At 70.4% G+C, this 55,327-nt stretch carries 52 protein-coding genes and 1 pseudogene (2 of these 53 running past the window's edge); 33 read left to right on the forward strand and 20 right to left on the reverse strand.

The genetic code is table 11. The features are described from left to right. The 10 genes from GT007_RS22730 to GT007_RS02350 all read left to right on the forward strand — a co-directional run. A protein-coding gene (locus tag GT007_RS22730) for a ribonuclease E/G (protein ID WP_268894536.1) crosses the window boundary here: on the forward strand, nucleotides 1–834 show its 3' portion. 249 nt of this gene lie to the left of the window's left edge; only the last 834 of its 1,083 coding nucleotides appear in the window; its start codon lies off the left edge, out of view; it ends in the stop codon at nucleotides 832–834. Next, nucleotides 821–994 (forward strand): DNA gyrase inhibitor YacG, encoded by a 174-nt coding sequence (locus tag GT007_RS02310; protein ID WP_160119931.1) that lies wholly within the window; start codon nucleotides 821–823, stop codon nucleotides 992–994. The genes GT007_RS22730 and GT007_RS02310 overlap by 14 nt, the downstream gene beginning before the upstream one ends. A gap of 557 nt (nucleotides 995–1,551) precedes the next feature. Further along, nucleotides 1,552–2,328: a glucose-1-phosphate cytidylyltransferase gene (gene rfbF, locus GT007_RS02315; RefSeq protein ID WP_328798929.1), complete on the forward strand. Its 777-nt coding sequence runs from the start codon at nucleotides 1,552–1,554 to the stop codon at nucleotides 2,326–2,328. A gap of 22 nt (nucleotides 2,329–2,350) precedes the next feature. Then, on the forward strand, nucleotides 2,351–3,472 hold the full coding sequence (rfbG, locus tag GT007_RS02320) for a CDP-glucose 4,6-dehydratase (protein ID WP_236571446.1): 1,122 nt from the start codon (nucleotides 2,351–2,353) through the stop codon (nucleotides 3,470–3,472). Beyond that, nucleotides 3,469–4,362, forward strand: a complete 894-nt coding sequence (locus GT007_RS02325; RefSeq protein WP_160119933.1) for an SDR family oxidoreductase — start codon at nucleotides 3,469–3,471, stop codon at nucleotides 4,360–4,362. Before rfbG ends, GT007_RS02325 begins: the two co-directional genes overlap by 4 nt. Beyond that, the gene (locus tag GT007_RS02330) at nucleotides 4,359–5,645 is read left to right on the forward strand and encodes a protoporphyrinogen/coproporphyrinogen oxidase (RefSeq protein ID WP_160119934.1); all 1,287 of its coding nucleotides are present in this window, start codon (nucleotides 4,359–4,361) and stop codon (nucleotides 5,643–5,645) included. The genes GT007_RS02325 and GT007_RS02330 overlap by 4 nt, the downstream gene beginning before the upstream one ends. Nucleotides 5,646–5,692: 47 nt before the next feature. Next, nucleotides 5,693–7,243 carry a glycosyltransferase family 2 protein gene (locus GT007_RS02335; protein WP_160119935.1) on the forward strand — a complete coding sequence of 517 codons (1,551 nt, stop codon included), beginning with the start codon at nucleotides 5,693–5,695 and terminating at the stop codon, nucleotides 7,241–7,243. 10 nt (nucleotides 7,244–7,253) lie between these two features. Further along, nucleotides 7,254–8,195: a DUF4422 domain-containing protein gene (locus GT007_RS02340; RefSeq protein ID WP_160119936.1), complete on the forward strand. Its 942-nt coding sequence runs from the start codon at nucleotides 7,254–7,256 to the stop codon at nucleotides 8,193–8,195. A 218-nt stretch (nucleotides 8,196–8,413) separates the two neighbouring features. Then, entirely contained in the window at nucleotides 8,414–9,064 is a 651-nt protein-coding gene (locus tag GT007_RS02345; RefSeq protein ID WP_160119937.1) for a hypothetical protein, read from the forward strand. Nucleotides 9,065–9,154: 90 nt separating this feature from the next. Then, a complete protein-coding gene (locus GT007_RS02350; RefSeq protein WP_160119938.1) occupies nucleotides 9,155–9,769 on the forward strand; it encodes an O-methyltransferase in 615 nt (204 codons plus the stop codon). Nucleotides 9,770–9,816: 47 nt separating this feature from the next. On the opposite strand, the gene GT007_RS02355 is transcribed toward GT007_RS02350, so the two are convergent. The 4 genes from GT007_RS02355 to GT007_RS02370 form a co-directional block, all read right to left on the reverse strand. After that, on the reverse strand, nucleotides 9,817–10,665 hold the full coding sequence (locus GT007_RS02355; protein WP_160119939.1) for an alpha/beta hydrolase: 849 nt from the start codon (nucleotides 10,663–10,665) through the stop codon (nucleotides 9,817–9,819). After that, nucleotides 10,655–11,638, reverse strand: a complete 984-nt coding sequence (locus GT007_RS02360) for a Bug family tripartite tricarboxylate transporter substrate binding protein (RefSeq protein ID WP_236571447.1) — start codon at nucleotides 11,636–11,638, stop codon at nucleotides 10,655–10,657. The genes GT007_RS02355 and GT007_RS02360 overlap by 11 nt, the downstream gene beginning before the upstream one ends. 77 nt (nucleotides 11,639–11,715) lie before the next feature. Continuing rightward, the gene (locus tag GT007_RS02365) at nucleotides 11,716–14,100 is read right to left on the reverse strand and encodes a glycosyltransferase (RefSeq protein WP_160119940.1); all 2,385 of its coding nucleotides are present in this window, start codon (nucleotides 14,098–14,100) and stop codon (nucleotides 11,716–11,718) included. Then, nucleotides 14,097–15,020: a hypothetical protein gene (locus GT007_RS02370; protein WP_160119941.1), complete on the reverse strand. Its 924-nt coding sequence runs from the start codon at nucleotides 15,018–15,020 to the stop codon at nucleotides 14,097–14,099. The genes GT007_RS02365 and GT007_RS02370 overlap by 4 nt, the downstream gene beginning before the upstream one ends. 228 nt (nucleotides 15,021–15,248) lie before the next feature. Here GT007_RS02370 and GT007_RS02375 point away from each other — a divergent pair, with 228 nt between their 5' ends. Further along, a complete protein-coding gene (locus GT007_RS02375) occupies nucleotides 15,249–15,629 on the forward strand; it encodes a hypothetical protein (protein WP_160119942.1) in 381 nt (126 codons plus the stop codon). A 337-nt stretch (nucleotides 15,630–15,966) separates the two neighbouring features. Here the strand turns inward: GT007_RS02375 and GT007_RS02380 are convergent. The 6 genes and pseudogenes from GT007_RS02380 to hemC all read right to left on the reverse strand — a co-directional run. Continuing rightward, a pseudogene (locus tag GT007_RS02380) lies at nucleotides 15,967–16,269 on the reverse strand (MerR family transcriptional regulator); the annotation flags it as partial. 14 nt (nucleotides 16,270–16,283) lie between these two features. Continuing rightward, nucleotides 16,284–16,601: an integration host factor subunit alpha gene (locus GT007_RS02385; protein ID WP_160119944.1), complete on the reverse strand. Its 318-nt coding sequence runs from the start codon at nucleotides 16,599–16,601 to the stop codon at nucleotides 16,284–16,286. A 70-nt stretch (nucleotides 16,602–16,671) separates the two neighbouring features. Next, complete coding sequence (locus GT007_RS02390) at nucleotides 16,672–17,922, reverse strand: heme biosynthesis HemY N-terminal domain-containing protein (protein WP_160119945.1); 1,251 nt, start codon at nucleotides 17,920–17,922, stop codon at nucleotides 16,672–16,674. Between the two features lie 3 nt (nucleotides 17,923–17,925). Next, complete coding sequence (locus GT007_RS02395) at nucleotides 17,926–18,939, reverse strand: COG4223 family protein (RefSeq protein ID WP_160119946.1); 1,014 nt, start codon at nucleotides 18,937–18,939, stop codon at nucleotides 17,926–17,928. Beyond that, nucleotides 18,936–19,649, reverse strand: a complete 714-nt coding sequence (locus GT007_RS02400; RefSeq protein ID WP_160119947.1) for a uroporphyrinogen-III synthase — start codon at nucleotides 19,647–19,649, stop codon at nucleotides 18,936–18,938. The genes GT007_RS02395 and GT007_RS02400 overlap by 4 nt, the downstream gene beginning before the upstream one ends. Then, a complete protein-coding gene (hemC, locus tag GT007_RS02405) occupies nucleotides 19,636–20,634 on the reverse strand; it encodes a hydroxymethylbilane synthase (protein ID WP_160119948.1) in 999 nt (332 codons plus the stop codon). Before hemC ends, GT007_RS02400 begins: the two co-directional genes overlap by 14 nt. A gap of 85 nt (nucleotides 20,635–20,719) precedes the next feature. Here hemC and tsaD point away from each other — a divergent pair, with 85 nt between their 5' ends. Continuing rightward, nucleotides 20,720–21,742: a tRNA (adenosine(37)-N6)-threonylcarbamoyltransferase complex transferase subunit TsaD gene (tsaD, locus tag GT007_RS02410; protein ID WP_160119949.1), complete on the forward strand. Its 1,023-nt coding sequence runs from the start codon at nucleotides 20,720–20,722 to the stop codon at nucleotides 21,740–21,742. Here tsaD and GT007_RS02415 read toward each other — a convergent pair. From GT007_RS02415 to GT007_RS02430, 4 genes are read right to left on the reverse strand one after another with little or no spacing between them, the layout of a single operon-like run. Beyond that, nucleotides 21,729–22,685, reverse strand: coding sequence for an SLAC1 family transporter (locus tag GT007_RS02415; RefSeq protein WP_160119950.1), 957 nt, complete (start codon nucleotides 22,683–22,685; stop codon nucleotides 21,729–21,731). The genes tsaD and GT007_RS02415 overlap by 14 nt on opposite strands. Before the next feature lie 14 nt (nucleotides 22,686–22,699). After that, nucleotides 22,700–24,763, reverse strand: a complete 2,064-nt coding sequence (locus tag GT007_RS02420) for an acetate--CoA ligase family protein (protein WP_160119951.1) — start codon at nucleotides 24,761–24,763, stop codon at nucleotides 22,700–22,702. Beyond that, nucleotides 24,763–25,554, reverse strand: a complete 792-nt coding sequence (locus GT007_RS02425; RefSeq protein ID WP_236571448.1) for an enoyl-CoA hydratase/isomerase family protein — start codon at nucleotides 25,552–25,554, stop codon at nucleotides 24,763–24,765. Before GT007_RS02425 ends, GT007_RS02420 begins: the two co-directional genes overlap by 1 nt. A gap of 17 nt (nucleotides 25,555–25,571) precedes the next feature. Then, complete coding sequence (locus GT007_RS02430; RefSeq protein WP_160119953.1) at nucleotides 25,572–26,537, reverse strand: Bug family tripartite tricarboxylate transporter substrate binding protein; 966 nt, start codon at nucleotides 26,535–26,537, stop codon at nucleotides 25,572–25,574. 111 nt (nucleotides 26,538–26,648) lie between these two features. Between GT007_RS02430 and GT007_RS02435 the strand changes: the two genes are divergently transcribed. The 4 genes from GT007_RS02435 to nhaA are packed head-to-tail and all read left to right on the forward strand — an operon-like array spanning nucleotide 26,649 to nucleotide 29,592. Continuing rightward, nucleotides 26,649–27,488, forward strand: coding sequence for a LysR family transcriptional regulator (locus GT007_RS02435; RefSeq protein ID WP_160119954.1), 840 nt, complete (start codon nucleotides 26,649–26,651; stop codon nucleotides 27,486–27,488). A 49-nt stretch (nucleotides 27,489–27,537) separates the two neighbouring features. Continuing rightward, nucleotides 27,538–27,957, forward strand: a complete 420-nt coding sequence (locus GT007_RS02440; RefSeq protein ID WP_160119955.1) for a YeeE/YedE family protein — start codon at nucleotides 27,538–27,540, stop codon at nucleotides 27,955–27,957. Further along, nucleotides 27,950–28,390, forward strand: coding sequence for a DUF6691 family protein (locus tag GT007_RS02445; protein ID WP_160119956.1), 441 nt, complete (start codon nucleotides 27,950–27,952; stop codon nucleotides 28,388–28,390). The genes GT007_RS02440 and GT007_RS02445 overlap by 8 nt, the downstream gene beginning before the upstream one ends. Nucleotides 28,391–28,437: 47 nt before the next feature. Beyond that, nucleotides 28,438–29,592, forward strand: a complete 1,155-nt coding sequence (nhaA, locus tag GT007_RS02450; RefSeq protein WP_160119957.1) for a Na+/H+ antiporter NhaA — start codon at nucleotides 28,438–28,440, stop codon at nucleotides 29,590–29,592. A gap of 117 nt (nucleotides 29,593–29,709) precedes the next feature. Here the strand turns inward: nhaA and GT007_RS02455 are convergent, their stop codons facing one another. Further along, complete coding sequence (locus tag GT007_RS02455) at nucleotides 29,710–30,045, reverse strand: DUF6525 family protein (protein ID WP_160119958.1); 336 nt, start codon at nucleotides 30,043–30,045, stop codon at nucleotides 29,710–29,712. 73 nt (nucleotides 30,046–30,118) lie between these two features. On the opposite strand from GT007_RS02455, the gene GT007_RS02460 reads away from it, so the two are divergent. After that, a complete protein-coding gene (locus tag GT007_RS02460; RefSeq protein WP_160119959.1) occupies nucleotides 30,119–30,784 on the forward strand; it encodes a DUF1826 domain-containing protein in 666 nt (221 codons plus the stop codon). Continuing rightward, on the forward strand, nucleotides 30,781–31,980 hold the full coding sequence (gene zigA / locus GT007_RS02465) for a zinc metallochaperone GTPase ZigA (protein ID WP_160119960.1): 1,200 nt from the start codon (nucleotides 30,781–30,783) through the stop codon (nucleotides 31,978–31,980). Before GT007_RS02460 ends, zigA begins: the two co-directional genes overlap by 4 nt. A gap of 30 nt (nucleotides 31,981–32,010) precedes the next feature. On the opposite strand, the gene GT007_RS02470 is transcribed toward zigA, so the two are convergent. After that, the gene (locus GT007_RS02470) at nucleotides 32,011–32,790 is read right to left on the reverse strand and encodes a molybdate ABC transporter substrate-binding protein (protein WP_236571449.1); all 780 of its coding nucleotides are present in this window, start codon (nucleotides 32,788–32,790) and stop codon (nucleotides 32,011–32,013) included. Beyond that, nucleotides 32,787–33,623 (reverse strand): ABC transporter substrate-binding protein, encoded by an 837-nt coding sequence (locus GT007_RS02475; protein ID WP_160119961.1) that lies wholly within the window; start codon nucleotides 33,621–33,623, stop codon nucleotides 32,787–32,789. The genes GT007_RS02470 and GT007_RS02475 overlap by 4 nt, the downstream gene beginning before the upstream one ends. Nucleotides 33,624–33,788: 165 nt before the next feature. Between GT007_RS02475 and GT007_RS02480 the strand changes: the two genes are divergently transcribed. From GT007_RS02480 to GT007_RS02495, 4 genes are all read left to right on the forward strand, one after another. Continuing rightward, a complete protein-coding gene (locus tag GT007_RS02480) occupies nucleotides 33,789–34,574 on the forward strand; it encodes an SDR family NAD(P)-dependent oxidoreductase (protein WP_236571450.1) in 786 nt (261 codons plus the stop codon). Between the two features lie 31 nt (nucleotides 34,575–34,605). Beyond that, nucleotides 34,606–35,634, forward strand: a complete 1,029-nt coding sequence (locus tag GT007_RS02485; protein WP_160119963.1) for an LLM class flavin-dependent oxidoreductase — start codon at nucleotides 34,606–34,608, stop codon at nucleotides 35,632–35,634. A 100-nt stretch (nucleotides 35,635–35,734) separates the two neighbouring features. Then, nucleotides 35,735–37,330: an ABC transporter substrate-binding protein gene (locus GT007_RS02490; RefSeq protein ID WP_160119964.1), complete on the forward strand. Its 1,596-nt coding sequence runs from the start codon at nucleotides 35,735–35,737 to the stop codon at nucleotides 37,328–37,330. Nucleotides 37,331–37,528: 198 nt separating this feature from the next. Next, nucleotides 37,529–38,509, forward strand: coding sequence for a Bug family tripartite tricarboxylate transporter substrate binding protein (locus GT007_RS02495; RefSeq protein WP_160119965.1), 981 nt, complete (start codon nucleotides 37,529–37,531; stop codon nucleotides 38,507–38,509). Between the two features lie 256 nt (nucleotides 38,510–38,765). On the opposite strand, the gene GT007_RS02500 is transcribed toward GT007_RS02495, so the two are convergent. Then, a complete protein-coding gene (locus GT007_RS02500; RefSeq protein ID WP_160119966.1) occupies nucleotides 38,766–40,337 on the reverse strand; it encodes an ABC transporter substrate-binding protein in 1,572 nt (523 codons plus the stop codon). Nucleotides 40,338–40,474: 137 nt separating this feature from the next. Next, entirely contained in the window at nucleotides 40,475–41,323 is an 849-nt protein-coding gene (locus GT007_RS02505; protein WP_160119967.1) for a universal stress protein, read from the reverse strand. 144 nt (nucleotides 41,324–41,467) lie between these two features. On the opposite strand from GT007_RS02505, the gene GT007_RS02510 reads away from it, so the two are divergent. The 8 genes from GT007_RS02510 (at nucleotide 41,468) to GT007_RS02545 (ending at nucleotide 50,974) form a co-directional block, all read left to right on the forward strand. Then, nucleotides 41,468–41,770, forward strand: a complete 303-nt coding sequence (locus GT007_RS02510) for a PepSY domain-containing protein (protein ID WP_160119968.1) — start codon at nucleotides 41,468–41,470, stop codon at nucleotides 41,768–41,770. Beyond that, nucleotides 41,770–42,435, forward strand: coding sequence for a response regulator transcription factor (locus tag GT007_RS02515; protein WP_160119969.1), 666 nt, complete (start codon nucleotides 41,770–41,772; stop codon nucleotides 42,433–42,435). Before GT007_RS02510 ends, GT007_RS02515 begins: the two co-directional genes overlap by 1 nt. Further along, nucleotides 42,432–43,865: a sensor histidine kinase gene (locus GT007_RS02520; protein ID WP_160119970.1), complete on the forward strand. Its 1,434-nt coding sequence runs from the start codon at nucleotides 42,432–42,434 to the stop codon at nucleotides 43,863–43,865. Before GT007_RS02515 ends, GT007_RS02520 begins: the two co-directional genes overlap by 4 nt. A gap of 3 nt (nucleotides 43,866–43,868) precedes the next feature. Next, nucleotides 43,869–44,444, forward strand: coding sequence for a cytochrome b (locus tag GT007_RS02525; protein WP_160119971.1), 576 nt, complete (start codon nucleotides 43,869–43,871; stop codon nucleotides 44,442–44,444). Then, nucleotides 44,441–45,652, forward strand: coding sequence for a TolC family protein (locus GT007_RS02530; RefSeq protein WP_160119972.1), 1,212 nt, complete (start codon nucleotides 44,441–44,443; stop codon nucleotides 45,650–45,652). The genes GT007_RS02525 and GT007_RS02530 overlap by 4 nt, the downstream gene beginning before the upstream one ends. Then, the gene (locus GT007_RS02535; RefSeq protein ID WP_160119973.1) at nucleotides 45,649–46,887 is read left to right on the forward strand and encodes an efflux RND transporter periplasmic adaptor subunit; all 1,239 of its coding nucleotides are present in this window, start codon (nucleotides 45,649–45,651) and stop codon (nucleotides 46,885–46,887) included. The genes GT007_RS02530 and GT007_RS02535 overlap by 4 nt, the downstream gene beginning before the upstream one ends. Nucleotides 46,888–46,891: 4 nt before the next feature. After that, the gene (locus GT007_RS02540; protein WP_160119974.1) at nucleotides 46,892–49,957 is read left to right on the forward strand and encodes an efflux RND transporter permease subunit; all 3,066 of its coding nucleotides are present in this window, start codon (nucleotides 46,892–46,894) and stop codon (nucleotides 49,955–49,957) included. A gap of 69 nt (nucleotides 49,958–50,026) precedes the next feature. After that, the gene (locus GT007_RS02545) at nucleotides 50,027–50,974 is read left to right on the forward strand and encodes a patatin-like phospholipase family protein (protein ID WP_160119975.1); all 948 of its coding nucleotides are present in this window, start codon (nucleotides 50,027–50,029) and stop codon (nucleotides 50,972–50,974) included. 210 nt (nucleotides 50,975–51,184) lie between these two features. Here GT007_RS02545 and GT007_RS02550 read toward each other — a convergent pair whose 3' ends face one another. Beyond that, nucleotides 51,185–52,081, reverse strand: coding sequence for a LysR family transcriptional regulator (locus tag GT007_RS02550; protein ID WP_160119976.1), 897 nt, complete (start codon nucleotides 52,079–52,081; stop codon nucleotides 51,185–51,187). A 165-nt stretch (nucleotides 52,082–52,246) separates the two neighbouring features. Here GT007_RS02550 and GT007_RS02555 point away from each other — a divergent pair, with 165 nt between their 5' ends. The 3 genes in view from GT007_RS02555 to GT007_RS02565 are tightly spaced (at most 16 nt apart) and all read left to right on the forward strand, a layout consistent with a single transcriptional unit that may run on beyond the window. After that, the gene (locus tag GT007_RS02555; RefSeq protein ID WP_160119977.1) at nucleotides 52,247–53,476 is read left to right on the forward strand and encodes an ABC transporter substrate-binding protein; all 1,230 of its coding nucleotides are present in this window, start codon (nucleotides 52,247–52,249) and stop codon (nucleotides 53,474–53,476) included. A 16-nt stretch (nucleotides 53,477–53,492) separates the two neighbouring features. Continuing rightward, nucleotides 53,493–55,118, forward strand: coding sequence for a flavin-containing monooxygenase (locus tag GT007_RS02560; protein ID WP_160119978.1), 1,626 nt, complete (start codon nucleotides 53,493–53,495; stop codon nucleotides 55,116–55,118). Next, on the forward strand, nucleotides 55,115–55,327 hold the start of the coding sequence (locus GT007_RS02565) for an alpha/beta hydrolase (protein ID WP_160119979.1). Its footprint extends 708 nt past the window's final position; only the first 213 of its 921 coding nucleotides appear in the window; it begins with the start codon at nucleotides 55,115–55,117; its stop codon lies off the right edge, out of view. The genes GT007_RS02560 and GT007_RS02565 overlap by 4 nt, the downstream gene beginning before the upstream one ends.

Raw genomic sequence — 55,327 nt, forward strand, 5'->3', positions numbered from 1 at the left:
GCGCAGGAAGGCCAGTTGCTGGTGCTGCGCGTGACGCGCGCGGCGCAGGGGCTGAAGGGCCCGCGCCTGTCCGCCCGCCGCGCGCCGCCCCTGACCGCCCGCGAGCCCGGCCTGCTGGAACGCGGCCCGGATGCCGCCCAGCGCCTGCGCGCGGCCTTCCCCGAGGCCGCCTTCCTGGCCGATGACCGCATGGAGGCCGCGCGGCTCGGCGCCAGCTACACCCCCCGTGCCTTCGACGATGCGCTGGAGGCGGAGTTCGATGCCCTCGCCCTGCCCCAGGCCCCCCTGCCCGGCGGCGGCACGCTGCACATCGAGACCACCCACGCCCTGACCGCGCTGGATGTGGATGCGGGCGGTGCCGCTGGCAGCGCCGACAAGCTGGCCCAGCGCCGGTTGAACGAGGCCGCGATCGCCGAGGCCGCCCGCCAGATCCGGCTGCGGCAATTGGCGGGGGCGATCCTGCTGGACATCGCGGGGCTGCCGGCGCGTGAGCGTGCCCTGCTGGAAGAACCGCTGCGCGCGGCCCTGCGCCCCGATCCGCTGGCGGAGCTGCTAGGCACCGGCCCGCTGGGCCTGTTCGAGATGCGCCGTGCCCGGGTGCACCCGCCACTGGCCGAAACCTTGCATGGCCCGCTGACCCGGGGCCTGGCCCTGCTGCGCCAAGCGGCGCGGGAGGCAGCGGCCACCCCGCACCGGCGCCTGGCGCTGTCGGCCGCCGCCCCGGTGCTGGCGGCGCTGCGCGACCTGCCGGGCGCGCTGGAGGAATTCCAGGCCGGTGCCGGGCATCCCCTCACCCTGCTACCCGGAGAGGACGGCATCCATGACGCCCCCTGAGAAGACGAAGCCCTGCCCGATCTGCCGCAAGCCCATGGTGGCGGCGTTCAAGCCCTTCTGCTCGGACCGGTGCCGCCAGGTGGATCTGGGGCGCTGGCTGACCGAGGCCTATTCCGTGCCGGCCCAGCCCTCGGGCGAGGAAGATGACGGGGCGGTCTAGGCTCCGGAGGCGCTTCGACATCGCAGCCCCCCAGGGCGTCTCTGTCTCAGAGATTGAGGATCGCGATCCCGCACTGCGCCGCCAGACCTGTTGAGTAAACGCCCGGTCCGCCGGCGACCTGGGCGCAGCATTCGAGCAGACCGTCAGTTTGGCTTTATGAGCGAGAATGTCGTCGTCAAGAGTGGCCAGCATCGTTAGAGTTAACGTGACATCTCGCAGGCGCATTTGCCCTTGTGCGCGGCCGCATCCGCCGTGTAGATACGACTACGCAGGGTTCCTGCAACATTAGCCCGCAGCGAAGGGCTCATGCCTGATCGGGACGCAACGCGACTGTATTGGTGCACATGGTAGCTGGCCAAGGGTACGGTTAGCGCCGTGTTTTATGAGCGAGCAGGTGCGTGCGTCCGCACGCATTTCTCCTTCTTTGCATCAAATCTTAAAATTTAGTAAATCTTAAAGATTATTTTCTTCACAATCGTTGTGCAGTGCGCCATAGTACTCTAACAAAAAATTCTCGAGCATAACTTCATTCTCTGTAACGCAAAAAGGTGTCCAACATGGGAATTCCTGCCGTATTGCTGGCTGGCGGTCTTGGGACGCGCCTCCGAGAAGAGACGGATGTAAAGCCCAAGCCCATGGTGGAGATTGGCGGGCATCCTATTCTATGGCATATCATGAAACAGTACGCGCATCATGGTGTCGATGAGTTTGTTATCTGTCTTGGATACAAAGGCGACTATATCAAGAACTTCTTCTTGAATTACAAATCCAGACAGAGTGGCCTCAGCATTGATCTCGGCGGAGGCCAGTACACGATGCACAATCCTGAGGCCGGCGAGAACTGGAAGGTTCATCTGCTGGAAACCGGCGAAAACAGCATGACTGGCGGACGCATCCGCCGAGCCGCTCAGTTTCTTGGGCCGCGCCGCTTCCTGGCCACCTATGGCGACGGCGTCAGCGATATCGACATCGGTGAGCTCGTCCGCTTCCATGAGGAACAGGGCCGCACGGCGACCATCTCCGCTGTCAGGCCGCCGGCTCGTTTCGGCAGCCTGAAGATTGCCGATGGCGCCGTCGAGGCCTTCGAGGAAAAGCCGCAGGTCGGTGAGGGCTGGATCAACGGCGGCTTCATGGTGTTTGAGCCGGGCGTGGTGGATTTGATCGAAGGCGACGCCACCATCCTGGAGCGCAGCCCCCTCGAGACCCTCGCCGCCACCGGCCAGCTCAGCGCGTTCCAGCATGATGGCTTCTGGCAATGCATGGACACCATCCGCGACCTTACCTTCCTGCGTGAGCTCTGGGATTCCGGCGAGGCACCCTGGAAGCGTTGGTGATCAAGGCCAGGAGGGTCTGATCGTGTCGCACAATCAATTCGCTGGCGCCTATCGGGGGCGCCGGGTGCTGGTAACGGGGCATACGGGCTTCAAGGGAAGCTGGCTTTGCCTCTGGCTCGAAGCGCTGGGCGCTGAAGTCTGCGGGTATTCCTTCGACATTCCGACCAGCCCGGCGCTGTTCGACTCAGTGGGGTTGGCCAGCCGTATCCGACACGAAATCGGCGACGTGCGCGATGCCAGCCGCTTCAACGCGCTGGTTGCGGATTTCCAGCCCGATTTCGTGCTGCACCTGGCCGCGCAGGCGATCGTCTCCTCATCCTATCGGGAACCGCTCGAGACCATTTCGAGCAACGTCATGGGCACTGCGGTCGTCCTTGACGGGTTGCGCCGACAGGCGCGCCCCTGCACCGCGCTCGTCGTCACCAGCGACAAGTGCTACGAGAATATCGAGCAGATCTGGGGCTATCGCGAGATTGACCCGATGGGCGGCAAGGACGTCTACAGCGCCTCCAAGGGCGCGGCGGAGATCGTCACGCGCTCCTTCTACAAATCCTTCTTCAGCGCACCCGGTTCGCCCGTGCGCGTCGTCTCCGCCCGTGCCGGCAATGTGATCGGGGGCGGCGACTGGGCGGCCGACCGGATCGTCGCGGACTGCATGCGCGCATGGCCCGCGGGCGGGGTGGTCCAGCTTCGCCGCCCCTCCTCCACGCGCCCCTGGCAGCACGTCCTGGAGCCACTGAGCGGCTATCTCGCCCTGACGGCCGCGGCGGCTCAGAGCCCGTCCCTGAACGGCGAAGGCTTCAATTTTGGCCCACCCGCCGAGCGTCCGCGCACGGTGCTGGAACTGCTTGGCGATCTGGCGCGGGTGTGGGGCTTCGAGGACCACGCCGCTGCCTATGAGGCGCTGAAGGAGCCGCCCTTCGCCGAGGCAGGGTTGCTGCGCTTGAACTGCGACAAGGCGCTGCAAATGCTCCGCTGGGAACCAACGCTGCTCTACGACGAATGCGTCGACATGACCGGCACGTGGTATCGGGATGTGCTGAAGGGTGGCGCGGACCCGCACACGCTCACCCTCGCTCAAATCGACTGCTATGTGGCGCTCGCCACCGCCCGGGGCCGCCACTGGACGCAGGCCGCCGCATGACGGAGATACTGCTGACCGGTGCGACGGGCATGCTCGGCAGCAGTTTCGCCGAAGCGCTCGGGCCGCGTGCGACGCTGGTGCCAAGGACAGCGCTGGACATACGCGACCCGGCTGCGGTCATGCGGATGGTGGCGACGAGCGGGGCCTCGGTCCTGATCAATTGCGCCGCCGATGTGGATGCCGAGGCCGCGGAGGACAATCCCGACCGCGCCCTGGCTGCGAACTCCATGCTGCCTGGGCTGCTGGCCATAGCATGCCGGCGGGCGGGAATGCGCCTGGTCCATTTCTCCAGCACCGGCTGCTACGGCGCATGGAAGACAACGCCCTACAGCGAGGAGGACCCGGTCCGTCCGACCACGGTCCATCACAGCTCCAAGGTTTCCGGCGAGGCGGCGGTGCGCGAGGCGGCACCCGAGCATGTGATCCTGCGCACTGGCTGGCTGTTCGGCGGCGGCCCGGGGCACAAGAAGAACTTCGTCTGGAAGCGGCTGCTGGAGGCGGCGGCCGAGGATGAACTCGGAAGCGACACGGCCCAGTTCGGCAATCCCACCTATGTGGGCGATGTCGTGGCGCAGACCATGGCGCTGATCGAGGCCGGCCTCTGCGGCACCTACAATTGCGTCAGTCAGGATGGCACCAGCCGCTTTGCCTATGTGGAGCGGATCGTGCGGGCCGGGGGGCTGGATTGTCGGTTGGTGCCGCGTGGGGCCTTCGCCCGCCGCGCGCCCGTCTCTCCCAATGAGATGGCGGTGAATCAGCGGCTCGGTCTCCTCGGCCTCGACATGATGCCAGCCTGGGACAGTTCCATCGACGCCTATGTGGCCGCCCTGCGGGCGAGTACCGCATGGGTAGAAATCGAAACGATCCAGCGGAAATGCAAAGCGCAATGAGCAATATCGTACTGGGCGCCGGCATCTCGGGGCTCGCGGCGGCCTATAAGGCACGGGGCGAGGGTATCCCGGTCACCATCTACGAGGCGGCAGAGCGCGCCGGCGGGTTGCTCGACAATTTCGTCGTCGAAGGCTTCCGCTTCGACCGCGCTGTGCATCTGTCCTTTGCCACGGAGCAGGAGGTGCGCCGTGTCTTCGATAAGGCGCCGTATCATACGCACCAACCGGAATCAGTGAACTGGGATCAGACCCTGTGGCTGCGCCATCCCGTTCAGAATAACATGCACGCACTGCCGGCCGCTGAACGTGTGGAACTCATAGCCGGCCTGGTGGAAGCACCGAACGTCGAGATCAATAACTACCGCGACTGGCTAATTCATCAGTATGGGCTCCCCATCGCTAGCCGCTGGCCTATGGTTTATACTGAAAAATATTGGACCGTTCCGGCCGAAGAGCTCAGCACTGACTGGATCGGCCAGCGGGTACGCCGCGCCGACCTGCGAGAGGTGCTGGCCGGCGCCTTCACGGACGATACGCCGAACGCCTTCTACGCGAAGGAGATGCGCTACCCCGAGGAAGGCGGCTATCGCCACTTCATCGAGCCGATGATGGAAGGGGCCGACCTGCGGACCGGGCATCGCGCGGTGCGGATCGACGCGGATGCACGCCGCATCACCTTCGCCAATGGTGTCGAGGCCGACTACAAGGCGCTGGTCTCCACCCTCCCGCTGCCCCGGTTGATCGAGTTGATGCCGGATGCCCCCGCCGCGGTGCGGGAGGCGGCCGGGAGCCTGTTCGCCACCCAGATCGACCTGATCTCGATCGGCTTCAACCGGCCGCGCGTATCGCCCACCCTTTGGTTCTACATCTACGATCGCGAGATCCTGGCTGCCCGTGCCTATGCGCCCGACTGGAAATCGCCAGCCAATGCGCCTGAAGGGTGCAGCTCGCTCCAGTTCGAGATCTATTCCTCGGTGCGCAAGCCGCAGACCCACAGTGTCGAGGAGCTGAAGCGCAACACTGTCGAGGGGCTCAAGCGGATGGGCCTGGCCGATGAGAGCGACATCCTCTTTGTGCACCACACCAGACTGCCCTACGGAAATGTGGTGTTCGACCTGGGCATGGAACAGCGGCGCGATCTGGTGCGCGACTGGGTGCGAGCACAGGGAATTCACTTGGCCGGGCGTTTCGGCGTCTGGGAATATCTCTGGAGCAACCAGGCGATGCTGAGCGGCCTGAACGCCGGAGAGGCCGCCTTCCTGCATGGAGAAGGAGCGCCATGAACGGCCACTCCCCTCGATCCCCCAACATGCGGAAAAGGTTCTGACACATGGAACCGAAGGTTTCCGTCATCGTTCCAGTCTACAATGTCGAGACGTACCTGGAGAAATGCCTGGACACGATCTCCGCCCAGACCCTGCGGGACATCGAGATCATCGTCGTCAATGACGGCGCCACCGACCGCTCACGCGAGGTGGCGCTGCGCAAGGCACGGGAGGATTCCCGTATCCGATTGATCGACCAGGAGAACCAGGGTCTCGGCTTTGCCCGCAACACCGCCCTGGACGTCGCTACCGGCAAGTATGTCGTCTTCGTCGATAGCGACGACTGGCTGGATCACGGCTGCCTGGAAGCTTTCTATGCGGAAGGCGAGCGGACCAACGCGGATATCATTATCGGCGCCTATTACGGTGCCTATTCCAATGGCCGGCGAATTCTGATCAACGATTTGGATCCGGCCCTCAAGTACATCGACACGCCCTTTCACTGGAGGGATGCGCGCGAGGTGCTGCTTATGCCCACCCCGGTGTGGGACAAGATGTACCGGCGCGATCTGATCGAGCGGAACCACATCCGCTTCGTGAAGGAGACTTCGGAAGACATTCCCTTTAAGTGGCAAGTGCTCCCGGCGGCGCAGCGGATTTCCGTGGTCAACGCCCCTTTCTATTATTACCGGGTGCGCGGGAATTCGCTGACCAGCGGCCTCAAGGTCGCGGTGGACGTATTCCGTGCCCATGACCTGGCGCGGCGAAGCCTGCAGCGGGCGGGCCTCTACGACGAGGTCTATCCCGAATGGACCGTCCGCGAGATCAACGAGATCATCTATGTGAGCGACAAAGCCAGGCCCGCCCTGCTCGCCAACAATCTCGTTTTCAGCGCCTATTATAACTTGGCGAGCAAGGTTTTCCGCGCTCTCGACCTCAGCCGGCTCGGCTCCGCCATCACTTATATCCCGCGGGAGTATCTGTTCCGCGTGCTGCATATCCGGGAGCTGGACAGCCCGGAGGCATTCCGACGCCTGCTGCAGCGCGAAGCCAACGAGTTCCAGGGCGACGAGCGCGGCCTGTCGCTGAGCCTGGGCAAGAAGCGGTTGCATGTCCGGCTGTCGCCGCAGGATTCGAGCACAGCCGAGGCAAAGGACAAGACGGGGGTCACCGCCATCCATGAGGCCGTCACGGCCGTGGATTGCGTGCCGGAGCGGTACGCGCATGCGCCGGAATGGCCCGCCGCTGCGATCACATACAACACGCCGACGCTGCTGCCGCCCATCCATGACGATGGCACCGAACCGGCCGAGGTTCGCATGACTATGCGCGCCCCTTGGGCAGCCAAGGCGTGCACCTGCATTGCCGAAGCATTCCAACCGGAGCGCGAGGTGGCCATCAAGGCCAGAATCCGGGTGATCCGCCCTTCCGACGCCTCTATTCTGGCCGAAACGGTGGTGGAATTCCCCGTGGGCCAGCGGATTGCCCTGATGGCCGCGACCTTCCCCGAGATCAAGAAGGGCGAGGAATTCATCCTGAGCCTGAGCGCGCTTCGAGGAGCGCCCGGCCCGGCGTACTACACGGCCATGTGGTTCCACAGTTTTCATATCGAATAGGAGCGACGCGATGACGAAAGCACCAGACGATCTGAAAATCTATATCGTGAGCAAGAACTCCATCGGCTTCCCAGCGGAGCGGCATTTTCAGCCCATCCAGGGTGGACGGGCACTGACCACGACGATACTTCCCGGCACCGTGGGAGACGACAGCGGAGACAGCATATCGGCATTCAATGAATACTATGCCGAGGTGTCTTCCATGTATTGGGTCTGGAAGAATGCTCCGAAGTCGAAATATGTCGGCTTCTTTCACTATCGCCGCTTTCTCAACTTCGGGGCGCCGCTGTGCCCGGAGGCGCATTGGTCGGAGCGAAATTTCTACGATTTCAGCCCTGAGAGCATCGAGCGTTTCGGCTGGAGCGAGAAGGCGATCATGGATGCGATCGGCGACGCGGATGTGGCATTGCCTTTCCGCGAGGTGATCACGCGCCCGCCCCAGTGGGACCAGCCCTGCTCCCTGTATACCCACTATCGCAATGCGCATCTCTCGCGGGACATCAACCTTGCGATGCAAGGCATGCGCGAACTCTACCCGCATGAATACGCGGGCTACGAGGAAACGCTGTACGGGCAGATGGGCTATTTCTGTCACATGTACGTCATGCGTTGGGAAATCTTCGACGCCTATATGACGTGGCTTTTCTCGATCCTGTTCTACGTGCAGGAACGTATCGACACGAGCGCCGAAGTCTACGGCCCCTCAAGTGGCCAGACCCGCATGCTGGGCTTCATCGCCGAGCGCATCTTCAACGTGTTCCTGGAGCAGAAGCGGCGGGAGGGGGCGACCTTCGTGGAGTTCGAACGGCTGTTCGGCAAGTTGCCTGCGGCCTCTAACGTCAAACTGCAGCAGCGCCGGAAGGAGTCGAGCCGTGAGGTGATGACGCGGTTCCAGAACGGCATCACCTTCTCCCTGCCGCGGCTGAAGATCGACCTGTACCAGCCGGACTGATCCAGATCGGACCGATCAATGGTTCAAGCTCGCACCCTCAGTGGAAGGGCATCGGCCGGATATTCAGTGCCGATGCCCTTCTGATTGATCTTGAGCACCCAAAAATAGATTGAATAAAATTGAGGCTGGCTTAGCCTGATGCACATGATTTCGTTCTTTCCCGATGGCCTTTATAGGGGCTCTAACTGCGAGCCAGTCCGCGCCGTCGAGGTGAGGGCATGAGATTCCTGGCAGTCGGGGACAGTCATTCCTTCTTCTGGTCCGGGCGTGACGACTTCTCGCGCACGCAGAGCGACGATGACCGCTATCATGTGTTCCACTGCGGGCCCACCATTGCCTATCAGGCCCACAAGATCCGCGAGAGTCTCGACACGACGGTCGACCAGTGGCTCGACACGCACAGGTCGCTCTACTCGCACGCGATCTTCTGTTTTGGCGAGATTGATTGCCGCGCGGATTTCCTCAAGCAGGCGGAGCGCCAGCAGCGGCCGGTCGAGACGATCATCGAGGAAACGGTGGATCGCTATCTGGCGGTGGTTCAGGGCATCAATGCCAAGTACGATATCCCTTGCCTGGTGCAGAGCCCGGCCCCCTCACCGGATGAGAACACCCATCAGGACCTCGCCTTCCCCTTCGTGGGCCCCGCGGCGGAACGGAATCGCTGCGCACTGATCTTTGACGGGTTGGTGGCGGCCAAGACGGCTGGCCATCCTTCGATCACGCATTTCACGGTCCTGCGTGATCTGCTACATGAGAACCTACTGCCACGCGATGGCATCACCTACGACGGCATTCACCTCAAGCAGACGGTGCGGCCGATGGTAGAGGCCGCGTTGATGGAGGCGGTGCAACGGCTGGCTGCGAGCTAGGCCCCGCCTGCCCAATTTGGTGGGTCAGGCTGCGGCCTTCTGCAGCAGCAAAGCCAAAGGTTCAGCATGGTCCATTATGAACTGGGGCACTTGACCCAATCCGATGCGCAGGACGTCGTCGGTCCCATACAGGACGACGAGGCGCTGTTCCTGTTCAGCTTGGTCCGGGTCCTGCGCTGTCGCAATATCCTCGAGATTGGCGGGCTGGACGGCTATAGCGCGCGCAATTTTCTCGCCGCCATGGGTGAGGGAGGCACGCTGTTCACAGTGGACCTCAGCCCCGTGCCGCAGTTGGGCGAGAACCATGTGGTGATCGTCAAGGATTGCGCGGCAATCGAGCCGGCAGACATCCGCCACGCAACCCTGGATCTCCTCTTTTTCGATGCGCACGCCTATGATGCGCAATTGGAGTTGTTCATGCGCCTGACCAGCGCCGGCGCGGTGGATGAGCATACCGTCCTCGCACTGCACGACACCAATCTGCATCCTCATAAGTTCGTCCCGTGGTCCTACGAAACGGAGGGCGGCTTCGTCCACCAGGCGGTGGAACGACGGCTGGTGAATGAGTTGAAGTCTCTCGGCTATGATGCATTCTCGCTCCATCCACCAATGTCACGGCACCAGGAGAGCCTGCCCTACCGGCACGGGCTGACGGTCATGCAGAAGTACCGGGCGCTCAGCGTGACGCCGCTCGAGCCCGCGTAAAGTTGCAGGCCCGTCACCAGAGCAGGGCACTCCGATCGACTTGCATTCTAACCCCACAGCGCCTGGGCAGCACGTGGCGCCATGCCGGCGTTGGAATGGGCCACACCGGGCACCGTGCCTAGCCGCCAGCCGAATTCCACCCCCAGCCGGGCCGCCGCCTCCCGCCCCGCCGCGAAGAAGGCCTGCCCGCGCGCGAGGCGATAGGGCCCCTGCGCCATCGCCTGGGGCGTGCGGCGCAGCTCGGGGTGCTGGGTGTCGGTATCCGCCTCCCCCAGCAGCACGGTCAGCGGGCGGGCCAGCGCGGCCTTCAGCACCGCCGCATCCCCCACCCCGCCCAACCCATAGGGCCAGGCCACATCCAGGCTGGGAAAGCTGTAGAAGCCGGCATTGGCCGCCACCATCCGCCCTGCCCCGGGCGCGCCGCACAGCAGCAGGAAGCGGTGCAGGAACTGCGCCCCGGCGGAATGGCCGTAAGCCTCGAAGGGTCGGTCCCCAACATCCCCCGCCGCCGCCCGGGCCGCCGCCACGGCACGCGGCAGGGCCAGATAGGCCGGCGGATGCCCAGGCACCCGCCCCTCATTGTAGGAAGCCCCCCTCGGATAGGCCGCGCGGGAGAATTCGGGGCAGATCAACAGCGCCTGGGCGGCCTCGGCCTGCGGGGCCCAGGTGTCGCGGTAGCGGTCGGCATCCCGGCCCGCGCCGTGCAGCACCGCCAACACCCGCCCGCCAGCCGCCCAGCCCGCCGGGCGGTACAGCCACAGGGGCAGGATGCCGTCGGCGGAACTCTCCTCCCGCACCTCCATGCGGGAGGCACCGGCGGGCACGGCGGCGCGCGCCAGCCCGGGCATCGCCAGGGCCAGCCCCACCGCCGCGCGCCGGGTCAGATCATGTCGCATCCATCTGCAGGCCTTCACGCCGGATCACGCCGCCCCACTTCTCCGTCTCCGCGCGGACGAAATTGCCGAAATCCTCGGGGCTACCGGGCATGGGCACGCCGCCCATCTGGGCGAAGCGGGCCTTGGTCTCATCGCTGTTGAGCAGCACGTTGATCTCGGCATTGATCGCCAGGATCGCCTCACGCGGGGTGTTCACATGGGCGAACATGCCGAACCAGGTGTTCACGTCATAGGGGGCGAGTTCGGCCATCGTCTCCCGCAGGGCGGGCAGTTCGGGCATCTGGGCGTTGCGGTCGGCACTCGTCACGCCCAGCGCCCGCACCTGCCCGCTGCGGATCTGCTGCACGCTGCTGGTCAGGTTGTCGAAGCTGAACTTCACATTGCCGGCGATGAGATCGACCATCAGCGGCCCGGCGCCACGGAAGGGCACATGGGTGGCCTCCGTGCCCGTCAGCTGGGTGAACCACACGCCCGACAGGTGCGGCGACTGCCCCACGCCCGAGGAGCCATAAGGCAGCCCCGGATTGGCCTTCAGATAGGCCACGAACTCCGCCGCCGTGCGCGCGGGGATGGAGGGATGCACCAGCAGCACGTTCGGCCCGCGGATCATGCCCCCCACGGGCGCGAAGGATTCCGGCCGGTACTGCAAGTTGCGGAACAGCGAATAGGCGATGGCGTTGGGCCCGATATTGCTGGCCAGCAGCGTGGTGCCGTCGGCGGGCGTGCGCAGCGCCTCCGCCGAGCCGATGGTGCCGCCGCCGCCCGAGCGGTTGTCCGCCACCACCTGGGTGTTCCAGCGCGTCTGCAGATGCTGGGCCAGCAGCCGGCCCATGATGTCCGTGGTGCCGCCGGGCGCGGCGTTGATCACGATGCGCATGGGCGCGCTGGGGCGCCAGCCCTGCGCGCGGGCCAGGCTGGGCAGCAGGGCGGGCGCTGCGAATGGGGCAGCCAGCAGCATACGGCGGGTTGTCATGGAGTTTCCCTACGGCTTGTTCAAACGTTGCACCAAGCATGGCGCAACGCCCGGGAAAACGCCAGATCCCGCGTGCTTCAGCCGCTGGTCATCGCCAGCAGGAAGCGCCCCTGCTCGCTGTCCGGGAAGCGACGGGCGAGAGCGCCCGCCAGCACCCGGGCGGAGGCCTGGTCCCCGCGCGCCATCAGCCGCCCCAGCGCCAACCCGGCGCGGGAGAGCTCGTCCTCCCGCAGCCCCGCCGCCACCTGCTCCAGCCAGGGCGGCGCCGGCGGGGCGGCGTCCTCCTCCCGGCCGATCAGCTCGATCGCGACATGCGCCGCGGAGGGCTGGATCGTCAGCGCCTGGCGCAACAGCAGCAGGCCGGTGGCCTCGTCGCCACGCCCCAGCACATGCCTGGCGGCGGCGACCAGCCCTTCCGTGCCGCCCGGCCCCGTCTCCGCGATGGCCCGGATGCCCGGTTCCGCCTGGCCGTGACGCGCCCAATAGCCCTCGCCCTGCTGTCTGGAGGCCGCGAAGCGGGATTCGGAGGCGAGCCGCATGGCCATGACCAGCCCGGGCGGCATCTTCGCCCGGGCGGGGCGCACGGCGCGGGTGAAGCTGTCGTACAGCACCTTGCCGGAATAGCGCCGGGCCAGATTGTCCACCGTCGCGCGATAGCAGAACAGCAGTTCCGGCAGGCATTCCAGATGGTAGCCCTCCAGCCCGGCGCGCAGCAGGAACTCCCAGTCCTCGCAGCCCACCCGGTCCTCGGTGAAGCCGCCCAGCGTGTTCCACACCTCCCGCCGGACCAGCATGTTCAGGTCGCCCAGGCAGTTCTCGAACAGCGCCAGCGACAGGCAGGGCCCGACGGGCATCCAGCCCATGGGATAGCGCGCGACGTGGCGCGGCGGCTCGCCAGGGCCCGTGAAGGGCTGTTGCTGGCAGGTGATGATGTCCGCGCCGGAGGCCTGCGCCGCCCGCATCAGCGTCTCCACCTCATGCGGGAAGGCGGCGTTGTCGTCGTCCATCAGCAGCACGTGGTCGCCCTTGGCATGGGCGACGGCATGGTTGCGGGCGCGGCCTGTCCACATCTCCGTCTCATTGCGCAGCAGCGTCCAGCCGCGCGCGGCGAAGACCGGGGCCAGCGCATCGAAATGGCGCTTCGCCGCCTCCGACGGGCTGGCATCGTCCACCAGCACCATCTCCAGCCGCGTCCAGCTCTGCGCCTCGATGGAGCGGATGGCCTGGGCCAGCAGTTCGGGCCGGTTGAAGCTGGACATGCAGACGCTGACCAGCGGGGTGGAATCGACCACGGCCGGGGCGCCGGGCCCGCCCAGCGTGGCGTGCCATTCGCGCCAGCGGCGGCGGTTCTCGGCCAGGGTCACGGCGGGCCGGGCGCACAGCCCGCCCTGGGCCAGCGCATCGGCCATCGCGGCCTCCAGCGCGGCGGGGGTGCGGGCGAAGACCACCGCTGGCTGGTCGTCCGCGTGCACGAGTTCCCGCACGCCGCCCACATCGGCGGCCAGGAATGGCTGGCCGGAGGCGATGCATTCCAGCACAGTATAGGGCGAATTCTCGATGCTGGAGGCAATGACGGCCAGGCGGCGGCCACGGGCCAGGAAGGCCTTGGCGCCATCCGTGTCCAGGTCGTTGCGCACCATCCAAGGCACGGTCCAGCCCGCCGTCGCCTCGGTGATATAGGCCAGGGCGCTGCCGCCCGCGACCTCGCCGATCTTGCCCAGGAACACCACGCGGCTGGGCCCCGCGCCGCGCGCCAGCAGGCGCGTCATGGCATCGCAGAACAGTTCCAGGCCCTTGCGGCTTTCCAGCCGGCCGAAGAAGACGATCTCCTCCACCGGCTTGCGGGTGCCATCGCCCTCCTGGCCCTCGGGGAAGGATTTGGGCAGCAGGTTGGGGGTGACGAAGCGCCGCCCGGGCACGGCCCAGCCGCGCGCGGCCATGTAGTCGATGAAATAGGCGCTGGGCGAATACAGGATATCGGCGCCTTCGACCGAACGCTGCTCCAGCCAATCGGTCTCCACCTCGGCCGGCGCGCTGAGGAAGATGCCCGAATGCTCCAGGTGCCAGAAGGTCTGGCCATGGGCCTGGCAGACCAGCGTGGTGTCCCGGAACGCCAACCCGCAGCGCTTGGCCACCGTCAGCCAGTAACCGGCGCCTCTCCAGTCATGGTAATGGATGACATCGAAATCCCGCTGCTTCAGCCACTGATAGGCCAGATAGGCATGCAGCTTGGCCGTGCCCTCGACAAAGAGGGAGACGACCTTGATCCCCCGCTCCCGCCAATGGTCGATCCACCAGGAAACGGGCAGGTTCTCGGTATAGGCGGAAGGGGTGAGGACCGTGACATCGTGCCCGGCCTCGACCAGTTCCTCCGCCAGGGCGCGGAAGGCGGTGCCGATGCCGCCATTGGCGATGATGCCGGGGAATTCAAAGGTGTAGAGACAGATCTTCTGCCGCTTCACGCCACGGCCTCCGCGGTGAAGATGGCCGAGCGCCCGCCCCAGCTCGGAGTGACGGAGATCACGCGATAGCCCGCATCCAGCAGCATGCCGCGCACCGCCTCCCGGCCCATGAACCACCACCAGAGCGCATCCAGCCCGGCGCGGCGGAAATCCTCCCGCGTGCCGCCATGGGGCAGCAGGTCGAACTGCGCCGGGCAGGGCTGGATGGCGCGCCAGTAGTCGGCCATCAGCCGCGTCTGCTCAGGCGTCATGGCCGCCACATACCAGGCGGAGGCCGCGGTGAAGGGCGAGCCCTCCGGCAGGCGGGTCTCGTCGATGATCAACGTGTCCAGCACCAGCAGGCGGGGGCGCAGCTCGGCCAGGCGCAGGATGCGCCGGCGCGGGTCCGCCTCATGGAACAGGGTGCCGAAATCGACCACGATCTCGGGCGCATCCAGCCGCTGCCGGATATCGGGGTGTTCCAGGGAGGCCCTGACCCACCAGCAATCGGCCGTGTCCGTCAGGTGGTATTCGCTGGCCGGGCCGGTGTCGCGCCCGGTGCCGTGCCGGGCCAGAAAGGCCCGGACCTCGGCGCCCAGCCCCAGCGCCTCCCCCTGCTCCAGCAGGGCCTGGTCCAGCCCTTCGGGGCGGTCGGAGGCCAGGGCGCGAATGCCGGGCAATCCCAGTTCCAGCCCCAGCAGCGTGGCGTTGATGATGCGCGACACTTCCCAGCCCGAGAAGGCCACGCTGTGCCCGCCCATGATCGTGGCGAGGAATGCCAACCCCTCATCCGCCAGCAGTGGCAGGCAGCGCAGAGGTTGCGGTTCGAGGGGCGGGGGCAGGAGTTTCAGCTGTTCCGCCGGGGCCGCATGCACTACTACCGGCGGGCGGCGCCGGAGACGCTGAAGCCAGCCGTGCACACGCTCGACGATGTGACCCATGCGCAAAGCACATGCCTGACGCACCACCACATAGCAACCCACTTAATTGTCCTGACATGCCCGGATTTTGCGGGTCAGGCACCCTCAATTGGGATTTGATAAGCCCCGGCAGGACTTCTAAGGAAACGCGCCGTCATGATGCCGACAAGAAAACCAATGCCCACAACAAGCCCCACCGGCGCTCGCGCTGGAAAGACGGGCCCCGTAGCCGCCAACCTGGACGACCCGATGTCGGTCCCGCAGAAGCTGGGTTTCAAACCCGGCATGGTCTGCTCGGTCCTTGATGTCCCGAACGGGTTCAAGCACGGCCTCCCTGCCACCAGCGCGGCCGAGCCCGAGCTGATCCTGGCCTTCGCCACCGACCGTGCCTCGCTGGGCCGGGTCGCTGCGCGGGCGCTGGATCTGTACGGCGTCGGCGGAAGGCTGTGGTTCGCCTATCCCAAGAAGGGCGGCCCGATTCGCTCCGACCTGGACCGCGACCATGGCTGGGAACCGCTGACCCAGGCCGGGCTGCTGCCCGTGACGCAGGTGGCCCTGGACGGCACCTGGTCCGCGCTGCGCTTCCGCCTGCGAGAGGAAGTGCCGACGCTGACCCGCAAGGGCGGCTGATCCACTTCGGATTTTTTCGGAACATGGCGAGGCCGGGATGGGGACATCCCGGCCTTTGCCGTTTCTGGCGGGGGAGCGCGCAGCGCTCCCCCGCCAGAAACGGTGTTCCTTGTGCCCTCAGACGCCGGGCGCGCGCATCCGCGCGCTTGGCTTCGCCGGACTGCCGGCGGGCCGCGTTCGCGGCCTTGTTTGCGCCCTCAAACGCCGGGCGCGCGCATCCGCTGCCTGGGCTTCGCGGTCTCGAAAAAGGAAAAGGCGCTCAGCGGCGCTTCAGCAGGTCCCGCAACTCGGCCGCCACGGCCTCCAGCGCCGCCATGGCGCCGTCCACGCCCTGCCCGGGCATGTCGGGGGCCGGCGTGCCAGCATCGTCGCTCAGCAGCCGCTGCACGCCCTTGATCGTATAGCCCTGGCTGTACAGCAGGCCCGCGATGCGCCGCAGCAGCGCGATATCCTCGGGCCGGTAATAGCGCCGACCGCCGCCGCGCTTCAGCGGCTTCAGCTGCGGAAACTTGCCTTCCCAGAAGCGCAGGACGTGCTGGGGAACATTCAGTTCCTCCGCCACCTCGCTGATGGTGCGATAGGCCTGGGCCCCCTTGCGCACGCGCGGCTCAGCGGCCTCCAGCGCGTCGGCCCCCAGCATATCCTCGCCTCCCCTCACGAATCCTCATCCAGGGCGCTGCCCACGGGTTCGTGGTTGATCCGCGCCTTCAGCACCTGGCTGGGCCGGAAGCTAAGAACCTTGCGCGGCATGATCGGCACCTCGACCCCGGTCTTCGGGTTGCGGCCGATCCGCTCGGACTTCTGCCGCACGGCGAAGGTCCCGAAAGCCGAGATCTTCACCGACTCGCCCTTGCCGAGCGCAGTGGCCATCCGCCCCAGCACCGATTCGAGCAATGCGGCGGATTCATTCCGCGAAAGCCCGACCTGGGCATAGATCGCCTCTACAAGCTGGGCGCGTGTCAATGTTTCCATGGGTGAACGATGCCCTGCAACATGCTGTCTCTGCACCAAAGCCGCTCCGGGGGGTGCGCGTCAACCTTGCTCAACCGGCGGCGACGCCATTCCAGTGGATGGAAAGCGCCGTTCCACAGGAATCGCAGCGCGGCGACCAGTGCGCGTGCTCCGTGCCGCAATGGCCGCAACGCCATTGCGGGGGCTCCGGCGCGGCCTGGGCGGCGGCCTCGGCGCGGGCCAGGGCCAGGTGGCCGGCATCGCCCTGCTCCAGCTTCTCCAGCGCCACCAGCGCCTCGAACACGCGGCGGTCGGCGCCGGGCATGGCACCCGCCGTCTGCAACTCCGCCCGCGCCCGGCCCGTCAGCCCCGCCCGCAGCGCGGCCTCGCCCAGCATCAGGTGGGTTTCCAGATGCTGCGGGTTGCGCCGGGCCAGCATCTCGGCGGCCTTCACGCGCTCCAGCGGGTCCTGCGTGGGCGCCAGATAGGCCTGGGCGATATCGGGGTGCGGGGCCACGGCCCAGCCCTGCTCCAGCGCCTGGCGGGCGCGGCGGGGGCTGCCTTCCTCCGTCAGCCGCGCGGCATGGGCGATCACGGCGGGCGCGAAGCCCGGATCGGTGACGAAGGCCTGGCGTTCCAGCTCCGCGGCCTTGAGCGGGTCGGGTTCCTCCCGTGCCGCGGCCAGGGAGAGGGCGGCGCGCGGCGCGCCCATGGGGGCCAAGGCCAGCGCCTCCCGCCAGGCGGCGGTGGCCAGGGCCATCTCGGCGCGTTCCTGCCGCAGCCAGACGGCGCCGGGCTCGGCCTGCTCGGCCTGTTCGGCCAGGGCGCGGGCGCCTTCGAAATCGTGCTGCGCCACGGCCTGGCGCAGTAGCCCGCGCAGGCCCAGGAAGCGCGAATCCTCCCGCGCGGCCAGGGCGCGGAAATGCCCGGCGGCGGCGTCCTCGCGGCCGGCCTGGCGCTCGGCCTCGGCGGCCAGCAGCAGCAGTTGCGGGGTTTCCCCCAGCAGGCGGCGGGCGCGGCCGATCTCCAGCAGCGCCTGTTCGGGCGAACCGGCGGCGAGCCGCACCAGGGCGCGGGTCACGGCGGCCTCCGCCCCTTCATGCGCGGCCAGGCGCAGGCGCAGGCGGCGCCGCGCGGGCCAGCCGCGCAGCCAGCCGATGGTGCGCAGCACCACATGCAGCACGGCGAAGACCACCACCAGCAGCACCAGCGTGACCGACATCGGCGCGGCGATCAGCCATTCGCCGAAGCGCAGCTCCACCGTGCCGCCCAGACCCGTCAGCCACAGCCCGCCCCCGATCGCCAGGGCCGAGAGCAGCAGCAGCTTGATCGCGCGTTTCATGGTTCAGCCCGCCAGCAGCTGGGCGATGGCGGCGCGCGCTTCCTGCAATTGCCGCGCGCGGGTGATCCAGGGGGCCATCGCCTCCTTCGCGGCGGGGTGCAAGGCATCGAGGGCGGCCAGCACCGCCTCCATCTCGCCGGCGGCCAGGGCGCGGCGGGCGCGTTCCAGATGCGCCTCCGTCTCCTCGCCCCAGACCACCTGCTCGCCGCGCCGGATGGTGACGAGGCCGCCGAGCCGCGCCAGCGCCGATTCGGCCAGCGTGCCGCGCGGGGTGGCGTCCTGCGCGGCACGGGCGGCGCGGGCGGCATCCTCGAATTCCAGGCGCAGCCGGGCCTCGGTGGGGGCGCCGGTGGCGGCGAAGCGCGCCAGGGCGGGCGACGGGCTGCCCAGCACCGCCAGATGCGGGGCCAGCGGGCGGCCGGCCTCCAGCGCGGTGGCCAGCCCGACCACGGCGGTCAGGGTGCGGGCTCGGGTTTCCAGCGCCGTCAGCGCCTGGCGGCCCGCGGCCTCCTGCCGGGCCAGCGCGTCGTTCACGCCGCGCTCCAGCGTGCCCAGCCGGGCTTCCAGGCGCGATTGCGCCTCGGTCAGGCCGGCTTCCAGGCGGCTGCGCAGCGCCTCGGCGCGCTGGGCATCGGCGGCCTCGACGGAGCGGGTGGCGGCCACGGCGGCATCCAGGCGCTCACCCAGCCGGTCGATGCGCGCCTGCAGCCCCTCGATCTGCCCGACACGGGCCGCGAGCGGCGCCAGGTCCGGCATGGCGGGGGCGGGGCGCGCCTCCAGCCCGGCCAGCCGGCGTTCCAGGGCGTTCAGCGTGGCGGTGTGGTCGGGCACGGCCACCGTCTGGGGGGGTGGCAGGTCGGGCGGGGATTGCAGCGCCAGGAAGCCCAGCGCCCCCAACAGCACCAGCCCCGCGGCCCCCAGCATGACCACAGGCGCCAGGGTGCGCCGCGCCGGGCTGGCTGGCGCCGCGATGGCCGCGGGTTCGGTGGTGCTGGTCTCGGAGGCGGTGTCGGTCATCGTGGCTCGCCCAGGGCTTCCATCATGGAGGAATGATCCGGCCGCGCGGCGGTTGCCACGGCGGCCCAGGGTAGCGCGGCGAGAACCCCCGCCACGCGCGGGCTGATGGCCACGGCACGGATGCCGCGCGCGGCCTCGGCCAGACCCGCCGCGCGCATCTGGGCCATACTGGCCCTGGCCGTGCGCGGCGAGAAGAACAAAGCGGCCCCTACCCTGCCGGCGGCCAGCGCGTCGCGCGCCGGGCCGGGCAGTTGTCGGGCCGCACAGGCGGCATAGGCCACCCGGCGCCGCACCGCAAACCCCGCCCCCCGCAGCGCCGCCGCCAGCTCCTGGCCATAGCCCTCGCCGATCGCCAGCAGCAACGCGCCATCCCGGGGGTTCAGCCGGGCGCGGGCCAGCGCCGCCAGGGCCTCGGCATCGCCCTCGGCCGCGATGACATCGCGATGGCCATGGGCGCGGGCCTCGGCGGCGGTCGCCTCGCCCACCGCCAGCACGGGCATGCCCAGCGGGGCCACGGCGCGGGCGGCGGCGCGGCTGGTCAGCAGCAGCGCCTGGGCTCGGGGGGGCGTAAAGGGCACGGGGCGCAATTCCAGCCCCGGGGCCTCCAGCGGCAGCCAGCCCAGCGCGGCGGCGGCGCGGGCGGTCTCGGCGCAGCCGGGTTCGGGCCGGGTGATCAGCACACCCGGGTGCCGGGCCTCAGCCAAACACATCCGCCGGCGTGTCCCGGCGCAGGGCGTCGCCCAGCTCGCGGCCCAGGGCCGCGGCGTCCTTGGGGGAACCCTCGATGGCGCGGCGCAGGATGAAGGTGCCGTCGGCGCGGGCCGTCATGCCCACCAGGCGCAGGCCACCATCGGCCAGCAGCCGGGCATGGCCGCCGATGGGGGTGCGGCAATTGCCGTCCAGCGCGGCCAGCAGCGCGCGCTCGGCCTGGCTCACGGCCTTGGCCTCGGGGTCCTCGATGCCGGAGAGCAGCTCGGCCAGCTCCGTATCGGCGGCGCGCACGGTGATGCCGATGATGCCCTGGCAGGCGGCGGGCAGCATCAGCTCGGCGGAGAGCACCGCCGCGGCCTCGCTCTCCATGCCCATGCGCTTCAGGCCGGCCAGCGCCAGCAGGCTCGCGGCCATCTCGCCGCCGCGCACGCGGCCCAGGCGCGTCTGCACATTGCCCCGGATGGGCACCACGGTCAGGTCGGGGCGGGCCGCCAGCAGCTGGGCCTGGCGGCGCAGGCTGGCGGTGCCCACCACCGCGCCCTGGGCCAGCGCGGCATAGGGGTCGGCGGGGTCGGCCACCTCGCCGGGCTCGGTCAGGATCAGCGCCTCACGCGCGTCCTCGCGCTTCAGGGTGCAGGCCAGGATGATGCCGGCGGGCAGCTCGGTTTCCAGGTCCTTCAGGGAATGCACCGCGAAATCCACCCGGCGGTCCAGCAGGGCTTCGTGGATTTCCTTGGCGAACAGGCCCTTGCCGCCGATATCGGCCAGGCGGCGGTTCTGCACCGCGTCGCCGGTGGTGACGATGTGGTGTTCCTCGAACGCGTTCATGTGCTTCAGCACGGGGCAGAAGCGGATCAGCTGGTCCAGGAAGAAGCGCGTCTGCCACAGGGCGAGCGGGCTGGCCCGCGTGCCCACGCGCAACGGCAGGCCCGGCATGGCGGCGTGCGGGCGCTGGGCGGCGGACAGGGGGGCGTTCGGCTGCATCGCGGGGCTATAATCCGCCGGGAGGCATTGCGAAAGAGTGACCGCGCGCGTTCCCCCCCGGCTGGATGTGCTGTAATGGCCGCGCATGTCCGCGCTCGGCCCGGTTCTGGGCATCGAATCCTCCTGTGACGAGACCGCCGCCGCCGTGCTGGCGCCCGACGGGCGTATCCTGTCCGAGGTCGTGCACTCCCAATTGCAGGAACATGCCCGCTTCGGCGGGGTGGTGCCGGAAGTGGCCGCCCGCGCCCATCTGCAACGCCTGCCGGAACTGACGGCGCGCGCGATGCGCGAGGCCGGGGTGGCATTCCAGGATCTGGCGGGCGTGGCCGCGACCTCCGGCCCCGGGCTGATCGGCGGGCTGGTGGTGGGGGCCTGTTTCGGCAAGGGCGTGGCGCTGGCGCATCACCTGCCCTTCGTCGCGGTGAACCATCTGGAAGGCCATGCGCTGACCGTGCGCCTGACCAACCCGGAGACCGAATTCCCCTATCTGCTGCTGCTGCTGTCGGGCGGGCATTGCCAGTGCGTGGCCGTGGAGGGGCTGGGCCGCTACCGCCGGCTGGGCACCACGCTGGATGACGCGGTGGGCGAGGCCTTCGACAAATCCGCCAAGCTGATGGGCCTGCCCTGGCCCGGCGGCCCCTATCTGGAAAAGCTGGCGCGGGAGGGCGATGCCACCCGCGTCTCCCTGCCCCGGCCCATGGTCGGGCGGCAAGGGTGCGACTTCTCCTTCTCCGGCCTCAAGACCGCCGTGGCGCGGGCGCTGGCCCAGGGGGCGGAGAAAGCGGATGTGGCCGCGGCCTTCCAGCATTCCGTGGCCGCCGTGCTGGCCGACCGCGCGCGCCATGCCCTGGCCATGCTGCCCGGCGCGCGGGCGTTGGTGGTGGCGGGGGGGGTGGCCGCCAACCAGGCCGTGCGCCAAGCCCTGAACGCGGTGGCCGAGGGTGCCGGCGTGCCGCTGATCGCGCCCCCCATCCGGCTGTGCACCGACAATGCGGTGATGATCGCCTGGGCCGGGCTGCTGCGCCTGCAAGCCGGCGTGCAGGACAGGCTGGACCACGCCCCGCGCCCGCGCTGGCCGCTGGATGAGATGAGCCTTACTCCGGCCTGAACAGCGCCCCGCTGAGCGCCGCCCGCGCCGTGGCCCAGCACACGATGCCGACGATCGCGCTGGCGGCCAGCAGCACCGGCCACAGCAGCAGCGCCATGCCCGGAAACGGATGCGCCGCCCCCGCCTGCAGGCTGGCCGCCGCGAAGGCCGCCGAGGGAAAGGTCCAGCCCCACCAGGACATGGCGAAGGGCGCCGCCGCGAATTCCCGCAGCATGGAGAGGAACACCCCCGCGAACAGCACCGCGAGCCCAAGGCAGGCGAGCGGCCCCGGCCCGAACCCGCCCGTCAGCGCCGAGAGCGACAGCGCCGCCGCCGCCGGGGGCGCCAGGAAGATCACCAGCGCCGGGCGCAGCGGCGCGGGCAGCGGCGGGCCCGTCACCACCCGGGCCAGCAGCAGCGGCTGCAACAGCGCCCACAGCAGCGCGCCCAGGCCGAAGAACATCCAGGACAGCGCCTCGAACCCCATCCGCGCGCCGAAGGCCGGGGCCAGCACATTGCCCACCAGCGGGATCAGCAGCGGCGGGGTCAGGGCCGCGGCCTCTCGCGGGGCGAGCAGCAGGCCCCGGATGGTCCAGCCCGCGATCAGCAGGTGCACCGCCACCGCCAGCAGCCACACCCCCGCCGCCAGCCCCGGCGCATGCGGCGCCAGCCCGCCCGAGACGATCATCAGCCCCACCGTCAGCGCGCCGGCGAAGGCCGCGCGCACCGGGTGGCGCAGATCGGCTGCCAGCGCCTGGGGGTGCCGCACCAGGCGCCAGCCGTGCAGCGCCGTGATCAGCAGCCAGAACAGGCCGGCCAGCGCCAGCAGCGCCTCACCCGCCAGGGCGGGCGCGGCCAGCACCCGCGCGCCCTCCCGCCAGGCCAGGCCCAGCCCGCCCACCCCCATCGGCACGGCGAACAGAGGCAGCGGCAGGTGGCGCAGGCGGGCAGGGGCTTCCATCATCCCCCATGATGCGGTCAGGCGCTCAGCACCAGCAAGCCGTCGGCGGCGCGCACCCCCTGCCCTTCCGGCATCACGAACAGCGGGTTGATCTCCGCTTCCTCCAGCCGCGCGCCCAGGGCGCCGGCCATGCGGGCGAAGCCCAGCACCGCCTGGCGCAGTGCCGCCACATCGGCACGCGGCGCGCCGCGATAGCCCTCCAGCAAGGGGCGGGTCTTCAGCTCGGCCAGCATGGCGTCCACATCGGCCTCGCCCAGCGGCAGCAGGCGCATGGCGGTGTCCTGGATCAGCTCCGCCGTGACGCCGCCCATGCCCAGCAGGATGGCCGGGCCCAGCTGCGGGTCGCGGATGAAGCCCAGGATCATCTCCACCCCGCCGCGCGCCATCTCCTGCATCAGCAGCCCCTCGGGCACCGGCGCGCCCTGGGCGGCCAGGCGCGCCAGCATGGCCTCGGCCTCGGCGGGCACGGCGGCGGGGTCGAGGTTCACCTTCACCGCGCCCAGCTCGCTTTTATGGGCGATGTGGCGGGACAGCGCCTTCAGCACCACCCGCCCGCCCAGGGAGGCCGCGGCGGCGCCCGCTTCCCGCGGCGTGGCCGCGATGACCTCCCGCACCGGGGTGATGCCGTATCGGGCGAACAGCGCCTTGGCCTCGGCCTCATTCGCGGGGCCGGCGGGCAGCGCGCAGGCGGCGGGCGGCGGGGCCGGGATGGGCTCCGGCACCTCGCGCGCCTGCAACGCCTCCAGCACCGAGGCGCAGGCTTCGGGCGAGGCCAGGGCCGGGATGCCGCGCGCGTTCAGCGCCCGCAGCACCTGGGGCGCGTGCGGGCTGACATAAGCCAGGATGGGCTTGCCGCTCTCGGCCTGGCATTCGAACAGGGCGTCCGCCACCAGCTCCGGCTGCGCCAGCGCCGAGGAACCCACGATGGTCACCAGCGCGTCATAGCTGGGGCTGGCCAGCAGGGCGCGGATGGAGGTGCGGATCAGCTTCGGCTGCAACCCCGCCAGCGTCACGTCCACCGGGTTGCGGTCGTGCGCCGCCTGGCCGCTGTCGCCGATGGCCGAGAGGCGTTCCACCGTCTCCGCATCCGGCACCGGCAGCTCGAAACCCGCCAGGCCGCAGGCATCGGCCACCAGCGTGCCGGCGCCGCCCGTGGAGGTCAGCACCGCCACCCGCCGCCCGGCCGCCCGCCGCCCGCAGGCCAGCGCCGCCGGGATGTCCAGCAGGTCGGAGAAGGTCTCGGCCCGGATCACGCCGAGCTGGCGGAAGAAGGCGTCGTAGAGCCGGTCCATCCCCGCCAGCGCCCCGGTGTGGGAGGAAGCGGAGCGCGCCCCGGACTCGGAGCGCCCCACCTTGAACACCACGATGGGCTTGCCCGCCCGCCCGGCCCGCAGCGCGGCGGCGCGGAAGGCATCGGGGCGGCGCAGCCCCTCCATGTACACCGCGATCACATCGGTCGCCGGGTCGTCCACCAGCAGGTCGATCATGTCGGCGCTGTCGATGTCGGCCTCATTGCCCGTGCTCAGCAGCTTGGCGAAGCCGATGCCGCGATCGGCCGCGCGCGACAGCAGCGAACCCAGGATGCCCCCCGATTGCGAGACTAGCGAGATGCGGCCCGGCGGCAGTTCCCCCACCTCCAGCGCGCCGGAGGCCGAGAGGGTGATGCGGTCCGTCAGGTTCACCAGGCCAATGGTGTTGGGGCCCAGCAGGCGCATGGGCCCCGCGGCCTGCTTCAGCGCGGCCTGGCGGGCGGCGCCCTCGGGGCTGGCCTCGCCATAGCCGGAGGCCAGCACGATCGCCGCCGCCGTGCCGCGTGCGGCCAGGTCGCGCACGGCGGCCTCCGCGCGCTCGGGGCCGAGCAGGATCAGGCCCACATCCGGGGCCTCGGGCAGCGCCGCGATATCGGGGTAGCAGCGCAGGGCGCCGATGGCCTCCGCGCGCGGGTTCACCGGATACACCGCGCCGGTGAAGCCGTGCTTCAGCAGATAGCCCACCGGGCGGCCCGTCATCTTCGCGGGGTCCGCCGAGGCCCCCACCACCGCGACGCTGCGCGGCTTCAGCAGGCGTTCGAGCGGGTTCATCACTTGCGGTCCAGCTTGGCCAGGAAGGCGGTGACGGAATCCCGGTGCTCCTGCGTCGAGTAGCAGATCGCCTGCGCCTGGCTGCCCAGCGAGAACACATCCTCCATCGAGGTCTCGAAGCTTTGGTTCATCGTGGTCTTGGCGAGAGCGAGGGCCGCCAGCGAACCGGCCGACAGCTCCTTGGCCCAGGCCTTCGCCTCATCCAGCAGAGTGTCGTGGGGCACCACGCGCTCGATCATGTTGATCGCCAGCGCCTCGGCGGGCGTCAGGCGGCGGCCGGTGAAGACCAGCTCCTTCGCGCGGGCCAGGCCCACCCGGCGCGGCAGGAAATACATGCCCCCGCCATCGGGGATCAGCCCGCGCTGGATGTAGCTCATGGTCAGCATGGCGGCGTCGGAGGCCATCACGAAATCGCAGCACAGCGCCAGGTCGCAGCCGAGGCCGGTGGCGGCCCCGTTCACCGCCGCGATCGTCACCTTGGGCAAATTGTGCAGCATGGAAATGGCGTGGTGCGTGCGCTGCTGGCGCCGCCAGCCATTGATGGCGACGGAGCCAGCCGGCGCTTCCATGCGGGCGCGCATGCCCTTCACATCGCCGCCGGCGCAGAAGCCCTTGCCCTGCCCGGTCACGACCACGGCGCGGATGCCGTCATCGCGGCTGATGCGGTCGATCGCGGCCATCATCTCGGCGCGCATCGCGTCGTCGATAGCGTTGCGCACCTCGGGGCGGTTGAGGCGCATGATGGCGATGCCATCCTCGATCTCCAGCAGGATGGCGGCGGTGTCGGACATGGAATGCTCTCCGGAATTCATTCGGCGGTGATGCGGGCGGTGCGGATGACAGCCGCCCAGCGCTCGCGCTCGGTGGCGACGAAGCGGGCGAAATCGTCGGGGGTGGGGCTGGGCTCGGGCTCCAGCCCCTGTTCCAGCAGGCGGCGGCGCACATCGGGTTCGGCCAGCGTGGCGTTCAGCGCGGCATGCACCGCGGTGACGGCGGCGGCGGGCGAGCCGCCCGTAGTGGACAGCCCGAACCAAGTGGCGCTGTCGATGGCCGGGAAGCCCTGCTCGGCGGCGGTGGCGAGGTTCGGCAGCAGGTCGCTGCGCCGGCCGGCCGCCAGCGCGATGCCGCGCAGCGTGCCCGCCTGCAGAAAGGGCTGCAGGGGGGCCGCGGCGTTGGAGATCATGTCCACCCGCCCCGCGATCACGTCCTGAAGCGCCGGGCCGGTGCCGCGATAGGGCACGTGCTCCAGCCCGATGCCCAGCACCTGGCCGATCAGCGCGCCGGTCACATGGCCGGTGGTGCCCACCCCGGGGCTGGCATAGGACATCGGCTGGCCGCGGGTTTTGCCGAGGGCCTGGAACTCCGCCAGCGTCCGCGCCGGCAGGGCCGGGTTGATGGCGATCACGGCCGGCGAGGCGCCGATATAGCCGATATGCGAGAAGCCCCGCGCCCAGTCATAGGGCACGCGCGGCTGGATGAGGCCGGAGGAGACGAAGCTGCCGCTGCCGGTGAGCAACAGGGTGTGGCCGTCGGGGGCGGCACTCGCCACCACCTCATTGCCCAGAATGCCGCCGGCGCCGCCCCGGTTTTCCACCACCACCGGTTGGCCGAGGCGGGTGGCCAGGCCCTCGATGAGGATGCGGCCGATGATGTCGTTGGAGCCGCCGGCGGCGAAGGGGATGATCAGGCGCATGGGACGGGCGGGAAAGCTCTGGGCCCGGGCCAAGCCGGGCAGGCCCAGCAGGGGCAGCAGCAGGGTGTGACGGCGGCGCATGTTTCCTCCTCGCGGCGTCGGGGCCGCGTTGGACCCAGGGGTATGCCCTGCGGCCGCCCGAGGGAAGCGCCGCAATTCTTGCCCTACCCCAACTTCAGCTTATGCTGGGCCATGACCGACACGCTGCCCCCGCTGGGGGCGCTTTCCGCCTTCGCCCTGGTGGCGGAAACCGGCAGCCTGACCGCCGCCGCCCGTGCCCTGAACGTGACCCAGCCCGCCATCAGCCGCCGATTGCGGGAGCTGGAGGCGGCGCTGGGCGTGGCACTGGTGCAACGGGGCGCCAATTCCCTGCGCCTGACCGAGGCCGGCACGCGCTATGCCGCCACCCTGTCGGAGGCCTTCGGCCTGATGCGCCGGGCCACGGCGGAGCTGTCGGCCGCCCCCGGGCCCTTTCGCGTGCGGGCCTATACCACCTGGGCCCGGCACTGGCTGATCCCGCGCCTGGCGCGGTTCCGCGCCGCCCATCCGGGCCGCGAGATCGAGGTGGTGGCCAGCACCGCCCCGGTGGATTTCGGGCGCGAGGCGGTGGATGCCGCCATCCGCTCCGGCCCCAGCGACACGCCGCCCGCGCCGGGAGCCATCCGGTTGCAGGCGCTGCATGTGGCGCCCTTCGCCGCGCGCGGGAAGGTGGGGGGCAGCCTGCTCGGCAGCCGGGTGCGGCCCGATGACTGGGCCCGCTGGTGCGCCGCCACCGGCAACCCGCCCCCCGCCACCCCGCCCCTGCTGTTCGAGAGCACGACCCTGGCCATCCAGGCCGCCATCGAGGGGCTGGGCGCCGTGATCTGCCCGCCCGAATTCGTGGAGGGCGATCTGCGCGCCCGCCGCCTGCGCCCCCTGCCCGGCGGCGCGGTGGCGATGGAGGAACATTACTGGCTGCTGCTGCCCCCGGGGCCGGTGGCGCCCATGGCGCGGGCCTTCTCGGCGTGGCTGCTCACGGAAGCGGGTGCTTGAATATTAGAATTTACTAACATAATAAGAGCCGGAAATACCGAGGCTCGCCATGGACCATTTCACACCTCTCTCCTCCCTGCTGGGGGGCGCCATGATCGGCGCGGCGGCGCTGCTGCTGCTGGCCGGCGCCGGGCGCATCGCCGGGATCTCCGGCATCGCGGCGCGGCTGCTGCCGCCGGGCGGCGTCGCGGATGCCCTGCCCCGCTTCCTGTTCCTGCTGGGGCTGGTGCTGGCGCCGCTGCTGTACGCGGCCGCCACCGGCCGGGGCTTCGCGCCGGTGATGCAGGCGCATGGGCCGTTGCTGCTGCTGGCCGGGCTGCTGGTGGGGTTCGGGGCCGTGTGGGGGAATGGCTGCACCTCCGGCCACGGGGTGTGCGGGCTGTCGCGGCTGTCCGTGCGGTCGCTGGTGGCGACCGTGGTGTTCATGGCCGCGGGCTTCCTGACGGTGTGGGTGATGCGCCATGTCTGAGAACCTGTTTTCCCGCTCGCTGCTGCATCTGGCCGCCGGGCTGCTGTTCGGGCTGGGGCTGGTCGTCTCCGGCATGGCCGATCCGGGCAAGGTGCTGGGGTTTCTCGATCTCGGCGCCATCCCCTCGGGCGGGTGGGACCCCAGCCTGGCTTTTGTGATGGGCGGGGCCATCGCGGTGGGGCTGCCGGGCTTCCGGCTGATCCCGCGCTGGAACCGGCCCTGGTTCGCCGCGAAGTTCGAACTGCCGACGCGGCGCGATATCGACAGCCGCATCCTGCTGGGCCCCTCCATCTTCGGGGTGGGCTGGGGGCTGGCGGGGCTGTGCCCCGGGCCGGCCTTCACGGCGCTGGCCGGGGGCTCGGGGGCCGCGCTCGGCTTCGTTCTGGCCATGCTGCTGGGCATGGCGCTGGCCCGCTGGCTGGCCGCGCGCTAAAACTTTCCGGGTTGTAATCCTCTCCCCGGTCATGCAGGAACCCCGGCATGACCGCACCTGCCCGCCGCCCGTCCATGCTCCGCCGCTTCCTGGACGGGGAGGCCGCGGGCGGGCTGGTGCTGATGGCCGCGGCGGCGCTGGCGCTGCTGGTGGCCAATTCCCCCGCCGCCGGGCTGTATGCCTCGGCGCTACATGCCTATCTCGGCCCGCTTTCGGTCGAGCACTGGGTCAATGACGGGCTGATGGCCCTGTTCTTCCTGCTGGTGGGGCTGGAAATCAAACGCGAGATGCTGGACGGCCAGCTTTCGACCTGGTCGCGCCGGGTGCTGCCGGGGCTGGGCGCGCTGGGGGGCATGGTGGTGCCGGGGCTGCTCTATGCGGCGCTGAACCGGGCCGATGCCTCGGCGCTGCGCGGCTGGGCCATCCCGACCGCCACCGACATCGCCTTCGCGCTGGCGGTGCTGTCATTGGCCGGGTCGCGCGTGCCGGCCTCGTTGAAAGTGTTCCTGACCGCGCTGGCGGTGATCGACGATCTGGGCGCGATCGTGATCATCGCGGCCTTCTACACGGCCTCCGTCTCCTGGTTCGACCTCGCGGGGGCGGGGCTGGTGCTGGCGGTGCTGTTCGGGCTGAACCGGGCGGGGGTGACGCGGCTGTGGCCCTATCTGCTGCTGGGGGCGGTGCTGTGGGTGCTGGTGCTGCGCTCGGGCATTCACGCCACCATCGCGGGGGTGCTGCTGGCGCTGTGCATCCCGCTGCGGGCGGAGGAATCGGCCTCTCCCCTGCACCGGCTGGAGCACGCGCTGCATGCCCCGGTGGCCTTCCTGGTGGTGCCGGTCTTCGGTTTCGCCAATGCCGGGGTGGCGCTGGGCGGCATCGGCTGGGCCAGCCTGCTGCATCCGGTGACGGCGGGCGTGGCGGTGGGGCTGCTGGCGGGCAAGGTGATTGGCGTGTTCGGCGCGGTGCTGGCCGCCGTGAGGCTGGGGCTGGCGCCCATGCCGCGCCATGCCGGCTGGGGGCAGGTGCTGGGCGTGGCCCTGCTCTGCGGCATCGGCTTCACCATGAGCCTGTTCGTGGGCGGGCTGGCCTTTCCGGGCGATGCCGCGCGGCAGGATGAGGTGAAGCTGGGGATTCTGCTGGGCTCCGGCCTGGCCGGGCTGCTGGGCTGGGCCGCGCTGCGGATGAGCGCGCCCCGGGGGTGACATCGGAAAGCGCTGGCTGGCTCGGTGGGGCAAGGTTGGGCTGGCTGCGCGTGACGGGCCGTGCCTTTGCCGGTGCGGGCCCGGGGAGTGCCTAGATCAGATGCAAATGATTCGCAACTACTGATTGGACCGCAACACCCCCACCCCCGCCGCCAGACCAGGCAGCGGACTACCGTGATGCCGCGCATGGATGGTGGAAAACGCCTCCCGCTCCAGCACCTCCAACTGGTCCAGATAGCGTAGCAGGCGCCGTTCGGCGCGCGCGCTGCTGCCGGTCTGCCGACGGAACAGGCGCCACAATTTCAGCAGGTTCACCGACCAGGGATCGTAGGCGTGCTCTCGCGCGCGGGCACGGACGGCCGGCGGCAAGGCGTCGAAGGCGGCCCAGTCATCGCCGGGCAGCCGTCGCCACATGCCTGGGCGGCCAGTCTGGTCATTGTCGTGGGAAGGCATGGCCCCACGCTACATGAGACATTATAACATCTCAAGTCTATCGCGGTTCGTTATATTATACCATTTTCCGCTCATGCCCGGCTTCCGCACCGAATCCTTCCCCCCGGCCGCCACCACCTATCCGGCCCCCGGCTCCGCCATCGCGGCCGAGGATGGGGAGGTGCTGCTGAACATCCTCCGGCCAGAGGTGAACCTGGCCATCTGGCAGCGCCCCATGGCCCGGGACTTCGCCGCGATGATCGCGCCGCTGCTGAGCCATGCCCCTTTCTGCGCCGAGGCCGAAGGCGTGGTGGGCGAAGCCACGGATGCGCTGCAATCCCGCCTGCCCTGCCCCGCCCCGCTGGACCTGCTGCTGGATATCCGGCGGCTGGGCGTGGCGTTTTCGGTCATCGCCGACAGCGGCGGCCGCGCGCGCCTGCGGCTGGAGGCCATCACCGGCCCCGCCTGCCACCGCTGGCACGCCGATGCGGTGGGGCTGCGCATGCTGTGCACCTATCGTGGCCCGGGCACGCAATGGCTGTGCCGCGAGGGGGGCGCCGCGCTCGCCCGGGGCCTGCCGCCCCGGGGCCATCCCGGCGCCGGGCAGATCGCGCCCGGCTCGGTCGCGGTGCTCAAGGGTGAAGGCTACGCGGGCAATGCCGGGCTCGGCTGCATCCACCGCTCTCCTCCGGCCGGGCCCGGCGCCGCCGCCCGGCTGCTTCTGTGCATCGACGAACCGGGAAGGATTCCCTGCCCATGACCACCCCCGATCAGCGCCTTCCCGTCACCGTCCTCTCGGGCTTTCTGGGTGCGGGCAAGACCACCTTGCTGAACCATGTGCTGGCCAATCGCGAGGGCCTGCGCGTCGCCGTCATCGTGAACGACATGAGCGAGGTGAACATCGACGCCGCCCTCATCGCCCAGGGCGCCAGCCTGTCCCGCACCGAGGAGAAGCTGGTGGAGATGTCCAATGGCTGCATCTGCTGCACCCTGCGGGAGGATCTGATGGCCGAGGTAACGGCCCTGGCCCGCGAAGGCCGCTTCGACGCGCTGCTGATCGAGAGCACCGGCATCGCGGAGCCCATACCGGTCGCCGCCACCTTCGATTTCCGGGCGGAGGACGGCACATCGCTGCAGGATATCGCGCGGCTGGACACCATGGTGACGGTGGTGGATGCCGCCGCCTTCCTGGCCGATTACGGCAGCACCGACAGCTTGGCCCGGCGCGGCGAGACCGCCGGCGAGGGCGATACCCGCCTGCTGGTGGATCTGCTGGTCGAGCAGGTGGAATTCGCCGATGTGATCGTGGTGAACAAGGCCGACCGGGTGAGCGCCGCGGAGCTGGCCCGGCTGCGTGGCATCCTGGCCACCTTCAACCCGGGGGCCGAGATCATCGCCGCCACCCGGGGCGCCGTGCCGCTGGCGCGGGTGCTGAACACCCACCGCTTCGACTTCGCGGCGGCCCAGCAGGCGGCGGGCTGGGCCCAGGCGCTGTCGGGCAGCCATCTGCCGGAGAGCGAGGAATTCGGCATCGCCAGCTTTGTCTGGCGCGCCCGCCGGCCACTGCACCCGGCCCGCTTCAAGACCTTCATCGAGGGCGGAATGCCCGGCGTGATCCGCGCCAAGGGGTTCTTCTGGCTGGCCACCCGCATGGCCTGGGCCGGAAGCTGGCAATTGGCGGGCGCCGTCGGCAGGCATGAGGCCGCGGGCTTCTGGTTCGCCGCGGTCGATCCCTCCGAATGGCCGGACGATGCGGGCTGGCGCGCCCAGGTGAAGGCGCTGTGGCAGGAACCGCACGGCGACCGTCGGCAGGAGATCGTGTTCATCGGCGTCGGCATGGAGGAAGCCGCGCTGCGCCGCGCGCTGGACGCCTGCCTGCTGACCGAGGCCGAATACGCCGCCGGCCCGCGCGCCTGGGCCAGGCTGCCCGACCCTTTCCCGGCGTGGCAACGCTGAACGCGGATGCCGCCCCGGCCTGCGGGCGGCTCAGCGCCGGGCCCCCGGCGCCTCGAAACCATGCCGCGCCAGGATGTCCTGCCCGTCCGGCGAGAGCAGGAACAGGGTGAAGCGCGCCGCCTCCGGCCGGTCATTCAGCACCGTCACCCCGTAATCGGCGGCCACCTGCAGGTCGGCCGGGATTTCCACCCGGCCTATGGCGGGGTTGGCGGCCCGCGCCAGCACGGCGCTGGTGCAGTAGGTCAGCAGGATATCGGCGGCGTCGCGCTCGAATTGCCAGGCATAGCCATCGTGGCCCGGCGGCGGGCGGGGGCTGTCGGGCCCACCGGTCAGGCGCAGGGCCTTGGCCTCCAGCATCGCGCGGGCACCGGGGCGGAAGGCCTCGGCGCGGGCGAACAGCATGAAGGCGTAATCCCCCGCCGGGTCCGCGCCGGGGGTGGAGGTGCCGAGCCGGGTTTCGGGCCGCAGCATGCGCACCAGCAGCTCGCCGGGCGGAAAATCCAGCCCCGGCCGCGTCAGGGCGCACAGCCGGTTGCGGGCGAACATCACGACAGGGCCGCGGTTCAGCGCCTGGGGGTGCTCCATATTGGCGCTGGCGAAGACATCCTGCGCCTCGCCGCCCGCGATGCGCTGCCGCAACAGGCCGGAGGGGCCATAGGTCTCGGCCACCGGCACGCCGCCGGGGCTGGCGGCGAAAGCCTGCGCCACCTCATGCAGGGCGGCGCGCAGGGAGCCGGCGGCGGCCAGGCGCACCGGTTCGGCGGCGGCGGGCGCGGCGATCAGCATCAGCCCGAGAACCAGCCCCTTCACGCCCCTGGTTCCGGCTGGGCCGCGTTCGGGAAGAACAGCTGCTCGCCATTGATCCGGTAGCCCGCCACCGCCGCCTGGCCCTCGGCCGAGAGGATCCAGTCGATGAAGGCCTGGCTCTCGGCCACCTTCACATGCGGGTGGCGCTGAGGATTCACGAGCATCACGCCATACTGGTTGAACAGGCGCGCGTCGCCCTCGGACAGAATCCGCAGGTCCTGGCGGTTGCGGAAGGACAGCCAGGTGCCGCGGTCGGTCAGCACATAGCCGCCCTGGGCGGCGCCGGTGTTCAGCGCGGGGCCCATGCCCTGGCCGATCTCGCGGTACCAGGCGCCGCGCCCGGCGGCGGGGTCCACGCCGGCCTGCTGCCACAGGCGCAGCTCCGCCGCATGGGTGCCGGAACGGTCACCCCGGCTGACGAAGGGCGCGCGGGCGGCGGCGATGCGGCGCAGGGCCTCCGTCACATCGCTCACGCCCTGGATGCGCGCGGGGTCGGCGGCGGGGCCGACGATCACGAAGTCATTGTACATCACATGCCGGCGCGGGCCGCCGAAGCCCTCGGCCACGAAGCGCTCCTCGGCCGCACGGTCGTGCACGAACACCACATCGGCATCGCCGCGCCGGCCCACATCCAGCGCCTGGCCGGTGCCGAGCGCCACGACGCGCACCTGGATGCCGGTCTTTTGCGTGAAGATCGGCAGGATATGGCCGAACAGGCCCGATTGCTCGGTGCTGGTGGTGCTGGCGACGGTGATGGAACGGGGCGCCTGGGCCTGGGCCGCCACGGGCAGGGCGAACAGCAGGGCTGCCAGAGCGCGGCGGAGGATCGGGGACATGACATTCTCCTGGTTGCGCCCAAACTGGCATGGCAGCTTCAGGCGTCAACGCACGAGCCCATGAGGCATTCCCGGATTTTGCCGGTTTTTGCCAGATACAGCCAGGGCTTCACAACGGCCGCGCCAACCCGCAACCTGTGCGCAAACGTTCCAAGGGGAAGCACCGTGAACAACCTGTTCGACCTGTCCGGCAAGACCGCGATCGTCACCGGCGGCAGCCGCGGCATCGGCAAGGCCATCTGCCTGCGCCTGGCCCAGCACGGCGCGAAGGTCGTCGTCTCCTCACGCAAGCTCGACGCCTGCCAGGCCGTGGTGGACGAGATCAAGGCGAATGGCGGCACCGCCATCGCGCATGCCGCCTCCATCTCCCGCAAGGAGGAATTGCAGGGGCTGGTGGATGCCGCCATCGCCGCCTTCGGGCAGATCGATATCCTGGTCTGCAACGCGGCGCTGAACCCGCATTTCGGCCCCAGCCAGTCCATCACCGACGACGCCTATGACCGCATCATGAACGGCAATGTCCGCTCCAACCTGTGGCTCAGCCAGATGGTGGTGCCGGCCATGGCCGAACGCGGCCAGGGCAGCGTGATCTTCATCTCCTCCATCGGCGGCTTCCGGGGTTCGCCCACGCTCGGCATCTATGGCGTCTCCAAGGCCGCCGACATGCAGTTGGCCCGGGCGCTGGCGGTGGAATGGGGGCCGAAAGGCGTGCGCGTGAACAGCATCGCCCCCGGCCTGGTCCGCACCGATTTCGCCCGCGCCCTATGGGAGGACCCGGCGAACCTGAAGAAGCGCACCGCCGACAGCCCGCTGCAACGCATCGGCGAACCCGACGAGATCGCGGGCGCCGCCGTGTTCCTGGCCAGCCCCGCCTCCGGCTTCATGACAGGGCAGTCCATCGTGATCGACGGCGGCGTGCTGGCGGGCCCGCCCCGCATTGTGGAGGATTGAGGCCGGGCCCGGGCATGGTAGCGTGACGGCCATGCCCCTTTCGCTCTCCGTCCTCGACCAATCCACCATCGCCTCCGGCCGTGGCCCCGCCGCCGCGATCCAGGAGACGCTGGCCCTCGCCCCGCAGGTCGAGGCCTGGGGCTACAAGCGCTACTGGATGGCGGAGCATCACAACTCCGCCGCCCATGCGGGTTCGGCGCCCGAGATCCTGATCGCGGCGATCGCCGCCACCACCAAGCGCATCCGGGTGGGTAGCGCGGGGGTGATGCTGCCGCATTACTCGGCCCTGAAGGTGGCCGAGCAGTTCCGCGTGCTGGAAGCCATCGCCCCGGGCCGGATCGACCTCGGCCTGGGCCGCGCGCCCGGCAGCGACGGGCGCACCGCCTATGCCCTGAACCCGCAAGCCGGGACGGCGGCCGACAATTTCCCCGCGCAATTGCGCGACCTGATGGGTTGGCTGGGCGATGGCCTGCCGGAGGCCCACCCCTTCCGCGCCGTCACCGCGAGCCCGGCGGTGGAAACGCGGCCCGAGCTATGGATGCTCGGTTCCTCGGAATACGGCGCGCAGGTCGCGGCCTTCTTCGGCCTGCCTTACTGCTACGCCCATTTCATCACCGACGGCGCGGGCGGCGAGCAGGCGATGGAGATGTACCACCAGGGCTTCCGCCCCTCCGCCCACTGCGCGGCCCCGCATGCGGCCATTGGCGTCTTCGCCCTGACGGCGCCGACGCGCGAGGAGGCCCGCCGCCTGTTCGCGCCCCGCGGCCTGTGGCGGCTGTGGCGCGACCAGGGCCGCTTCCTGCCCCTGCCGAGCCAGGCGGAGGCCGAGGCCTATGACTACTCCCCCGCCGAGCGCGAGCATGTGGAGCGCCTGGCCAGCCGCGCGCTGATCGGCTCGCCCGCCGAGGTGCGCGCGGGCATCGAGGCGCTGGCCGCGCGCTACAACGCGCGGGAGGTGGCGGTGCTGACCCCGTGCCATGACGCGACGGCGCGCGCCGACAGCTATCGCCTGCTGGCGGAGGCCTTCGGGCTCGGCGCGCTCGCCCAGGCGGCGGAGTAGCGCCGGACCGGCACGGCTGGGTTGCGGCGTGGTAATCTTGCTGCGGCGCGCGGCGCGCCCTGAAATAACATTCACGAAAAGTGATTTCAGGATTCACGCTATGCAGCGACGTCAATTCCTCCCGGCCCTGGGCGCCACCGCCCTGGCCTCTCCCTTGGCCCCTCCCCTGGCCCGCCCCGCCCGCGCGGCCGAGGGCCGCGTGCTGCGCTTCGTGCCCCAAGCCAATCTCAGCTCCATCGACCCGATCTGGACCACGGCCAATGTCAGCCGCAACCACGGCTATCTGGTCTACGACACGCTCTATGGCTCCGACCGGCAGTACAATCCGCACCCACAGCTGGCGGCAGGCCATGTGGTCGAGGATGACGGCCGCCGCTGGATCATCACCCTGCGCGACGGCATCCGCTTCCATGACAATGAGCCGATCCGCGCGCGGGACGCCGTGGCCAGCATCAACCGCTGGGGCCGGCGCAACGCCTTCGGCCAGAAGCTGCTGGCGGCGACCGCCGAGCTGAGCGCGCTGGACGACCGCCGCATCCAGTTCCGCCTGCACAAGCCCTTTCCGCTGCTGGTGCACGCCCTGGCCTTCGCCGGCCAGCCGGCCTCGATCATGCCCGAGCGCGTGGCCCTGACCGACCCCTTCCGCCAGATCACCGACACCACCGGCTCCGGCCCCTTCCGCTTCCTGCGCGACGAATACAACAGCGGCGCCTTCGCGGCCTATGCCCGCTTCGAGGGCTACAAGCCGGTCGAGAGCGGCACGCCGAGCCTGACCGCCGGCCCCAAGATCGCGCATTTCGACCGCATCGAATGGCGCATCATCACCGATGGCGCCACCGCCTCCGCCGCGCTGCAATCGGGCGAGATCGACTGGTTCGAGATGCCGGAATACGAGTTGCTGGAACTGTTCCGGCGCAACCGCAACCTGGCGGTGGAGGTGCTGGACAGCGGCGGCAACAACGGCTTCCTGCGGCTGAACCACCTCAACGCGCCCTTCGACAACAAGGCGATCCGCCAGGCGCTGCTGTATGGCGTGCAGCAGGCGGATTTCATGACCGCCAATGCGGGCCCCGACCGCGCCAACTGGCGCGACGACACGGGCGTGTTCACCCCCGGCTCCCCCTATGCCAGCGATGCCGGCCTCGAACCCCTGCGCGGCCCGCGCGACATCGAGAAGACGAAGCGCCTGCTGCGGGAGGCCGGCTACGCCAACCAGCCCGTGCGGGTGCTGGGCACCACCGACATCCCCGCCGTCACGGCCTGGAGCCAGGTCGCGGCCGACCTGTTCCGGCGCATGGGGCTAAATGTGGACCTCGCCATCTCCGACTGGGGCACGGTGCTGCAGCGCCGCGCGAGCCAGGAGCCTCTGGAGCGCGGCGGCTGGTCGGTCACCACCTCGGGCTTCTCCAGCTACGATTTCGCCTCGCCCGCCACCCATCCGCTGATCCGCGGCAATGGGCGCGAGGGCTGGTTCGGCTGGCCGACCATCCCCCGGCTGGAGGAACTGCGCGACGCTTGGTTCGACGCGCCGGACGAGGCGAGCCGCCAGGCCATCGCCGCCGACATCCAGCGCACCGTGATCGACGAAGTCGCCTATATTCCCACCGGCACCTACTACTTCCGCACCGCGCTGCGGAAGAACCTGACCGGCCGTGTGGAAGGGCTGCCGATCTTCTGGAACATCCGCCGGGTGTAGGCATCCTGCCGCCTACCCCTCGTTCATATGCCTGCGAACGGAACACAGCCATGCCCGCACCCGGCCCGCGGCGCGCCTGATCGCGCCGGGGCCGCATTGCCGCGCCCCCCGTTCCCGCTAGCCTCGGCCCCAGGAAGACACGGGAACGGACCGCCCGGCCGCAACGGCCGGCGGCCTGCCCGATCGTCAGGAGGTGAAATGAGGCGACCGGTGCGCGCTGCGCTGTTTCTGGCAACCCTGCTCATGGCCTTGCCCGCCGCCGCCCAGAGGCCCTTCCCGGAGCCGGGCCGGCCGCTGACCGTCATCGTGCCCTATCCGCCCGGCGGCGGCAGCGACGTGACCGCCCGCGCCCTAGCGCCGGAGCTGGAACGCACGCTGGGCACGCCCGTCGTCATCGTGAACCGCGCCGGCGCCAGTTCGCAGATCGGCATGGCCGAGCTCGCGCGCTCGCGCCCCGATGGCTACACCATCGCCTATGGGCTGTGGCCCACCACCTTCACGCTCTATCTTGATCCCTCCCGCCACGCCCCGTTCAACCGGGCCAGCTTCGCGCCGCTGGCGATGCATGTGATCGACGCGGGCACCATCCTGGTGCCGGCGGCCAGCCCCATCCGCAGCTTCGCCGACCTGGTGGCGGCCGCCCGCGCGCGGGCCGGCGCGGTGTCCATGGCCGACCCCGGCCTGCTGGGGTGGGAGCACATCTCCTCCGTGCTGATGCAGCGCGCGCTGGGGATCGAATTCAACCAGATCCATTTCCAGGGCGGCGGGCCGGCGACCACGGCCGTCATCGCGGGCCAGGTGGACGTGTTGATGGCCAGCAGCAGCACCGCCCTGACCCAGAGCCGCGCGGGCACGCTGCGCGTGCTGGCGACGCTGACCTCGCAGCCCGTGGCCTCGCTGCCCGGGGTGCCGACGCTGGCCTCGCTCGGCACGCCGCTGACGGCGGGTTCGGCGCGCGGCTTCGTGGCGGCGGCCGGCACGCCGGAACCCATCATCCGCCGCCTGGCGGAAGCCCTGGAAGCCGCCATCACCAGCCCCGCCCACCGCGAGGCACTGGCCCGCTTCGGGCTGGAAGCCAGCTTCATGGGGCCCGCCGAATTCGATGCCTATTGGACGCGGGAGGAAAACGCGATGCGCGGGGTGATCGAGGAGATCGTGAAGCAGGGGCAGAATAACTGAGGGGGGGCGCACGGCGGGGCTTTGCCCCGGACCCCACCTAGGGGCGCTGCCCCTTGAAACCCCGCCAAAGGCCGAAAGGCCCTTGGAACCCATAAACTGGCGCCCAATCTCCATCGGTTGGGCGCCATTTTCAATAAGAAGCGACTTTCCAGGCAGTAGCGCCAGACTCACCGGGGTCCAGGGCCGCTACGGTCCTGGCGGGGTCGCCAGGGGCAGAGCCCCTGGCTGGGGGCTCCGGGGGCAAAGCCCCCGCCCTTCACCCCTTGCGCAGGTTGGTGAACACCGGCGCCCCGTTCAAAATCCCCGTGATATTCCGCCGATACGCGATCGGCTGCTTGAACAGCCCCAGCGGGATATAGGGCACCACCTCGGCGGCCTTGGCCGCGATCCGCGCGCCGATCTCGCCCTGCTGCGCCGTATCGGCCATCAGCCATTCCGTCCGCAGGGCTTCCAGCTCCGGGCTGTCCGGCCAGCCGGTGGCGCCGCGCGCACCGTTCGCGCGCAGGAAGGTGTGCATCGCCGGCAGCGCCTGGTCCATGCCCGACCAGTAGGTGCAGTAGCAGCTCCAGCCCCCCTGCTCGACCGGGTTGCGGCTGTTGATGCGCGCCACCACGCTGCCCCAGTCGGTGCTGACGTAGTCCACGTTCATGCCGAGCTGCGTCAGCACGTCGCGCATCACCTCGCAGATCGCGTTGATGCGCGGCACGTCGGAGCCCACGAGCAGCACCACCTTCTCGCCCTTGTAGCCCGCGTCGATCAGCGCCTGGCGCATGCCCGGCAGGCGCGCGGCATCCGTGTTGCCGAAGCTGGGCTTGTCCGCGATGGGGGAGCCGGGCGGGAAGAAGCCCACCTCCGCCTGCCAGTAGTCCGGGCGGGCGCTGGCGACCGCCGTCATGCAGGTGGCCTGGTTCACCGCGTTCAGCACCACGCGGCGGACGGCGGCATTGTTGAACGGCGCGTTCAGGTGGTTGAAGCGGAAGGTGCCGACCATGCCGGTGCGGTCCTTGATCTCCACCGCGATGTTGCGGTTGCGCTGCAAGGTGGGCAGCAGGTCGATCAGCGGCTGCTCCACCCAATCCGCGTCGCCGGTCTGCAGGGCGGCGATGGCGGTGCCGGGGTCGGTGATCACGTTGAACACCACGCGGTCCACATTGGGCGTGCGGGGGCCGGCGGTATAGCTAGGGGTGCCGTCCGCGCGCGGCACATAGCCGGTGTGGCGGGCATAGACCACGCGGGCCCCCGGCACGCGCTCATCGGCCACGAACTTGAACGGGCCGCTGCCCACCACCTCGGTCTGCTGGCGGAACGGGTCGTGGTTGGCCAGGCGCTCCGGCATGATGCCCGGCACCAGCGAGGAGGCGCGGCCGAGCGCCATCGGCAACAGCGGAAACTTGCGCTTCAGGCGGAACTGGATGGTCTTGTCATCGGGCGCCGTCAGCTCGTTGGTCGCATCCATCAGCACCTGGCCGAAGGCGTCGCGCGCGCCCCAGCGCTTGATGCTGGCCACGCAGTCCCGCGCCAGCACGGGCGTGCCATCATGGAATTGCAGGCTGTCGCGCAGCGTCAGCTTCCAGGTCAGGCCATCATCCTCGACCGTGTGGCCGGCCAGCATCTGGTATTGCGGGGTCAGGTTCTCATCCATGCCCCACAGCGTGTCGAAGCACGCCAGCGCATGGGTGCGGGTGGTATAGGCGGTGGAGAAGACCGGATCGACCACCGCCACATCGGCGTAGGGGATGAAGTTCAGCACCCGGTTCGCCTGCGCCAATGACAGGCGGGGGGCCATGACCGCGGCCGCACCAGCGGCTAACACATGACGACGACGCATCGCAAATTCTCCCGGCAAGGATGAGCCGGAAGATTGCTGCAACGCGGCATGGCGCTGAACCGGCGCGCGGGCGCCGATCTGCGGCGGTCAGGCCGGTTCCGCGCAAATCGCGGGCACGGCCTGCCCGCAAGCGGGCATCAATGGGCGATCAGCACCGGCAGGCCCGCGCCGCGCAGCACCTGCTGGGTGAAGCCGCCGAACACCATCTCCCGCGTGCGGCTGTGGCCGTAGCCGCCCATCACCAGCAGGCCGGCCTGCACCTCGTCGCAGGTGGCCAGCAGCACATCCACCGGCTTGCCGCCGCCCTGCGGGATGCGGCGCAGCGCCACATAGGGGTTGTGGCGTCGCAGCGTGGCCAGCAGGCGCTGGCAGGAATCCTCGCTGGTAGCGGCGGCAGGGCTGCCCGCCTCCTCCTCCACGCTCAGCACCAGCACTTCGGTCGCGCGGGCGATGAAGGGCATGGCGGCGGCGACGGCGCGCGCGGCCTCCGGCGTGTCCTTCCAGGCGATGGCGATCTTGCCGAAACGGGCGTCGCCCTCGGCATCGGGCACCAGCAGCAGCGGGCGGCCGGTGGCGAACAGCACCTCCTGCAACAGGCCCAGCGCCGCTTCCTCACCACCGCGCCGGCGGCCGGTCACCAGCAGGTCGGAGGTGCGGCCGTGCTCGGAAAGCCAGAAGGCTTCCTCGCCCACCCGCACGGTCAATTCGGCATCGGCCTCGTTGCCGGCCTGGAACTGGGCGAAGGCGGCGCGGGCGCGGGCCTCGCCCTCGGCGCCCATTTCCTCCACCGCGTCGATCAGCCCGGCGGTGGCCATGCCGCCCGCCATGTCGGCGGAGGCGACGCCCACCACCACATCCATCGGGTCCGGGCGGGCATGCAGGAATTCGATATGCGCGCCGAACAGCCGGCTGACCGCCAGCGCCGTGGCGAAAACCGGGGCATCCGTGGCCGCACCCGTGGCCGGAACGAGGATCTGCTTGAACATGGGCATCCTTTCGGGGGCCATAGCGACGGCCCGCTTGACGGATATCAATATGGAGCCATTCCAAATGCGCAACATTGACGCAGGTCACAATTCGCCGTCAGCGTGATGTCAGCCGTCATGGTGCAGAATGAGAAGATGCGCAGAATGCTCCCGTTCCTGCTTTCGGCCGTGCTGTTGCCGGGCCCGGCCCCCGCGCAGGACCGCCACCGCCATCGCCACCTGGACCACGACAGCGCCCGCGCCGCCGTGATGGAAGGCCGCGTGCTGCCCCTGGCCGAGATCCTGGCCATGGTGCAGCCGAGGCTGGAGGCCCGCATCATCGAGGTGGAGCTGGAGGAGCATGACGGCGTGCTGATCTATGAGCTGCGCGCCGTCACCCCCCAGGGCCGGTTGCTGGAGCTGGAGGTGGACGCCGCCACCGGCCGCATCCTGAAGGGCGGCGGCTGATGCGCCTGTTGCTGGTCGAGGACGAGCCCCGCATCGCCGAACATGTCGCCACAGCCCTGCGCGGCGCGGGCTTCCTGGTGGAGGTCGCCCCGGATGGCGAGACCGCCTGGCTGCGCGGCGATACGGAGGATTTCGCCCTGGTGGTGCTCGACCTCGGCCTGCCGCGGCTGGATGGGCTGGCGGTGCTGAAGCGCTGGCGCGCGGCCGGGCGGCAGATGCCCGTGCTGGTGCTGACCGCGCGCGGCAGCTGGGCGGAGCGCGTGGAGGGCATCGACGCCGGCGCCGACGACTACCTGCCCAAGCCCTTCCGCATCGAGGAATTGCTGGCCCGCGTCCGCGCCCTGCTGCGCCGCGCGGGCGGCATCGGCACCGCCAACATCGAGGCCGGGCGCCTGCTGGTCGATCCGCGCCAGATGCGCGTGCGGCTGGATGGCCAGCCGGTGCAGCTCTCGCCGCTGGAATACCGGCTGGTCAGCTACCTGGCGCATCACCGGGGCCGCGTGGTCCCGGCCGGGGAGCTGATCGAGCACCTGTATGGCGACGACGACGCGCGCGATGCCAACGCGCTGGAGGCGCTGGTGACGCGCCTGCGCCGCAAGCTGGGCCCGGAGACGATCGAGACGCGGCGCGGCTTCGGCTATCTGCTGCCGGAACCCGAGGCATGACGCCCCTCGCGCGGCTGCGCGGGGCGCTGGGCTCGCTGCGGCTGCGGCTGGTGCTGGCGGGGCTGGTGGCGCTGGCGGCGGCGCTGGCGGCCGCCTCCATCGGCCTGACCGTGCTGTTCGAACGCCACGCCGAACGCCGGCTGGTGCGCGAATTGTCCGAGACGGTGGAAAGCATCGCGGGCCAGCTCGACCGCGGCCCGAACGGGGAGTTCCTGCTGACCCGCCCGCCCTTCGACCCGGGGTTCGAGCGCCCGCTCTCGGGCCATTACTGGCAGGTGCAGCATGACCGGGGCACGGTGCTGCTGCGCTCGCGCTCCCTGTGGGATGAGGTGCTGGACCTGCCGCACGACGATCTGTCGCAGGGGCAGGACCACACCCACCGCATCCAGGGCCCGGGCGGGCAGGTGCTGCTGGCGGTGGAACGCCAGGTGCAACTGCCCGACCGGCTGGGCGGGCAGAAGCTGCGCGTGGTCAGCGCCCGCGACGCGCGGGAGATCACGGATGCCAGCCACGACTTCAACGCCGATATCCGCCCCTTCCTGCTGGTGATCGGGCTGCTGCTGCTGGCGGCCGGGGTGGGGCAGCTGGCGGTGGGGCTCGCCCCCCTGCGCGCGGTGCGGGAGCGGCTGGGCGCCATCCGCTCCGGCCGGGAACGCCGCATGGGCCAGGGCTTCCCGGAGGAGATCCAGCCCCTGGCGCTGGAGCTGGACGCGCTGCTGGCCCGGCGCGAGCACGACATCGCCACCGCCGAGGCCGAGGCCGCCGACCTGGCCCATGGCCTGAAGACCCCCTTGCAGGTGCTGTTCGGAGAGGTCGGGCGGCTGCGCGCGGCGGGCGATGCCGCCACCGCCGCGACGCTGGAGGATGTCTCCCTGGCCATGCGCCGGCATGTGGAGCGCGCCCTGCAACGCGCCCGCCACGCCGGCGGCGCGCCGGAGACCGTGACCCCGCTGCGCCCCGTGGCCGCCAGCGTGCTGCGCGTGCTGCGCCGCACCCCCGATGGCGCGCGGCTGCGCTGGCTGCTGGAGGTGCCGCCGGAGCTGGCCGCCGCCATCCCCCCCGACGCGCTGGCCGACGCGCTGGGCCCGCTGGCCGAGAACGCCGCGCGCTTCGCCCGCCAGCAGGTGCGCGTGCATGGCTGGGCCGATGGCCCCTGGGCGCTGCTGGCGGTGGAGGATGACGGCCCCGGCATCGCGCCCGAACACCACGCGGCCGTGCTGCGGCGCGGCGGGCGGCTGGATGAATCGCCGGGCCAGGGCCTCGGCCTCAGCATCGCGCGCGACATTCTGGAGGCCCATGGCGGCGCGCTGGAACTGCCCTGCACCGCCGATGGCGCCATGACGGCGCTGCTGCGCCTGCCCTTGGGCCCGCCCCTGGCTGACAGAACGCTGACGCCGGGCGACGGGGCGGCGTCAGCCGGCGCGGATTAGAAGATGGAACGAGACAAGGAGCGCATCATCATGCCCCGCACCAGCCACGACCTGTTCACGATCATCCTGCACTGGCTCACCGCCCTGCTGGTGCCCTTCGCCTATGTGGTGGTGCAGGTGATGGAGGATGTGCCGCGCGGCGCCTTCAAGAACCAGCTCTATGGCACGCACCTGACGGTGGGCACGCTGGTGCTGCTGGTCACGATCGTGCGGCTGGGCTGGAAGCCCTTCGCGCCCAAGGTGGCACCCAATGACAGCCCGGCGCTGATGGAGCGCGCGGCGAAGCTGGTGCACTGGCTGCTGTTCCTGGGCCTGCTGGCGGTGCCGCTGCTGGGGCTGTTCAGCGTGTGGTTCCGCGGCCGGCCGCTGGAACTGTTCGGGCTGTTCTCCCTGCCCTCCCCCTTCGCGGCCGACCGCCCGCTGGCCCGCAACCTGACCGAGGCGCATGAGCTGCTGGCCAACAGCCTGATGATCCTGGCGGTGCTGCACGCCGCCGCCGCCCTGTTCCACCAGTATGCGATGCAGGATGGGCTGATCCTGCGCATGCTGCCGGGGCGGCGCGACAAGGGCACCCCATGAGGCCCGCCCTGATCGGGGCGCTGGCGCTGCTGCTGGCCGCCCCATTTTCCGCCCGCGCCATGACATTGGCCGAGGCGGTGGAAGCCGCCATGGCCCGCGCGCCGGAGGGCCGGGCCCTCGGCGCCGAACGCCTCAGCCAGCAGGCGCAGCGTGAGGCCGCGAACCGGCTGTTCCCCGGCGCGCCCTATCTGCAGCTCGACACCAGCTCCGACCGGCCGGGCACGCATCGCGGCTTCGCCACCTATGGGCAGGAGCTGGGCACGCCGCTGTGGCTGCCCGGCGAGGGCACCGCCACCGGCCGCCGCGCCGATGCCGGCATGGCCGAGGTGGACGCCCGCCAGACCGAACTGCGCCTGGCCGTCGCCGGCTTGGTGCGGGAAGCCGTGGGCAATCTGGACGAGGCGAAGCTGGCCATCCCCGTGCTGCAACGCCGCTTGCAGGCCGCGCGGCAGTTGCAGGGCATCGCCGAGCGCCGGGCCGCGCGCGGGGAGGCGGCGCCGACCGACGCGCTGCTCGCGCAGTCCGAAACCGCGCTGGCGGAGGCCGCCCTGGCAGAGCCCCGCACCCTGGCCGCGCAGGCCCGCGCCCGGCTGGAAGGCCTGACCGGCCAGCCCCTGCCGGAGGATGCCCGCGCCCCCAGCCTGGCCGAGGAGCGCCCATCCCCCGCCCGCCCGCTGGCGGAACACCCGCGCCTGCTGGGCGCCGAGCGCGCGGTGGAAACCGCCCGCGCGGCCCTGGCCCTCGTCGAGGCCTCGCGGCGCGAAAGCCCCGTGCTGGCCTTGCAGACGCGCCAGGAACAGGCGGGCGCCGGGCAGGGTTTCGACAGCCGGGTGGGTGTGCTGGTGCGCATCCCCTTCGCCACCGAGGGCCGCAACCGCCCCCGCCGCGCCGCCGCCGAGGCCGATCTGGCCCGCGCCGAGGCCCAGCGCGCCCTGGCGGAGCGCGAGATCACCACCGGCCTGCGCCAGGCCCGGCTCGCGCTCGACGCCGCCGTGAACCAGCGCCGGCTGGCGGATACGGCCTTCCGCGCCCTGGATGCGCGGCGGGGACAGCTGGAACGCGGCTTCGCCGCCGGGGAATTTCCGCTGGTGGAACTGCTGCGCGCGCGGCTGGCGGCGCATGACGCGGAGCTGGCGCGCGCCCGGGCCGAGGCCGCGCGCCGGCGCGCCCTGGCCCAACTCAATCAGATCGCGGGGCAATGGCCATGACGGACAGGCGGGGCGTGGTGCTGGGGCTCGCGGGGCTCGGGGTGGGGCTGGGCGCGGGGTATTGGCTGGGGCAAGGCGGCGCGCCCGTCGCCCCGCCCACCCCAGCCGCCAGCGGTCCGGAACCGCTGCCGGATGTGGTGGAGCTCTCGCCCGAGGCCGAGCGCAATTTCGGCATCGGCACCGAGCCCGTGGCCAGCCGCGCCTTGCAGCGGCGCATCCGCGCCACCGGCATGATCGGCTACAACGACCTGCGCGTGGCCCATATCACGCCGCTGGCGCGCGGCCGGGTGCAGGCGGTGGAGGTCTCGGTGGGCGACCAGGTGGCCGCCGGCCAGCGCCTGCTGGTGCTGGACGCGCTGGAACTGGCCGAGGCGCGCTACAGCCTGGCCACCGCCGAGGCCGGTCAGCGCCAGGCCGAAGCCGAGGCCAGCGCCGCCCGCACCGCGCTGCAACGCGCGCAGGAGCTGGTGCGCGGCGGCGCCCTGGCGCAGAGCGAGGTGGAACGCCGCCGCGCCGATCTGGCCCGCGCCGAGGCCGCCGCCGCCACCCGCGCGGTGGAGGCCACCCATTGGCGGGAGATGCTGGGCCGCTACAGCCCCACCCGCACCGGCGGCAGCGGCGAACGCCTGCGGGACGACAGCCCCGCCGATGCGCTGGGCGCCATCCTGGCCCCCTTCCCCGGCACCGTCATGGCCATCAACGCCACCCCGGGCGAGATGGTGGAGCCCGCGCGGGAAATCCTGACCCTGGCCGATCTCTCCACCCTCTGGGCCCAGGCGGAGGTACCGGAGCGCGAGCTGGGCGGCATCGCCGCCGGCACGCCGGTGGAGCTGACCGTGCCCGCCTTTCCGGGCCGCAGCTTCAGCGGCCAGGTCTCCCGCGTCGCCAATGAGCTGGACGCGCGCACCGGCACCGCGCGGGTGCGCTGCGAACTGCCCAACCCGGAGGGGCTGCTGCGGGTGAACATGTTCGCCAGCATGTCCCTGCTGATCCCGCTGGGGCGGGAGGCGCTGGTGGTGCCCGACGGCGCCGTGCAGACCATCGACGGCCGGCCCGTGATCTTCGTGGCCCAGGGCCCGCAGCGCTATGCCAGGCGCGATGTGGCGCTGGGCCAGGCGCAGCCGGGCGGTATCGAGGTCACGGCCGGGCTCGCGGCCGGTGAGCCGGTGGTGGTGCGCGGCGGCTTCCGCCTGAAATCCCTGCTGCTGCGCAGCCGCATGGCCGCCGAGGACTGACCCCATGATCCGCCGCCTGATCGAGGCATCGCTGGCCAACCGGGCCGTGGTGTTGCTGCTGGTGCTGCTGCTGGGCGCGATCGGGGTGGCGGACCTGCGCCGCCTGCCCATCGACGCGCAGCCCGATATCTCTCCCCGCCAGGTGCTGGTCATCACCCAGGCCCCGGGGCTGGGGCCGCTGGATGTGGAACGCTTCATCACCTTTCCCGTGGAACTGGCGCTGCAGGGCCTGCCACGGATGGCGGGGATGCGCTCCGTCTCCCGCTACGGGCTCTCGGTGGTCTATGTGCGCTTCGACGACAGCATGGACATCTATGAGGCGCGGAACCTCGTCTTCTCGCGCCTTCCCTCGGTGCAGGTGCCGCCCGAATACGGCACGCCGCAGATGGGCCCGGTCTCCACCGGCCTGGGCGAGATCTTCCAGTTCGAGGTGCACGGCCCCGGCCACAGCCAGATGGAGCTGCGCCGGCTGCTGAACTGGTCCATCGCGCCCCGCCTGCGCCAGGTGCCGGGCGTGGTGGATGTGAACGCCAATGGCGGGGAGCTGCTGACCTATGAGGTGCAGGTCTCGGCCGATGCGCTGGCGCGCCATGGCCTGGCGGTGTCGGATGTGTTCGAGGCGGTGGCGCGCAACAACGGCGCGCGCGGCGGCGCCACGCTGGAGCGAAACGGCGAGCAGGCCGTGATCCGCGGCGAGGGCCTGTTGCAGGACCCCGAGGATATCGGCCGGGTCGTGCTGTCCAACACCGGGGGCGTGCCGCTCTATATCCGCGACGTGGCCACGGTGCGCGAGGCCCCGATGCCGCGCCTGGGCGCGGTGACGCGCGACGGCGAGGGCGAGACGGTGGTGGGCGTGGCCCTGATGTTGCTGGGCCAGAACACGCGGGAGGTCGCGGCCCGCGTGCGCACGGCGGTGGAGGCGATCGGCCCCAGCCTGCCGCCGGGGGTGGAGATCAGGCCCTATTACGACCGTTCCGACCTGATCGACCGCACCATCCAGACCGTGGCGCGCAACCTGGCGGAAGGCGCGATCCTGGTGGTGGCGGTGCTGCTGCTGGTGCTGGGCAATCTGCGCGCGGGGCTGATCGTGGCGCTGGCCATCCCGCTCTCGATGCTCGCGGCGGCGACGGCCATGTATTACTCGGGCCTGTCGGGCAATCTCATGAGCCTGGGCGCCATCGATTTCGGCCTGGTGGTGGATGGCGCGGTGGTGATGATCGAGAATGTGGTGCGCCACCGTTCCGAGGACCCGGACCGCCCCCTGACCGAGGCCGTGCGCGATGCCGCCACCCAGGTCGCGCGCCCGGTGGTGTTCGGCGTCGCCATCATCACCATCGTCTATCTGCCCATCCTGACGCTGTCCGGCGTCGAGGGGCGGATGTTCCAGCCCATGGCGCTGACGGTGATCTATGCCCTGCTGGCCTCCCTGGTGCTGACGCTGACGCTGATGCCGGTGCTGGCGAGCCTGGCGCTGAAGGGCCGCATCTCCGAGCATGAAAGCCGGCCCGTGGCCTGGGTGCGGCGCGGCTATGCCCCCATGCTGCGCGCGGCCGAGCGTCATCCGGGCCGCGCCATCGGCCTGGCGCTGGCGCTGCTGCTGGGCACCGGCGTGCTGGGCAGCAGGCTGGGCGCCGAGTTCATCCCCCGCCTGGACGAGGGCGCGCTGGCCGTGACCATCACCAAGCTGCCCAGCATCGGGCTTTCCACCGCCGTCGAGACCACCACCCTGATCGAGCGCACCCTGCGCCGCTTCCCGGAGGTGACGACGGTGGTCAGCCTCTCCGGCAGTTCGGAAATCCCGACCGACCCGATGGGCGTGGAGCAGAGCGACAGCTTCATCATGCTGCGCCCGCACGCGGAATGGACCACCGCCCAGGACCGCGAGGGGCTGATCGCCGCCTTCTCCGCCGCGCTGGAGCGCGAGGTGCCAGGGCTCCAGCTCTCCTGGTCGCAGCCGATCGAGATGCGGATGCAGGACATGCTGCAGGGCGTGCGTTCGGACGTAGCGCTGGTCATCTATGGCGACGACCCCGATGTGCTGCGCGACCGGGCGGAGGCCGCGATGGCCGTGCTGGGCAGCGTGCCCGGCGCCGCCGACACCCGCGTGGAGCAGACCGCCGGCCAGCCCTATCTGCGCATCATCGTGGACCGGGACGCGGTGGCCCGCTACGGGCTGAACGCCGGGCGCGTGCTGGATGTGGTGGAGGCGATGGGCGGGCGCAGCGTGGGCAGCATCGTGCGCGATGGCGCGCGGCACGACATCCGTGTGCGGCTGGCGCCCGCGGACCGCTCCGACATCGAACGCATCGGGGAATTGCGGATCTCGGACGGGCTGGGCCGCGCCATCCCGCTGTCGCAGCTGGCGCAGATCAGGCTGGAGGACGGCCCGGCGCAGATCAGCCGCGAGGGCGGCCGGCGCAAGATCACCGTGGAGGCCAATGTGCGCGGGCGCGACATCGCGGGTTTCGTGGCCGACGCCCAGGCCGCCGTCGCGGCGCGGGTGACGCTGCCGCCCGGCTATGCCGTGCAATGGGGCGGGCAGTTCCAGAATTTGCAGGAGGCGACGCAGCGCCTGGCCATCGTGGTGCCGGCGGCGCTGGGGCTGATCTATGCCCTGCTGTTCCTGATGTTCGGCAGCCTGCGGCTGGCGGCGCTGATCTTCGTGAACGTGCCCTTCGCGGCCACGGGCGGCATATTGGCGCTGTGGTTGCGCGGGCTGCCGTTCAGCATCTCGGCCGCGGTGGGCTTCATCGCGCTGTTCGGCATCGCGGTGCTGAACGGGGTGGTGCTGGTCAGCACCGTGGTGGAACGCCACAAGGCGGGGCTGAGCGCGAAGGAAGCGGCCTTCGAGGGCGCCATGCAGCGCCTGCGTCCGGTGCTGATGACGGCGCTGGTGGCCAGCCTGGGCTTCCTGCCCATGGCGATTTCCACCAGCGCGGGGGCGGAGGTGCAGCGGCCGCTGGCCACGGTGGTGATCGGCGGGCTGATCACGGCCACGCTGCTGACGCTGCTGGTGCTGCCTTCGCTGTATCCGCGCTTCGCGGGCGGAAAGGCCACGCCCCCGGCTTGATGCGCCGGGCGCGCGGCGCGAGGCTTGCCCCGGCACGTGCCAAAGGGGCGCGGCCCAGAGGGGCACAGGATGACACAGGCGGTGCGGCCGGCGGTGGGCTTGGCGCTGGGCAGCGGCTCCGCGCGGGGCCTCGCGCATATCGGCGTGCTGCGGGCGCTGGATGAGGCCGGGATCGCCGTGGACATGGTGGCCGGCACCAGCATCGGCGCCCTGATCGGCGCGGTGCACGCGGCGGGCAAGATCGACCTGCTGGCCGAGACCTTCCGCGCCTTCGACTGGCGGCGCATGGCTTCCTTCTTCGATGTGGTGCTGCCGACATCGGGGCTGCTGGACGGCGCGCGGATCAGCGCCATGGTGCGCGACCATGTGCCCAGCGAGGCGATCGCCGAGCTCCGCCTGCCCTTCGCCGCCGTGGCGACCGACATCGCCACCGGCCAGGAGGTGGTGATCCGCGAGGGCGACGTGATCGAGGCGGTGCGCGCCAGCATCTCCGTGCCCGGCATCCTGACGCCGGTGCGCCGCGACGGGCGCTTCCTGGTGGATGGGGGGCTGGTGAACCCGGTGCCGGTCTCGGCCGCGCGGGGGCTGGGGGCGCGCTTCGTGATCGCGGTCGACCTCAACCACGGCATCGTGGCGGGCAAGAACCTGAAGCCGCTGCGCCAGCGCAAGCCGCGCGCGGAACCCCCGCGCCTGCCGCCCTGGGCGCAGAATCTGAGCCAGTCCGTGCAGGAGCTGACCGCCCGGCTGCTGCCGCAGGACAGCGCCGGAAAGCCACCCGCCCGCCGCCCCGCCAAGGCCGAGCCGATGCCCAGCATCTTCGAGGTGCTGCTGGCCTCCATCAACATCATGGAAAGCCAGATCACCGAAAGCCGGCTGGCGCTGGAACGGCCGGAACTGCTGATCCGCCCGCCGCTCGGCCATATCCGCTTCCTGGATTTCGACCGGGCGGAGGAGATCATCGAGATCGGCTACAACAGCGCGGTGGAGCAGCTATCCGCCCTGCGGGGGCTGCCTTAGATCATCATCCGATCAGATGGAATCATCTGATCGGGTAAAGATGATCGTGAAAACAATTAGCTAGAGGGGCTTCTGTGAGCCGGTGCGAACGGAAACCGCTCTAGTGTCCTGCCCGCGAAGTTCGCGGGATCTCCCGCGGACGGCGCGGATCAGCAGGCCACTGAAAACACAGGCTAGTGGCCTGAGAACGAAATCCGAGGGATTTCGGAATCAGGACACTAGCGCGCCGCTCAGCGCCAGCTCCCAGCAATGGGCGGCGGCCTGGCGCGGCACCTCCCGCCGCCGGACCAGATAGAAGCGCACGGGCCCGTCCTCCAGCGGCATGGGGCGGGCCACGCGGCCCATTTGCCGGGCGGCGTCGGCGGTGGTCCAGCCGAACAGGGCGATGATCTGGTCGATGCCGCACATCTCCCGCATGCGGCGGAAATCCAGGATGTCGGGCACATCCACCAGCCGTGCGCCGGCCGCGGCCATGGGGCCGAACAGGCGCTGGTGCAGTTCGGGGTTCAGCCCGCGCGTGAAGGCCGCCACCTGCCGCCCGGCCAGCATGGCGGGGGTGATCGCGGCCTCATTCGCCAGCGGGTCCGTCGGGTGCAGCAGCAGGTCCTGGGTGGTCTCGCCCAGGGCCAGCGCCTCCAGCCCCGGGGGTGGGGAGACACCCACCACGAAGGCCAGCTCGATGGCGCCCTGGCGCAGGCGTTCCAGCAGCACCTGGGTCCAGCCGATATCCAGCTCCAGGCTGATGCGCGGCCAGCGGCGGCGGAATTCCTCGACCAGGGAAAGCTGTTCGGGGATGTGCGAGCCATAGGGCAGCGTGCCCAGGCGCAGCCGGGCGGTGCCGCCGCGCAGGGCCAGGGCCTGCTCCTCCACCGCGCGCGCGGCCTCGATCAGCGGGCGGGCGGCGGCCAGCATGGCCAGGCCTTCCTCCGTCAGCTCCACCCGGCGGGTGCTGCGCAGCAGCAGCGGCACGCCCAGCTGGGCCTCCAGCTGGCGGATGCGGGTGGACAGCCATGGCTGCGCCACCGACAGCCGCTGGGCGGCCCGGGTGAAGGAGAGCTCCTCGGCGACGACCGCGAAATCATGGACCAGGCGGATATCCAAACTCATCCGTCCGTTTCCCCGGTTTTATATGGTTTTCGGCAGAATACGCCGAAACCCGTATTGGACAAGCACGCCCCCCAGCCGCTTGCATGCAAACGGCCTGAGGCGGAACACCGCCCTGACAAGAACAAGCGGCCCGCCTGAATGGGACCGCACCGGGAGAGAGAAACGATGCAGACGATCCAACGCCGGCACATGCTGGCGGCCGCTGGCGCCGCCGCAGCCCCCCTGGGCTCCGCCCGCGCGCAGCAACCAGTCATCCGCCTGGGCGTGCTGGGGGATTTCTCGGGCCCCTACCGCCATCTGTCGGGCCCCACCAATGTGGCCTGCGTGCGCCAGGCGGTGGCCGATTCCGGCCTGCTGGAACGCGGCATCGCGGTGGAGGTGGTGCAGGCCGACCATCTGCAACGCGCCGATACCGGGGTGGCCATCGCGCGCGAATGGTTCGACCGCGGCGGCGTGGATGTGGTGCTGGAGGTGAACAACTCCTCCATCGCGCTGGCCCTGAACGGGCTGGTGCGGGAGAAGGACCGCGTCCACCTCAACACCGGCGCCGCCAGCACGGAGCTGACGGGCGCGGCCTGCAGCCCCAACACCATCCACTGGACCTATGACACCTACATGGCCGCTCGGTCCTCCGGCGTGGCGACGGTGCAGGCGGGGGGCGACAGCTTCTTCTTCATCACCGCCGACATGGCATTCGGCCACCAGATGGAGCGCGACCTGGCCCGCTTCATCGAGGAAGGCGGCGGGCGGGTCGCGGGGCGGGTGCGCTATCCCTTCCCCGGCACCTCCGATTTCTCGGCCTTCCTGCTGCAGGCCCAGGCGAGCCGGGCGAAGGTGGTGGCGTTCCTGAACGCCGGCGCGGACCTGATCAACTGCGTGAAGCAGGCGAACGAGTTCGGCATCACCCGGCGCGGGCAGAAGCTGCTGGGCATCATCAGCTTCGTGAACGACATCCATTCCCTGGGCTTGCAGACGGCGCAGGGCTTCCTGCTGACCGAATGCTTCTACTGGGACCTGAACGACCGCACCCGCGCCTTCACCCGCCGCGTGCTGCCGCGCACGCCCGAGAATTACCCCAACCAGTGCCAGGCCGGCGCCTATTCCGCGGCCCTGCACTACCTGAAGGCGGTGGCGGAGGTGGGCCCGGCCCGCGCCAAGGCCTCGGGGCGGGAGATGGTGGAGCTGATGAAGCGCATGCCCACCGATGACGACGTGTTCGGCCCCGGGCGCATCCGCCCCGACGGGCGCAAGCTGCACGACGTGCATCTGTTCGAGGTGAAGCGCCCCGCCGAATCCACCGGCCCGTGGGACCTGATGAAACTGGTGCGCACCACCCCCGCCGAGCAGGGCTTCCGCCCGATGGCGGAAGGCGGCTGCCCGCTGGTGACCGGCTGAACGAAGGGAGATGACCATGCAGGATGCCGAACACTTCGATGTCGTGATCGTGGGCGCGGGGTTCGCCGGGCTCTATCTGCTGCACCGGCTGCGCGGCCAGGGCATGTCCGCCGTGGCGCTGGAGGCGGCCGACGGGGTGGGCGGCACCTGGTACTGGAACCGCTACCCCGGCGCGCGCTGCGATGTGGAGAGCATGCAGTACTCCTACTCCTTCGACGAGGAGTTGCAGCAGGAATGGCGCTGGTCCGAACGCTTCGCCACCCAGCCCGAGATCCTGCGCTATGCCAACCATGTGGCCGACCGCTTCGACCTGCGCCGCGACATCCGGTTCAACACCCGGGTCAGCGGCGCGGAATTCGACGCGGGGCGCGACCGCTGGACGGTGCGCACCGAACAGGGCGGCACCTTCACCGGCCGTTTCTGCGTGATGGCCACCGGCTGCCTGTCCAGCACGCGGCTGCCGGAATTCCCGGGGCTGGAGAGCTTCCGGGGCAAGACCTACCACACCGGCCAATGGCCGCATGGGGGGGTGGATTTCACCGGCCAGCGCGTGGGCGTGGTGGGCACCGGTTCCTCCGCCATCCAGGCCATCCCCGTGATCGCGGAACAGGCGGAGCATCTGTTCGTGTTCCAGCGCACGCCCAATTTCAGCATCCCCGCGCACAACCGCCCGATCGACGAGGCGTATGAGCGCAGCTGGAAGGACCGCTACGCCGAGCGCCGCCAGCAGGCCCGGCAGATGCGCACCGGCATCGACTATCCCATCAACCAGGCCTCGGCGCTGGAGCTGGAGAAGGCCGAGCGCGACCGAGTGTATGAGGAACGCTGGCAGCTCGGCAGCACGTCCTTCATGGCGGCGTTCAGCGACCTGATCACCGACCGGGCGGCCAATGAGACGGCCGCGGAATTCGTCCGCCGCAAGATCCGCTCCCTGGTGCATGACCCGGCGGTGGCGGAGCTGCTGTGCCCCGACAACCACCCGATCGGCACCAAGCGCATCTGCGTGGACACCGGCTATTACCAGACCTTCAACCGGGACAACGTGACGCTGGTGAACCTGCGCGAGGGCGGGATCGAGGCGATCACCCCCACCGGCCTGCGCACCGCCAAGGCGGAATACGAGCTGGACAGCATCGTCTTCGCCACGGGCTTCGACGCCATGACCGGCACGCTGCTGGCCATGGATATCCGGGGCAGCGGCGGCCGCACCCTGGCCGAGGCGTGGGAGGCCGGGCCCGTCACCTATCTGGGGCTGATGGTCGCGGGCTTTCCCAACCTGTTCACCGTGACCGGGCCGGGCAGCCCCTCGGTGCTCAGCAACATGATCGTGTCCATCGAGCAGCATGTGGAATGGATCACGGATGCCATGGCGTATCTGCGCCGCCAGGGGCTGACGCGTATCGAGGCGACGGAGCAAGCCCAGGAAGACTGGGTGCGCCACGCCAATGAGGTGGCGCACCGCACGCTCTATCCGCAGGCCAACAGCTGGTACATGGGCGTGAACATCCCGGGCAAGCCGCAGGTCTTCATGCCCTATATCGGGGGGGTGGGGACATACCGGCAGATCTGCGAGGAGGTGGCGGCCGAGGGCTATCGCGGCTTCGCCCTGTCGGGTGCCAGCAGCGCGGCGGCGGCGGAATGACGGCGCTGGATGCCGGCGCCCGGCGCGTTCTGGAACTGATCAGGGAATCGGGCAGGCCACCGCTGGAAAGCCTCTCGCCGGAGGCCGCGCGGGCGGCCTCCGCCGCCTCCCGGCCCGTGCTGCAGCCGGAGCCGCCCCCGGTGCCGGAATGGCGGGACATCGCGGGGCCGGTGCCGCTGCGGCTGTACCGCGCGGCGGCGGGGGTCAGG

Origin of the sequence: Rhodovarius lipocyclicus, from assembly GCF_009900765.1 — a bacterium.
Classification (GTDB): Bacteria; Pseudomonadota; Alphaproteobacteria; order Acetobacterales; family Acetobacteraceae; genus Rhodovarius; species Rhodovarius lipocyclicus.

What these genes read in the sequence shown, in the direction of transcription:
- GT007_RS02490 (WP_160119964.1), top strand. Translation starts at nt 35,735, where the DNA reads ATGCAGCGACGTCAATTCCTCCCGGCCCTGGGCGCCACCGCCCTGGCC.
- GT007_RS02445 (WP_160119956.1), top strand. Translation starts at nt 27,950, where the DNA reads ATGTCTGAGAACCTGTTTTCCCGCTCGCTGCTGCATCTGGCCGCCGGG.
- nhaA (WP_160119957.1), top strand. Translation starts at nt 28,438, where the DNA reads ATGACCGCACCTGCCCGCCGCCCGTCCATGCTCCGCCGCTTCCTGGAC.
- GT007_RS02535 (WP_160119973.1), top strand. Translation starts at nt 45,649, where the DNA reads ATGACGGACAGGCGGGGCGTGGTGCTGGGGCTCGCGGGGCTCGGGGTG.
- GT007_RS02355 (WP_160119939.1), bottom strand. Translation starts at nt 10,665, where the DNA reads ATGCGACATGATCTGACCCGGCGCGCGGCGGTGGGGCTGGCCCTGGCG.
- GT007_RS02370 (WP_160119941.1), bottom strand. Translation starts at nt 15,020, where the DNA reads ATGGGTCACATCGTCGAGCGTGTGCACGGCTGGCTTCAGCGTCTCCGG.
- GT007_RS02340 (WP_160119936.1), top strand. Translation starts at nt 7,254, where the DNA reads ATGACGAAAGCACCAGACGATCTGAAAATCTATATCGTGAGCAAGAAC.
- GT007_RS02475 (WP_160119961.1), bottom strand. Translation starts at nt 33,623, where the DNA reads ATGTCCCCGATCCTCCGCCGCGCTCTGGCAGCCCTGCTGTTCGCCCTG.
- GT007_RS02325 (WP_160119933.1), top strand. Translation starts at nt 3,469, where the DNA reads ATGACGGAGATACTGCTGACCGGTGCGACGGGCATGCTCGGCAGCAGT.
- GT007_RS02420 (WP_160119951.1), bottom strand. Translation starts at nt 24,763, where the DNA reads ATGAACCCGCTCGAACGCCTGCTGAAGCCGCGCAGCGTCGCGGTGGTG.
- GT007_RS02560 (WP_160119978.1), top strand. Translation starts at nt 53,493, where the DNA reads ATGCAGGATGCCGAACACTTCGATGTCGTGATCGTGGGCGCGGGGTTC.
- GT007_RS02435 (WP_160119954.1), top strand. Translation starts at nt 26,649, where the DNA reads ATGACCGACACGCTGCCCCCGCTGGGGGCGCTTTCCGCCTTCGCCCTG.
- GT007_RS02390 (WP_160119945.1), bottom strand. Translation starts at nt 17,922, where the DNA reads ATGAAACGCGCGATCAAGCTGCTGCTGCTCTCGGCCCTGGCGATCGGG.
- GT007_RS02345 (WP_160119937.1), top strand. Translation starts at nt 8,414, where the DNA reads ATGAGATTCCTGGCAGTCGGGGACAGTCATTCCTTCTTCTGGTCCGGG.
- hemC (WP_160119948.1), bottom strand. Translation starts at nt 20,634, where the DNA reads ATGCAGCCGAACGCCCCCCTGTCCGCCGCCCAGCGCCCGCACGCCGCC.
- GT007_RS02460 (WP_160119959.1), top strand. Translation starts at nt 30,119, where the DNA reads ATGCCCGGCTTCCGCACCGAATCCTTCCCCCCGGCCGCCACCACCTAT.
- GT007_RS02335 (WP_160119935.1), top strand. Translation starts at nt 5,693, where the DNA reads ATGGAACCGAAGGTTTCCGTCATCGTTCCAGTCTACAATGTCGAGACG.
- GT007_RS02375 (WP_160119942.1), top strand. Translation starts at nt 15,249, where the DNA reads ATGTCGGTCCCGCAGAAGCTGGGTTTCAAACCCGGCATGGTCTGCTCG.
- GT007_RS02505 (WP_160119967.1), bottom strand. Translation starts at nt 41,323, where the DNA reads ATGTTCAAGCAGATCCTCGTTCCGGCCACGGGTGCGGCCACGGATGCC.
- GT007_RS02530 (WP_160119972.1), top strand. Translation starts at nt 44,441, where the DNA reads ATGAGGCCCGCCCTGATCGGGGCGCTGGCGCTGCTGCTGGCCGCCCCA.
- GT007_RS02545 (WP_160119975.1), top strand. Translation starts at nt 50,027, where the DNA reads ATGACACAGGCGGTGCGGCCGGCGGTGGGCTTGGCGCTGGGCAGCGGC.
- GT007_RS02525 (WP_160119971.1), top strand. Translation starts at nt 43,869, where the DNA reads ATGGAACGAGACAAGGAGCGCATCATCATGCCCCGCACCAGCCACGAC.
- GT007_RS02440 (WP_160119955.1), top strand. Translation starts at nt 27,538, where the DNA reads ATGGACCATTTCACACCTCTCTCCTCCCTGCTGGGGGGCGCCATGATC.
- GT007_RS02400 (WP_160119947.1), bottom strand. Translation starts at nt 19,649, where the DNA reads ATGTGTTTGGCTGAGGCCCGGCACCCGGGTGTGCTGATCACCCGGCCC.
- rfbF (WP_328798929.1), top strand. Translation starts at nt 1,552, where the DNA reads ATGGGAATTCCTGCCGTATTGCTGGCTGGCGGTCTTGGGACGCGCCTC.
- GT007_RS02520 (WP_160119970.1), top strand. Translation starts at nt 42,432, where the DNA reads ATGACGCCCCTCGCGCGGCTGCGCGGGGCGCTGGGCTCGCTGCGGCTG.
- GT007_RS02455 (WP_160119958.1), bottom strand. Translation starts at nt 30,045, where the DNA reads ATGCCTTCCCACGACAATGACCAGACTGGCCGCCCAGGCATGTGGCGA.
- GT007_RS02550 (WP_160119976.1), bottom strand. Translation starts at nt 52,081, where the DNA reads ATGAGTTTGGATATCCGCCTGGTCCATGATTTCGCGGTCGTCGCCGAG.
- GT007_RS02385 (WP_160119944.1), bottom strand. Translation starts at nt 16,601, where the DNA reads ATGGAAACATTGACACGCGCCCAGCTTGTAGAGGCGATCTATGCCCAG.
- GT007_RS02310 (WP_160119931.1), top strand. Translation starts at nt 821, where the DNA reads ATGACGCCCCCTGAGAAGACGAAGCCCTGCCCGATCTGCCGCAAGCCC.
- GT007_RS02430 (WP_160119953.1), bottom strand. Translation starts at nt 26,537, where the DNA reads ATGCGCCGCCGTCACACCCTGCTGCTGCCCCTGCTGGGCCTGCCCGGC.
- GT007_RS02495 (WP_160119965.1), top strand. Translation starts at nt 37,529, where the DNA reads ATGAGGCGACCGGTGCGCGCTGCGCTGTTTCTGGCAACCCTGCTCATG.
- GT007_RS02415 (WP_160119950.1), bottom strand. Translation starts at nt 22,685, where the DNA reads ATGATGGAAGCCCCTGCCCGCCTGCGCCACCTGCCGCTGCCTCTGTTC.
- tsaD (WP_160119949.1), top strand. Translation starts at nt 20,720, where the DNA reads ATGTCCGCGCTCGGCCCGGTTCTGGGCATCGAATCCTCCTGTGACGAG.
- GT007_RS02500 (WP_160119966.1), bottom strand. Translation starts at nt 40,337, where the DNA reads ATGCGTCGTCGTCATGTGTTAGCCGCTGGTGCGGCCGCGGTCATGGCC.
- GT007_RS02485 (WP_160119963.1), top strand. Translation starts at nt 34,606, where the DNA reads ATGCCCCTTTCGCTCTCCGTCCTCGACCAATCCACCATCGCCTCCGGC.
- GT007_RS02515 (WP_160119969.1), top strand. Translation starts at nt 41,770, where the DNA reads ATGCGCCTGTTGCTGGTCGAGGACGAGCCCCGCATCGCCGAACATGTC.
- GT007_RS02330 (WP_160119934.1), top strand. Translation starts at nt 4,359, where the DNA reads ATGAGCAATATCGTACTGGGCGCCGGCATCTCGGGGCTCGCGGCGGCC.
- GT007_RS02540 (WP_160119974.1), top strand. Translation starts at nt 46,892, where the DNA reads ATGATCCGCCGCCTGATCGAGGCATCGCTGGCCAACCGGGCCGTGGTG.
- GT007_RS02555 (WP_160119977.1), top strand. Translation starts at nt 52,247, where the DNA reads ATGCAGACGATCCAACGCCGGCACATGCTGGCGGCCGCTGGCGCCGCC.
- zigA (WP_160119960.1), top strand. Translation starts at nt 30,781, where the DNA reads ATGACCACCCCCGATCAGCGCCTTCCCGTCACCGTCCTCTCGGGCTTT.
- GT007_RS02425 (WP_236571448.1), bottom strand. Translation starts at nt 25,554, where the DNA reads ATGTCCGACACCGCCGCCATCCTGCTGGAGATCGAGGATGGCATCGCC.
- GT007_RS02510 (WP_160119968.1), top strand. Translation starts at nt 41,468, where the DNA reads ATGCTCCCGTTCCTGCTTTCGGCCGTGCTGTTGCCGGGCCCGGCCCCC.
- GT007_RS02360 (WP_236571447.1), bottom strand. Translation starts at nt 11,638, where the DNA reads ATGACAACCCGCCGTATGCTGCTGGCTGCCCCATTCGCAGCGCCCGCC.
- GT007_RS02395 (WP_160119946.1), bottom strand. Translation starts at nt 18,939, where the DNA reads ATGACCGACACCGCCTCCGAGACCAGCACCACCGAACCCGCGGCCATC.